This is a genomic window from Komagataeibacter saccharivorans (assembly GCF_004348195.1).
Lineage (GTDB): Bacteria > Pseudomonadota > Alphaproteobacteria > Acetobacterales > Acetobacteraceae > Komagataeibacter > Komagataeibacter saccharivorans.
The window spans coordinates 2,832,455-2,889,736 of sequence record NZ_CP036404.1; the positions used below are offsets into that span (position 1 = coordinate 2,832,455).

51 protein-coding genes (2 of these 51 only partly in view) are annotated in these 57,282 nt (G+C 63.0%); 31 read left to right on the forward strand and 20 right to left on the reverse strand.

Annotated elements, in window-relative coordinates:
• Both KSAC_RS13025 and tsaD read right to left on the reverse strand, forming a co-directional pair.
• Positions 1-790 carry the 5' portion of an NAD(P)H-dependent glycerol-3-phosphate dehydrogenase gene (locus tag KSAC_RS13025; RefSeq protein WP_102324543.1) on the reverse strand. 182 nt of this gene lie to the left of the window's left edge, so the window shows 790 of its 972 coding nt (coding positions 1-790); its start codon is at positions 788-790; its stop codon lies off the left edge, out of view.
• A 145-nt stretch (positions 791-935) separates the two neighbouring features.
• Positions 936-2,060 carry a tRNA (adenosine(37)-N6)-threonylcarbamoyltransferase complex transferase subunit TsaD gene (gene tsaD / locus KSAC_RS13030; protein WP_132305752.1) on the reverse strand — a complete coding sequence of 375 codons (1,125 nt, stop codon included), beginning with the start codon at positions 2,058-2,060 and terminating at the stop codon, positions 936-938.
• A 71-nt stretch (positions 2,061-2,131) separates the two neighbouring features.
• Here tsaD and hemC point away from each other — a divergent pair, with 71 nt between their 5' ends.
• Positions 2,132-3,208: a hydroxymethylbilane synthase gene (gene hemC, locus KSAC_RS13035; RefSeq protein ID WP_102324541.1), complete on the forward strand. Its 1,077-nt coding sequence runs from the start codon at positions 2,132-2,134 to the stop codon at positions 3,206-3,208.
• Positions 3,198-3,938 carry a uroporphyrinogen-III synthase gene (locus KSAC_RS13040; RefSeq protein ID WP_243705222.1) on the forward strand — a complete coding sequence of 247 codons (741 nt, stop codon included), beginning with the start codon at positions 3,198-3,200 and terminating at the stop codon, positions 3,936-3,938. The genes hemC and KSAC_RS13040 overlap by 11 nt, the downstream gene beginning before the upstream one ends.
• A gap of 75 nt (positions 3,939-4,013) precedes the next feature.
• Here the strand turns inward: KSAC_RS13040 and secB are convergent, their stop codons facing one another.
• Entirely contained in the window at positions 4,014-4,535 is a 522-nt protein-coding gene (gene secB / locus KSAC_RS13045; RefSeq protein ID WP_110547113.1) for a protein-export chaperone SecB, read from the reverse strand.
• 204 nt (positions 4,536-4,739) lie between these two features.
• On the opposite strand from secB, the gene KSAC_RS13050 reads away from it, so the two are divergent.
• From KSAC_RS13050 to KSAC_RS13070, 5 genes are all read left to right on the forward strand, one after another.
• Positions 4,740-5,426 carry a Tim44/TimA family putative adaptor protein gene (locus tag KSAC_RS13050; protein WP_132306275.1) on the forward strand — a complete coding sequence of 229 codons (687 nt, stop codon included), beginning with the start codon at positions 4,740-4,742 and terminating at the stop codon, positions 5,424-5,426.
• Between the two features lie 42 nt (positions 5,427-5,468).
• Complete coding sequence (gene mltA / locus KSAC_RS13055) at positions 5,469-6,698, forward strand: murein transglycosylase A (protein ID WP_408884733.1); 1,230 nt, start codon at positions 5,469-5,471, stop codon at positions 6,696-6,698.
• Positions 6,699-6,711: 13 nt separating this feature from the next.
• Positions 6,712-7,602, forward strand: coding sequence for a DNA-methyltransferase (locus KSAC_RS13060; RefSeq protein ID WP_102324537.1), 891 nt, complete (start codon positions 6,712-6,714; stop codon positions 7,600-7,602).
• 83 nt (positions 7,603-7,685) lie between these two features.
• On the forward strand, positions 7,686-9,098 hold the full coding sequence (locus KSAC_RS13065) for a cytochrome-c peroxidase (protein ID WP_132305758.1): 1,413 nt from the start codon (positions 7,686-7,688) through the stop codon (positions 9,096-9,098).
• A 143-nt stretch (positions 9,099-9,241) separates the two neighbouring features.
• Entirely contained in the window at positions 9,242-9,853 is a 612-nt protein-coding gene (locus tag KSAC_RS13070; RefSeq protein WP_102324535.1) for a Smr/MutS family protein, read from the forward strand.
• Here the strand turns inward: KSAC_RS13070 and KSAC_RS13075 are convergent.
• Together KSAC_RS13075 and hemF are read right to left on the reverse strand one after the other, a co-directional pair.
• Positions 9,850-10,938, reverse strand: coding sequence for a hypothetical protein (locus KSAC_RS13075; RefSeq protein ID WP_132306277.1), 1,089 nt, complete (start codon positions 10,936-10,938; stop codon positions 9,850-9,852). The two genes, KSAC_RS13070 and KSAC_RS13075, sit on opposite strands and share 4 nt — an antisense overlap.
• Positions 10,939-11,057: 119 nt before the next feature.
• On the reverse strand, positions 11,058-11,966 hold the full coding sequence (hemF, locus tag KSAC_RS13080) for an oxygen-dependent coproporphyrinogen oxidase (protein WP_132305760.1): 909 nt from the start codon (positions 11,964-11,966) through the stop codon (positions 11,058-11,060).
• Positions 11,967-12,136: 170 nt separating this feature from the next.
• On the opposite strand from hemF, the gene KSAC_RS13085 reads away from it, so the two are divergent.
• Entirely contained in the window at positions 12,137-12,952 is an 816-nt protein-coding gene (locus KSAC_RS13085; RefSeq protein WP_132305762.1) for a cytochrome c1, read from the forward strand.
• Positions 12,942-13,847, forward strand: coding sequence for an S-methyl-5'-thioadenosine phosphorylase (locus KSAC_RS13090; RefSeq protein WP_102324532.1), 906 nt, complete (start codon positions 12,942-12,944; stop codon positions 13,845-13,847). The genes KSAC_RS13085 and KSAC_RS13090 overlap by 11 nt, the downstream gene beginning before the upstream one ends.
• A 253-nt stretch (positions 13,848-14,100) precedes the next feature.
• Here KSAC_RS13090 and KSAC_RS13095 read toward each other — a convergent pair whose 3' ends face one another.
• Complete coding sequence (locus KSAC_RS13095) at positions 14,101-14,763, reverse strand: dienelactone hydrolase family protein (RefSeq protein ID WP_102324531.1); 663 nt, start codon at positions 14,761-14,763, stop codon at positions 14,101-14,103.
• A gap of 438 nt (positions 14,764-15,201) precedes the next feature.
• Here KSAC_RS13095 and groES point away from each other — a divergent pair, with 438 nt between their 5' ends.
• The 3 genes from groES to KSAC_RS13110 all read left to right on the forward strand — a co-directional run bounded on the left by groES (position 15,202) and on the right by KSAC_RS13110 (position 17,702).
• A complete protein-coding gene (groES, locus tag KSAC_RS13100; protein ID WP_102324530.1) occupies positions 15,202-15,492 on the forward strand; it encodes a co-chaperone GroES in 291 nt (96 codons plus the stop codon).
• A 62-nt stretch (positions 15,493-15,554) separates the two neighbouring features.
• Entirely contained in the window at positions 15,555-17,204 is a 1,650-nt protein-coding gene (groL, locus tag KSAC_RS13105; RefSeq protein ID WP_102324529.1) for a chaperonin GroEL, read from the forward strand.
• 294 nt (positions 17,205-17,498) lie between these two features.
• On the forward strand, positions 17,499-17,702 hold the full coding sequence (locus KSAC_RS13110) for a cold-shock protein (RefSeq protein WP_010507660.1): 204 nt from the start codon (positions 17,499-17,501) through the stop codon (positions 17,700-17,702).
• A 40-nt stretch (positions 17,703-17,742) separates the two neighbouring features.
• On the opposite strand, the gene KSAC_RS13115 is transcribed toward KSAC_RS13110, so the two are convergent.
• Entirely contained in the window at positions 17,743-20,688 is a 2,946-nt protein-coding gene (locus KSAC_RS13115; protein WP_102324528.1) for an ATP-dependent DNA helicase, read from the reverse strand.
• Positions 20,689-20,820: 132 nt separating this feature from the next.
• On the opposite strand from KSAC_RS13115, the gene KSAC_RS13120 reads away from it, so the two are divergent.
• The 3 genes from KSAC_RS13120 to KSAC_RS13130 are packed head-to-tail and all read left to right on the forward strand — an operon-like array spanning position 20,821 to position 25,307.
• The gene (locus tag KSAC_RS13120; protein WP_132305764.1) at positions 20,821-22,428 is read left to right on the forward strand and encodes a lysine--tRNA ligase; all 1,608 of its coding nucleotides are present in this window, start codon (positions 20,821-20,823) and stop codon (positions 22,426-22,428) included.
• A 10-nt stretch (positions 22,429-22,438) separates the two neighbouring features.
• Positions 22,439-24,535, forward strand: coding sequence for a lysylphosphatidylglycerol synthase domain-containing protein (locus tag KSAC_RS13125; protein ID WP_408884734.1), 2,097 nt, complete (start codon positions 22,439-22,441; stop codon positions 24,533-24,535).
• A gap of 31 nt (positions 24,536-24,566) precedes the next feature.
• Positions 24,567-25,307: a MarC family protein gene (locus KSAC_RS13130; RefSeq protein ID WP_132305766.1), complete on the forward strand. Its 741-nt coding sequence runs from the start codon at positions 24,567-24,569 to the stop codon at positions 25,305-25,307.
• 25 nt (positions 25,308-25,332) lie between these two features.
• On the opposite strand, the gene KSAC_RS13135 is transcribed toward KSAC_RS13130, so the two are convergent.
• The 5 genes from KSAC_RS13135 to thpR form a co-directional block, all read right to left on the reverse strand.
• The gene (locus KSAC_RS13135) at positions 25,333-25,953 is read right to left on the reverse strand and encodes a uracil-DNA glycosylase family protein (protein ID WP_102324524.1); all 621 of its coding nucleotides are present in this window, start codon (positions 25,951-25,953) and stop codon (positions 25,333-25,335) included.
• A gap of 10 nt (positions 25,954-25,963) precedes the next feature.
• A complete protein-coding gene (locus tag KSAC_RS13140) occupies positions 25,964-26,668 on the reverse strand; it encodes an NAD-dependent deacylase (protein WP_132305768.1) in 705 nt (234 codons plus the stop codon).
• Positions 26,669-26,808: 140 nt separating this feature from the next.
• Positions 26,809-28,215 (reverse strand): c-type cytochrome, encoded by a 1,407-nt coding sequence (locus KSAC_RS13145; RefSeq protein WP_243705224.1) that lies wholly within the window; start codon positions 28,213-28,215, stop codon positions 26,809-26,811.
• Positions 28,216-28,266: 51 nt separating this feature from the next.
• The gene (locus tag KSAC_RS13150) at positions 28,267-30,486 is read right to left on the reverse strand and encodes a PQQ-dependent dehydrogenase, methanol/ethanol family (RefSeq protein ID WP_102324521.1); all 2,220 of its coding nucleotides are present in this window, start codon (positions 30,484-30,486) and stop codon (positions 28,267-28,269) included.
• 461 nt (positions 30,487-30,947) lie between these two features.
• Positions 30,948-31,526: an RNA 2',3'-cyclic phosphodiesterase gene (thpR, locus tag KSAC_RS13155; protein ID WP_132305770.1), complete on the reverse strand. Its 579-nt coding sequence runs from the start codon at positions 31,524-31,526 to the stop codon at positions 30,948-30,950.
• 195 nt (positions 31,527-31,721) lie between these two features.
• Between thpR and KSAC_RS13160 the strand changes: the two genes are divergently transcribed.
• The 5 genes from KSAC_RS13160 to cyoD all read left to right on the forward strand — a co-directional run bounded on the left by KSAC_RS13160 (position 31,722) and on the right by cyoD (position 37,009).
• Positions 31,722-32,498, forward strand: a complete 777-nt coding sequence (locus KSAC_RS13160; protein ID WP_162900386.1) for a Bax inhibitor-1/YccA family protein — start codon at positions 31,722-31,724, stop codon at positions 32,496-32,498.
• Positions 32,499-33,148: 650 nt separating this feature from the next.
• Positions 33,149-34,075, forward strand: a complete 927-nt coding sequence (gene cyoA / locus KSAC_RS13165) for a ubiquinol oxidase subunit II (protein ID WP_102324519.1) — start codon at positions 33,149-33,151, stop codon at positions 34,073-34,075.
• 5 nt (positions 34,076-34,080) lie between these two features.
• On the forward strand, positions 34,081-36,075 hold the full coding sequence (gene cyoB / locus KSAC_RS13170; protein WP_118962406.1) for a cytochrome o ubiquinol oxidase subunit I: 1,995 nt from the start codon (positions 34,081-34,083) through the stop codon (positions 36,073-36,075).
• A complete protein-coding gene (cyoC, locus tag KSAC_RS13175; RefSeq protein WP_102324517.1) occupies positions 36,075-36,680 on the forward strand; it encodes a cytochrome o ubiquinol oxidase subunit III in 606 nt (201 codons plus the stop codon). The genes cyoB and cyoC overlap by 1 nt, the downstream gene beginning before the upstream one ends.
• On the forward strand, positions 36,680-37,009 hold the full coding sequence (cyoD, locus tag KSAC_RS13180; RefSeq protein WP_102324516.1) for a cytochrome o ubiquinol oxidase subunit IV: 330 nt from the start codon (positions 36,680-36,682) through the stop codon (positions 37,007-37,009). The genes cyoC and cyoD overlap by 1 nt, the downstream gene beginning before the upstream one ends.
• Before the next feature lie 121 nt (positions 37,010-37,130).
• Here the strand turns inward: cyoD and fdxA are convergent, their stop codons facing one another.
• The 3 genes from fdxA to KSAC_RS13195 form a co-directional block, all read right to left on the reverse strand.
• The gene (gene fdxA, locus KSAC_RS13185; protein WP_102324515.1) at positions 37,131-37,463 is read right to left on the reverse strand and encodes a ferredoxin FdxA; all 333 of its coding nucleotides are present in this window, start codon (positions 37,461-37,463) and stop codon (positions 37,131-37,133) included.
• A gap of 189 nt (positions 37,464-37,652) precedes the next feature.
• Complete coding sequence (locus tag KSAC_RS13190; protein ID WP_118962405.1) at positions 37,653-37,955, reverse strand: RNA-binding S4 domain-containing protein; 303 nt, start codon at positions 37,953-37,955, stop codon at positions 37,653-37,655.
• 5 nt (positions 37,956-37,960) lie between these two features.
• Positions 37,961-40,585 (reverse strand): helicase-related protein, encoded by a 2,625-nt coding sequence (locus KSAC_RS13195; RefSeq protein ID WP_132305772.1) that lies wholly within the window; start codon positions 40,583-40,585, stop codon positions 37,961-37,963.
• 114 nt (positions 40,586-40,699) lie between these two features.
• Here KSAC_RS13195 and KSAC_RS13200 point away from each other — a divergent pair, with 114 nt between their 5' ends.
• The 3 genes from KSAC_RS13200 (at position 40,700) to KSAC_RS13210 (ending at position 43,230) form a co-directional block, all read left to right on the forward strand.
• Entirely contained in the window at positions 40,700-42,139 is a 1,440-nt protein-coding gene (locus KSAC_RS13200) for a leucyl aminopeptidase family protein (RefSeq protein WP_132305774.1), read from the forward strand.
• Positions 42,140-42,301: 162 nt separating this feature from the next.
• Positions 42,302-42,718, forward strand: coding sequence for a MarR family transcriptional regulator (locus KSAC_RS13205; RefSeq protein WP_110547100.1), 417 nt, complete (start codon positions 42,302-42,304; stop codon positions 42,716-42,718).
• Between the two features lie 56 nt (positions 42,719-42,774).
• Positions 42,775-43,230, forward strand: coding sequence for a hypothetical protein (locus KSAC_RS13210; protein WP_102324510.1), 456 nt, complete (start codon positions 42,775-42,777; stop codon positions 43,228-43,230).
• A gap of 67 nt (positions 43,231-43,297) precedes the next feature.
• Here the strand turns inward: KSAC_RS13210 and KSAC_RS13215 are convergent, their stop codons facing one another.
• Entirely contained in the window at positions 43,298-44,332 is a 1,035-nt protein-coding gene (locus tag KSAC_RS13215; protein ID WP_132305776.1) for a glycosyltransferase family 4 protein, read from the reverse strand.
• 67 nt (positions 44,333-44,399) lie between these two features.
• On the opposite strand from KSAC_RS13215, the gene KSAC_RS13220 reads away from it, so the two are divergent.
• The 4 genes from KSAC_RS13220 to KSAC_RS13235 are packed head-to-tail and all read left to right on the forward strand — an operon-like array spanning position 44,400 to position 48,591.
• On the forward strand, positions 44,400-46,358 hold the full coding sequence (locus KSAC_RS13220) for a polysaccharide biosynthesis protein (RefSeq protein ID WP_243705225.1): 1,959 nt from the start codon (positions 44,400-44,402) through the stop codon (positions 46,356-46,358).
• On the forward strand, positions 46,355-47,491 hold the full coding sequence (locus KSAC_RS13225) for a DegT/DnrJ/EryC1/StrS family aminotransferase (RefSeq protein WP_132305778.1): 1,137 nt from the start codon (positions 46,355-46,357) through the stop codon (positions 47,489-47,491). The genes KSAC_RS13220 and KSAC_RS13225 overlap by 4 nt, the downstream gene beginning before the upstream one ends.
• Before the next feature lie 15 nt (positions 47,492-47,506).
• The gene (locus tag KSAC_RS13230; RefSeq protein ID WP_102324507.1) at positions 47,507-48,010 is read left to right on the forward strand and encodes a hypothetical protein; all 504 of its coding nucleotides are present in this window, start codon (positions 47,507-47,509) and stop codon (positions 48,008-48,010) included.
• Positions 48,007-48,591, forward strand: a complete 585-nt coding sequence (locus KSAC_RS13235) for an HAD family hydrolase (protein WP_102324506.1) — start codon at positions 48,007-48,009, stop codon at positions 48,589-48,591. The genes KSAC_RS13230 and KSAC_RS13235 overlap by 4 nt, the downstream gene beginning before the upstream one ends.
• Positions 48,592-48,653: 62 nt before the next feature.
• Here the strand turns inward: KSAC_RS13235 and KSAC_RS13240 are convergent, their stop codons facing one another.
• Complete coding sequence (locus KSAC_RS13240; RefSeq protein ID WP_132305780.1) at positions 48,654-49,778, reverse strand: AI-2E family transporter; 1,125 nt, start codon at positions 49,776-49,778, stop codon at positions 48,654-48,656.
• Positions 49,779-49,993: 215 nt separating this feature from the next.
• Between KSAC_RS13240 and KSAC_RS13245 the strand changes: the two genes are divergently transcribed.
• The gene (locus tag KSAC_RS13245) at positions 49,994-51,193 is read left to right on the forward strand and encodes an MFS transporter (protein ID WP_408884761.1); all 1,200 of its coding nucleotides are present in this window, start codon (positions 49,994-49,996) and stop codon (positions 51,191-51,193) included.
• Positions 51,194-51,202: 9 nt separating this feature from the next.
• Here the strand turns inward: KSAC_RS13245 and KSAC_RS13250 are convergent, their stop codons facing one another.
• Complete coding sequence (locus KSAC_RS13250) at positions 51,203-53,092, reverse strand: ABC-F family ATP-binding cassette domain-containing protein (protein WP_102324504.1); 1,890 nt, start codon at positions 53,090-53,092, stop codon at positions 51,203-51,205.
• Positions 53,093-53,253: 161 nt separating this feature from the next.
• Between KSAC_RS13250 and ndk the strand changes: the two genes are divergently transcribed.
• Positions 53,254-53,676 carry a nucleoside-diphosphate kinase gene (ndk, locus tag KSAC_RS13255; protein WP_102324503.1) on the forward strand — a complete coding sequence of 141 codons (423 nt, stop codon included), beginning with the start codon at positions 53,254-53,256 and terminating at the stop codon, positions 53,674-53,676.
• A gap of 92 nt (positions 53,677-53,768) precedes the next feature.
• On the opposite strand, the gene purN is transcribed toward ndk, so the two are convergent.
• Positions 53,769-54,392, reverse strand: a complete 624-nt coding sequence (gene purN, locus KSAC_RS13260) for a phosphoribosylglycinamide formyltransferase (protein ID WP_132306285.1) — start codon at positions 54,390-54,392, stop codon at positions 53,769-53,771.
• 7 nt (positions 54,393-54,399) lie between these two features.
• Positions 54,400-55,428, reverse strand: a complete 1,029-nt coding sequence (gene purM / locus KSAC_RS13265) for a phosphoribosylformylglycinamidine cyclo-ligase (RefSeq protein ID WP_132305782.1) — start codon at positions 55,426-55,428, stop codon at positions 54,400-54,402.
• Between the two features lie 203 nt (positions 55,429-55,631).
• Here purM and KSAC_RS13270 point away from each other — a divergent pair, with 203 nt between their 5' ends.
• Positions 55,632-56,405, forward strand: coding sequence for a P-loop NTPase family protein (locus KSAC_RS13270; RefSeq protein ID WP_132305784.1), 774 nt, complete (start codon positions 55,632-55,634; stop codon positions 56,403-56,405).
• A 111-nt stretch (positions 56,406-56,516) separates the two neighbouring features.
• Positions 56,517-57,282, forward strand: the 5' end (the start) of a protein-coding gene (locus KSAC_RS13275; protein ID WP_110547094.1) for an RNA degradosome polyphosphate kinase. It continues 1,496 nt past the right edge of the window; the window shows 766 of its 2,262 coding nt (coding positions 1-766); the start codon lies at positions 56,517-56,519; its stop codon lies beyond the right edge, outside the window.

The window sequence follows — 57,282 nt, forward strand, 5'->3', positions numbered from 1 at the left end:
GTGCCGCCTGCGGTGCGGGCGTGCCCTGCCCGATCGCCAGTCCCAGCCGGTAATTGCGTGAAGCCTGACCCGTGCAGGTCAGCAGCAGGTCGCCCACCCCCGCCAGACCGGACAGCGTTTCGGGCCGCCCGCCAAGCGCGTGCGACAGGCGGGCCAGTTCGGCTATGCCGCGTGTCATTAATGCTGCGCGCGCGTTTTCGCCCAGTTTCGCGCCCATGGCGGCCCCGGCGGCGATGGCGACGACATTTTTGGCCGCCCCGCCCAGTTGCACGCCGGTCGGGTCATCGCTGGCATACAGGCGGAAGGCGGGCGTGGTCAGCAGGTCGGCCAGCCTGCGCGCCTGTGCGCGGTCGGGGCTGGCCAGTACGGCGGCGGCGGGCAGTCCGGCTGCGATTTCATGCGCGAAATTGGGACCGGACAGAACGCCCAGCACGCTGTGGGGAAACAGTCCTGTCAGCACCTGTAGCGGCATGAGGCCGGTTTCGCGTTCGATCCCCTTGCAGCACGCGATCAGCGGCGCGCAGGCCGGGACCATCGCCGCCGTGGCGCGCAGATGCTGCATGGGACAGGCCAGCAGGATCAGGTCCGCCTGACGGGGCAGCTCACTGGTGACGGTAATGGTCGGCGGCAGGGCAAAACCGGGCAGGCGGGGCATGACGCGGCCTGCGGACATGGTGGCGGGATTGCGTGCCCACAGGCTGACATCGGCACCGGCGCGCGCGGCCTGCATGGCCAGTGCCGTGCCCCATGCGCCTGCGCCGATAACGGCAATCCGTGCGGTGTGCGTCATCCGTTCATTCCCCGGAGGTGTGTGCCGTACCCGGCATTCTGTTTTTTCAGTTTAATCGCAATGCGCCAGTTGGGGTTGCCATGCAAGGGTCGGGGCGCGCGGCAGTGTGGGCATGTCGTGTAACGGAAGGTCAGCAACGGTAACGTCATGCTCCTGCAGGGATCCGGGCCGTATCGTCCACCGTCATGCGCGCAGCCATTTCCGATAGCGGCCAGCGGGGGCGGGGGCGCATGGCGATGTCATCAGGGATGGGCAGGCCGAGGTCGCGCCGCGCGTGCATGGTTTCGATCGCGGCCCATGCCACCATGACCGCATTGTCCGTGCACAGGCGCAGCGGTGGCGCGGCGAAGGGCAGGTCATGCGCGCTGGCGAATTCCCGCAGCCGGGCGCGCAGTACGCCATTGGCCGCAACCCCGCCCGCGACCACCAGCGTGGTCGGACGCTCCATCATTTCCAGCGCATGGCCAAGGCGGTCGATGACGATGTCACTCACCGCCTGCTGGAAACTGGCGGCAAGGTCCGCCGCCTGCTGGCGTGAAAGGGCCGTGCGCACCTCGGTCGGGAGTTTCTGCGCCACGGCGGTCTTGAGGCCCGAAAATGAAAAGTCGCATCCCGCCCGGCCCATGAGGGGACGGGGCAGGGCTACCGCATGCGGATCGCCTTCGCGCGCAAGCTGTTCCACCGCCGGGCCGCCGGGCCAGCCAAGCCCCAGCATCTTGGCGACCTTGTCGAACGCTTCCCCCGCGGCATCGTCGATCGTGCCACCCAGCCTGCGGTAATGGCCCACCCCTTCCACCGCGATGCACTGGCAGTGTCCGCCCGACACCAGCAGCAGCAGGTAGGGGAAGGGCGCGCCATTGGGGGCGATGCCGGGCAGGCGCGCGGTCAGGGCGTGGGCCTCGATATGGTTGACGGCAATGAAGGGGCGGTCCAGCGCGATGGCCATGCCCTTGCCCATATCGGCCCCCACGATCAGCCCACCGATCAGGCCCGGCCCGCAGCTTGCGGCAATCGCCCCCAGATCATGAGGCTGAAGGTTCGCGGCCGCCAGCGTGTCGCGCACCAGCGCGGGCAGCGCGGAAAGATGGGCGCGGGCCGCGATTTCGGGCACGACCCCGCCGAATGGCACATGGCCGGATTGCGATAATGTCGTTTCTGCCAGTATCCGACCGTCTGTCGTAACGATGGCGCAGGCCGTGTCATCGCACGAAGATTCAATGGCCATAACGGGAGTTGGCATTTCGGGGGGTGTCTGTGTGGCGTCGGGCATGGCGCAATTTACAATCCGGCGGTGCGGAATGTCATCTTTCCTTTATCGTTATGTGGTAATAGACACGCGAGATGGAGTCCGCAAAGCCATCAGCCCCGTTTCCGTCGTCCGCGCTACAGAAAGTCGCGGCCGAGGCCGCTGCCCGCCAGCGAAAGGAAACCACACGCGCCGAACCCCACCGGCGGCAGTTGCCGCTGAAGGTCGGGACGCGCGCCTCTCCGCTTGCGCTGGTGCAGACGCGGGCCTTCCTGACGGTGCTGACCCGGTTCTGTCCGGTGCTGCGCGACATGGGCGCGTTTCAGGAACACCAGATCAGCACGACCGGCGATCAGGTGCTCAACCGCAAGCTGGCGGAAATTGGCGGGAAGGGTCTTTTCGCCAAGGAAATCCATGAAGCCCTTGCCGATGGCCGGATTGATTTCGCCGTCCACAGCCTCAAGGATCTGGAAACCACGCTGCCGCCGGGGCTGGTGCTGGCCTGCACCCTCAAGCGCGAGGACGCGCGCGATGTGCTGATCCTTGGCCCCGACTGTGATGAACCGGACCCCGCCGACCCGTATGCCGCCCTTCCGCAGGGCGCGCTGGTGGGTTGTGCCTCCGTCCGCCGTCAGGCGCAGATGCTGCATGTCCGGCCCGACCTGCGCTTCGGGCTGCTGCGCGGCAATGTGCAGACCCGTCTGGACAAGCTGGCGGCGCGTCAGTGCGATGCGACGCTGCTGGCCTATGCCGGGCTGCGCCGCCTTGGCATGGAAGACCGTGCCGATGTCATCCTTGATCCCACCATCATGGTACCGGCGGCGGGGCAGGGCATTGTGGGCGTGACCGTGCGTGAAAGCGATGTGGAACTGCGCGAACTGCTTTCCGCAATCGAGGATTATGAGGCCCGTGCCGTCGCCACGGCGGAACGCGCGCTGCTGGCGGAACTGGATGGTTCGTGCCGTACCCCCATCGGCGGGTATGCACGGCTGATCCCGGTCGTGGCCGGGGGGGCGCCGGAACTGCACCTGACCGGCCTTGTCGCGCGCGAAGACGGGTCGTTCCTGCTCAAACGCTCCATCAGTGGCGCACCGGGGGATGCGGCGCGTCTGGGCCGGGATCTCGGTCGCAGCCTGCGCGCGGACAGCCCGGCTGACATCTTTGCCGAATAGGGGCGTCCCGCCTTTCCGTGCCGCGTCGCGTAACGGCGTCATCATTACCCGACCGCCGCCGGGCCTTGCGCCCACCATGGCGGCGGTGACACGGCTGGGTCTGCGCCCCGTTGCAGCCCCCATGCTGCGTATCGAACAGCATGCCCTGACAGCCGATGGCCCGCGTCCCGACGGGCTGGTGCTGACAAGCGGGCAGGCGATTGCAGCCGTCAATCACCCGCAATGGCACGATGTGCCATGCTATGTGGTGGGTCAGGCGACTGGTGCGCGTATGCGCAGCGCGGGTTTCAATCATGTCATGACGGCGGCGGGCACGGCGGATGCCCTGTCCAGCCTTATCCACACCGCTGCGCCGCAGGGCGCGCGGCTGCTGCTGGCCGTCGGGCGGGGTTACGGGCGTGAAATGGCCACTGATCTGCGTGGCGCGGGTTTCCGGGTGGTGCGGCGCTGCGTCTATGCGGTCCATCCCGAACGGCGGCTGCCTGCATCCGTGCGTGCCGCGCTGCTGGCGGGGCAGGTCAGGTCGGTCATGTTCTATTCCACCCGCACGGCGCAGGCTTTTGTCACCGCGCTTGATGCGGCGCTGCGCCCCATGCTGGCGGAGGTACAGGCCATCGCCATGTCCACCAACGTAGCTGCCGCCCTTGAAACCGGCCCGCGCTGGCGGGCGGTCATGGTCGCGGCACGCCCGGATCAGGACGCCATGCTGGTCGCCCTCGGCGCGGATTGAACCCGGTTTTATCCATTAAAAAAGGCCGGAAGCCTGCGCTCCCGGCCCGTCATGCAGCGTTACCGCCGCATGGGTTCAGGCGTGGCCCGGCGTCTGGTCGAAGGAGTTGCGCTTGGCCTGCCACAGCGCGACGAAGTCGATCGGCTGCAGCACCACCGGCGGGAAGCCGCCATCACGGGTGACTTCGCTCAGGATATTGCGCACGTAGGGGAAGATCAGGCGCGGTACTTCCACCAGCAGGATCGGTTCGATCAGTTCCGCGGGCGGGTTGTTCAGCGTCGCGATCGCGGCATAGGACAGTTCGGCGATGAACACCGGACGCCCGGCGGGGCCGCCTTCCTTCTGCGGGGGTTCGCTGGCTTCGGCCTTGACGGTCAGGATCACCTCGAACACCGGCTGTTCCTGTTCCAGGCGGTTGGCCTGAACGTCAATATTGACCGAAATCTGCGGGTTGGTGCGCAGGGTCGCGAAGATTTCCGCACCCGCGGGCACTTCGAACGAGAGGTCCTTGATATATTGAAGGTTGATCGCCAGCGGCAGGGCCGGGGGCGCGCTCTGGCCGTTTTCGGGGGTGGTCGGCTGAGTCGTGTCGGACATGCTTGTCTACATTCTCCAAGAGATACGCGGAAAACAGAAGTGAATCTCGTATCCTCTGGCCGTAGCATGCGCCAGCAGGCGATGCCATAGCAGCCGTGGGAATTTTAACGGCTCTTGCGCATTGTGCTGGCTCCGGGCGTTGCCTATGTTGTGGGCAGGCTTATTTCTGGCAGGCTTGCCCGCCTGCGGTTATGGACGCGCGGCATGAATTTCTCTTTTGGTCATTTTCCTCTGGATCTGGTTATTCTGGGGCTGGTGGCTGTTTTCCTTGTTCTTCGCCTGCGTGGTATCCTTGGGCGCCGGGTCGGGGCCGAACCGGCGATGCGTCCCGTCATGACGCCGCCCCCGGTCCAGCCCGTAGCTGAAAAAGCCGCCGAACCGCCGCCGCCTGCCGTAACCTATGACATTCCTTCACCCGATACCCGCGTGGGTGGCGTTCTGGCCCGCATCGGGGCGCTACAGCCAGGTTTCACGGCGGACGCCTTCGCCAAAGGGGTGGAACCCGCCTTCCGCCAGATCGTGGGGGCCTATGCCACCGGTGATCTTGCCGTGCTGCGCGAAAAGCTGACGGCCGCGACCTACGCCACTTTCGATGCCGCGATACAGGCCCGCAAGCAGGTTGGCGAGACCCTGCGCAGCGAGATCCGCGATATTACCGATATTGCCATCGTCGATGCGGAAGTGGATGAAACGGCCGCCCCGAATCCGGTCGCCCGGATCGAGGTCCGGATCGTGTCCGACCAGATCAGCCTGACGCTGGACAGCAATGGCCAGCCGGTGGCGGGTGTCGATGCCGTGACCGAATTCTCGGACCTGTGGACATTCGAGCGCATTCTGGGCGTAAGCAGCAATGGCGCGGACTGGCGGCTGGGTGCAAGCCGCAGCGCGTAAGGTCATCCTGCCATAATTTACCGATAAGTCCGTGATTCATTCATGTCCATGAAAGCATTCAGACATATTGCGCCGCTATGCGCTGTCATTGCGCTGTGCGGCTGCCAGATCATCAATCCGGATATGGGCGGCAGGAAGAGCCGGTCCGGCCCCACCACCTTCGCGGCACTGGCGGGCTGGCAGGATGATGCGCTTGAACAGGCCCTGCCGGTTTTCCTTCAGGACTGTCACAAGGTCCAGAGCCTGCCCCCCGACAGCACACTTGGCGGAGATGACACTGCCAGGCGTCCCGGCCGGCGGGTAGGGGACTGGCAGGCAGCGTGTGAAGCCGCGCGCACTGTTCCCGCAGGTGATCGCGTGGCGGCCCGCACGTTTTTCGAGACATGGTTCGTCCCCTACCGCCTTGCTGCGGGCACAAGGGCCGATGGCATGCTGTTCACCGGCTATTATGAACCCGAAATCCGGGGTTCGCTCCGGCGTGGCGGCATTTACCAGACTCCTGTCTACCGTCGTCCCCCCGATCTGGTGCGCGAGCATGACAGTCAGGGCCATGTCGTGACCGGACGCCGGCAGGGTAGGCAGATCGTGCCGTACTGGACCCGTGCGCAGATCGATCAGGGCGCGCTGGCGCATAAAAAGCTTGAAATGCTGTGGCTGGCCGATCCGGTTGACCTGTTCTTCCTGCAGATACAGGGGGCGGGACGTGTGCGCCTGCCTGATGACAGGGTGGTCCGGCTGGGTTTCGATGGCCTGAATGGCCAGCCCTATGTGCCGCTGGGTCGCGTCATGGTCGCACAGGGACTGCTGAAGGCCGAGGATGTGAACATGGCATCCATCCGTGGCTGGCTGGAAGCGAATCCGGCCCAGGCGACGCAGATGATGGAACAGAACCCGAATTACGTCTTTTTCCGGCAACTGGATCAGGGCAATGCGCTGGCCGGTGCGCCGGGCGCGCTGGGTGTGGACCTGACGCCGGGCCGTTCCATGGCGATTGACCGGGATTTCATTCCGCTTGGAAGCCCGGTATGGGTGCAGGCGCAGATTCCGGTTGACGGGCATGAGACGCAGTGGAACCGGCTTGATTTCGCACAGGATCTGGGCACCGACATCAAGGGTCCCGACCGGGCCGACCTGTATATGGGTTGGGGACCCGAAGCGGCCCAGACGGCAGGAAACCTGCGTTCAGGCGGGCAGATGATCGTGCTGGTCCCCCGTGGCAGCCCGAACAGGCGGAAAGATAAACACCACAGATCCGCCCGTCCCGCGGAGTGAAGAGCGTACCACCATGACAGGGCGACCCCGCGCGGGGCAGGCTTGCGCATCTCCTCCGCGCATGCCGCGGACCACCCGCTATACCGAAGGGCCGCACCTGCTGGTGCGTGGCGACTGCGTACGTGCCCTGCGCCGGATGGAGGCCGACAGCGTGGACGTTGTCGTGACCTCGCCGCCCTATAATATCGGACTGAAATACCGTACCTACCGCGACCGGCTGGCGGAAGAAGGTTATCTGGACTGGATGGTCGAGGTGGCGCGGGAAGTCCGCCGGGTCATGCGGCCCGACGGGTCGTTCTTTCTTAACGTGGCCGGTTCATCCGCGCAGCCGTGGCTGCCGTTCGAGCTTATGGTCCGGCTGCGTGAACTGTTCGTGCTGCAGAACCATATCTCATGGGTCAAATCCATTTCGGTGGGGACGGATACCCACGGGCATTTCAAGCCGGTAAACAGCCCCCGCTACCTGAACCGCAACCATGAACATCTTTTCCACCTGACCCGTACGGGAAATGTGGGGCTCAGCCGACTGGATATTGGCGTGCCCTACATGGACAAATCCAATATCGCGCGGCGCGGCCACCGGCAGGACCGGCGCTGCCGGGGCGATACGTGGTTCATCCCGTATGAAACGGTGCAGGGCAAGGCACAGAAATTCCACCATCCCGGCACGTTTCCGGTGCTGCTGCCGCAGATGTGCATCCGCCTGCATGGCAAGAGCGCGCCAGTGGTGCTGGACCCGTTCATGGGCACGGGCACGACGCTGGTTGCCGCCGTGCGCGAAGGGGGGCAGGGCATCGGAATCGATCTGGATACCATTTATGTCAATGTCGCCCGCCAGCGGGTACGGCAGGCTATGCAGGTGGAGGCGGAAGGCACGACCGCAGCGTCTGATCGAAATATTTGATGGTTTCTATTGAAACGATTATTTTGACAAATAATCCCTGAATCGGCCAGAACGCCCCACAGATAACGAATGAAGGGGTTGGCATGTCGGTAAGGAAGGCAGTGCTGGGGGCGATCGCCGCCGGCGGCGTGGTTTATGGCGCAACGGTCGCCTATCTTGACCATTTCGATCATGCGACGGCGCCCGCACCGGGGGGGGCCGGGGTGGATGCGGCATCCACGGCGGCGCTGAACGTCATCCGCGAGGCACGGTGCGACTACTGCCACGCGGCGAAGGTTGATCTGCCGTTCTATTTCAGCCTGCCGGTGGCCAATACCCTCATGAGCCGCGACCGCGATCAGGGCCTGCGCCATTTCCGCGTTGAACCGGTGATCGAGGCCCTGCAGAACGGTGGCGTTCCCGATGAGGAACCTCTGGCCCGCATCGAGGAAGTCATCCACCAGAACCGCATGCCGCCCACGCTGTACCTGCTCATGCACTGGCATGCCCATCTGTCGGCGGCGCAGCGTGACAGCATGCTGTCGTGGATCGCGCAGGAACGGCGCCAGCATTACGCCACACAGGGCGTTGCCGACCGGTTTGCAGGCGAACCCGTGCAGCCGGTGCCCGAATCCATTCCGGTGGACAGCCACAAGGTCGCGCTGGGCCAGCGCCTGTTCTTTGACCGGCAGCTTTCGGGCAATGGCGGGTTAAGCTGCGCAAGCTGCCACAGCCTGCAGCATGGCGGGGTTGACGGTCTGGTGACCGCGACGGGCATCAACGGGCAGAAAGGCCCGATTAATGTCCCCACCGTGTTTGACGCCGCCTTCAACAAAAGCCAGTTCTGGAATGGTCGTGCCCGCACGCTGGCCGAACAGGCGGCCGGTCCGGTCATGAACCCGGTCGAGATGGGATCGCATGACTGGTCGGTTGTCGCGGCCCATCTGGCGGCTGATCCGTCCTATGTTGCGGATTTCCAGGCAGCCTTCGGGTCCGATGCGATCAATCAGGCCACGATCACGGACGCGATCGCCGAATATGAAAAGACGCTGATCACGCCGGACAGCCGCTTCGACCAGTACCTGAAGGGCGATGACGCCGCCCTGAACACGCAGGAAAAACATGGTTACGCGCTGTTCAAGGATGTTGGCTGCTCTGGCTGCCATACCGGTCCGTCCATGGGTGGGCAGGCGTTCGAGCCGATGGGGCTGGAAGGCAATTACTTCGCGGCCCGTGGCGGTCCGCTGACCGATGCGGACAAGGGACGTATCGAAGTCACCCACAACCCGGCGGACATGGAACGCTTCAAGGTGCCCAACCTGCGCAATATCGCGCTGACCGGCCCCTATTTCCACGATGGCAGCGTCAAGACGCTGGATCAGGCCGTGCGGGACATGGCGCGTTATCAGACGCCCGATCACGATATTTCGGATCAGGACGTGGCGGATATCGTGGCCTTCCTCAATACGCTGACCGGGCGTTATCAGGGCGAGACCCTGCGTAACTCGGTCCCGTAATCCTTTTCCCCTATGGGAAATGCAGGCCCTGCCGTTCATGCGGCAGGGTTTTTGCATTGTGGCCCATGGCTGAAAACATGGACCCGACCGGCGGGGTGTGATTCTATGTGCACGGGCCGCTGGCCAGGGAAAGGAATCAGACGGTGAGGCAGCGCAGACTGAATGAGGAGGAGGCGGCCCTGTGGACGGCCTTCGCGCAGGGTATCGCCCCCCTGCGCGCGGCCCGGCAGGCGACGCCCGACATTTCTCCCACTGTTGCGGCCACTCCGGCGGCGGGAACGGATAAACACGCGCCCCTTACCACCCCGGAACAGTTGCAGCGTCTTGCGGCGGGAAACATGCACGGCGTGCACGGAACCCCCGGCCATAGCGTGACCGTGCAGAAGGGCAGGGGCGGCCCGTTTGAAATCGGCGTGCGCAGGCCGGGAATGGACGATACAAGCTGGCGTGGCCTCGTCAGCGGCAAGCTACGGCCCGCGCGCAGGCTCGACCTGCATGGACAGGTGGCGCAGACGGCCTTCCATCGCCTGCATACCTTCCTGATACAGGCACACGCCGACAACGTACGCTGTGTCGAAATCATTACGGGGCTGGGCAGCGGCCTTAATGGCGGCATTCTGCGGCGCGAGCTGCCGTTCTGGCTGGGGCGCGGTGATCTGGGGCGGCTTATTCTGGCGGTTGTCCATCCACATGCCGCCAATCAGGGGGCGGTGCGGGTGCTGCTGCGCCGTGCCGGACGCGGCACGGGGCGTTAGCCCAGCCGCCAGGTCGGCAGCTTTGCCGCCAGCCAGCGGCGCAGGGTCATGATGGTGGACGTATCGCCTGAAATCTGTTGCAGGGCGGCGGTAGCGTCCGTACCGGTCAGGAGCGTGCGACCCGCGTCGCGCGTAAGGGAGAGCACCGCGCTGTCCCGTATGGCCAGCGCCGTCGCGGCCCGCCAGCGGGCCAGTGTCGTGGGCTGGGTCAGCATGGGCAGCACCAGCGCCAGATCCACCGCGGCCGCCCCCGCCAGCGGTTTCCATGCCGCATAAAGCAGCGAGCCGAGTGCGGAATGGGCATCCTGACCCAGCCGTGTCTCCATGCTCATGATCGTCTGGTCCTGCACCGTGAAGGGCTGGGCCTGTGTGCTCAGGGTAAACAGGGCGGGAAAATCCGCCTGTGCCAGCCCGTCGATCAGGGCGGTGGTGTCGGGCGTGCCCAGCGGGTCTGTTATCTGGATCACGTCCACCTGATTGTCGCGCAGGGCCGCGGCGGCGGCCTCAGGTGTTGCAAGACCCGTGACCGGGATGGGGCGCAGGCCGAACAGGGTCATGGCCAGCACGGTTGGCAGTTCAATGCCGGTCAGGGTGGACACCGCAATGCGCACGGGTCGGTCGCGCATGAAATTGCCAAGGCTGCGATGCAGTTGCGCCCGCCCGATCACCACCGGCACGGTCATGCACAGCAGCAGTGGCAGCCAGCGGCTGTAATCGAAATGGATGCGCGTATCCCCGCATAGTGAGGAGACAAGGGCCGATCCCGGTGCGGCCAGCGCCATCATGCCATCGGATGCGAACTGGGAATCAAACAGGTTGGCCCCTGTCACGCCATCCTGTCCCACCGTGTCGCGCACGGGCAGCGGGCTGGACAGGCCAAAACCCTGCGCCAGCGTGCGGGGCAGGACCGGCTTCCAGCGATCGGCCATGGCGCTCTGGTTGCCTGCAACCAGCAGGCCGGGCGTGCCGGACGCGCCAGCGGGCACGGGCAGGCGTTCGGGCGGCAGTTCCGATGCCATCGCCCTGCGCATGCCCGCGGCCGAACTGGCCAGAAGCATGGCCAGAAGGTTGCGCCGCCCGATCATGGCTGTGCCCGCCTGTTCATGGTCCCGTGCGCCCGCATGCCGCAGCCCCATGGCGCGGGCGGCATGGCGGTGGTCGGGGCGGATCGGAGCCAGGTGTGTCGGGCGGGCATGGGCTATTCTTATGGCCAGTGGACCTCGGGGGGAAGGCTCATGAGGATGGCTTCGGTGTTTCCGCCCGTTTTCAGGCCGAAAATCGTGCCCCGGTCATGCAGGAGATTGAACTCCACATACCGTCCGCGCCGGACAAGCTGCGCCTTGCGCTGTTCTTCCGTCCACGGTTCCATCATCCGGCTCCGCACGATATCGGGGTAGGTTTCCAGAAAGCCCAGCCCCACATCGCGCGTAAAGGCGAAATCCGCGTCGAGGTCGCCGGTATTGAGCCGGTCATAGAAAATGCCGCCCAGCCCGCGCGGTTCATTACGGTGGGGCAGGTAAAAATACCTGTCACACCAGTCGCGGAAGCGGGGATAATATTCGGGGTCATGCTTTTCGCATGCCTGTCTGAACCCGTCATGGAACCGTTCGCCGTCGCTGATGGCTTCGGCGCTTTCGGGAAACATCGGCGTAATGTCGCCGCCGCCGCCAAACCAGCCCTGTGTGGTGACGATCATGCGGGTGTTGAAATGGGCCGCGGGCACCAGCGGGCTGCACATATGGGCAACAAGGCTTATGCCTGTTGCGAAAAAGCGCGGATCTTCCGATGCGCCGGGGATCGAATCGCGAAAGCCGGGGCTGAATTCGCCACTTACCGTCGAGACATTGACCCCGACCTTTTCAAATACACGCCCGCGCATGAGGCTTATGACACCGCCGCCGCCGGGCGTGCCGTCCTCATTGGTGCGGTTCCAGGGCGTGCGCTCGAAACGGCCCGGTGTTTCCTTGCCCGGCAGGGTGGGGGTGCCGGCGGCAGCGGCTTCGGTCTCGATCTGTTCGAAGGCTGCGCATATGCGGTCGCGCAGGGTTTCAAACCACGTCCGGGCCGTGTCCTTCAGCGCGTCATGGGCGACTGGTGTGCGGGAAATTGTCATGGTCGTATCGTTCTGCCCGTTCAGGTCATTCGCAAAGGATATTACGGGTGCCCGTTTGTCCCGCCTATTGCAAGACGGGCAATTGCAAGACCCGTCATCCTGCCGCTAGGAAGGTTGCCAGCGTGGGATACTGGCGCGAAAAGGGGTACGGAATTGTGGCGGGAGCGGACATGGATGAGCAGGGCCAACAGCGGTGCGATACGCCCGGCAGGCACGCCGCACGGCGCCATGGCGCGCTGCTGTCGGGTCTTGTAGCCCTTGGCCTTGTGTCAGGTGGTTCCGCCATGGCGCGCGATTACCGTGAACCGCCCCGCCAGACATGGAGTTTTCAGGGGCCGCTTGGGCATTTCGACATGGGCGCGGTCCAGCGCGGCTATACCGTTTACGCGCAGGTCTGCTCCGCCTGCCATGGCATGAAATCGGTTACCTATGGCGACCTTGCGGGCCTTGGCCTGAAGGAAAGCGATGTCGACGCCATAGCCCATGCCCATCATGTGCCAGCGGGCGTGGATGCCGGGGGGCACGCGCTTTCGCGCCCGGCCAGCGCGGATGACCACCTGCTTTCCCCCTATCCCGATGCCCGAACGGCGGCTGCGGCCAATCATGGCGTGATGCCGCCGGACCAGTCCCGGCTGGCGGTGGTCCATCCCGGTGGGGTGGACCGGATCTATGCGTTCCTGACCGGTTACGGCCAGCCTGCGCCCCCCGGCATGGTCGTGCCGCAGGGCATGTTCCACAATCCCTATGCCGCGCAGGGACTGACCGCCATGCCGCCGCCGCTGCATGAAGGCGGCGTGACCTACCCCGATGGCACACCGGCCACGGTTGCGCAGCAGGCGCGCGATGTCACCACTTTCCTTGCATGGGTGGCGACGCCGCACCTGACCGAACGCCACCGGCTGGGGGTGGGCGCGGTCGTGTTCCTTGTGTTCGTGCTTATTCTTTCCATCTGTCTGAAACGGAGAACATGGTCCAATGTCCCCTAATCCTGCCACTGACGAGCAGATCGAGCCGGTTATCGGCCTGATCGGCGGTTCCGGCCTGTATGATATCGAAGGTCTTGAGGACAAGGAGTGGCGCACGGTCGAAACCCCATGGGGCAAGCCGTCCGACCAGCTGCTGTTCGGTCGTCTGGACGGTGTGCGCTGCGTGTTCCTGCCCCGGCACGGGCGCGGGCATCCGCTGCCGCCGTCACGGCTGAATTACCGCGCCAATATCGATGCGCTGAAGCGTTCGGGCGTGACCGACATCGTGTCGCTTTCGGCTGTAGGCTCGCTTAAGGAAGAACTGCCGCCGGGCCATTTCGTGGTGATCGACCAGTTCATCGACCGTTCCTTCGCGCGCGAAAAGAGCTTTTTCGATACCGGATGCGTGGCCCATGTCGGCATGGCCGATCCGCTATGTCCGCGTATTGGCGACGTGCTGGAAGGCCAGTGTCGGGAACTGGGGCTGGATGTGACCCGTGGCGGTACCTATCTGGTCATGGAAGGACCGCAGTTCTCCACCCGTGCCGAAAGCAACCTCTACCGCTCATGGGGCTGTTCGGTTGTGGGCATGACCAACATGCCGGAAGCCAAGCTCGCCCGTGAGGCGGAGATCTGCTACGCGACCGTCGCCATGGTCACCGATTATGATTGCTGGCACGACGATCACGATAGCGTGACAGTGGATGCCGTGGTCAAGGTGATGCAGGAAAACGCAAGCCGCGCGCGGGCGCTGGTCCGTTCGGTCATCCCCCGGCTGGGGGCGAAGCGTGGGCCGTGTTACGCCGGTTGTGACCGTGCGCTGGAACACGCGCTGATTACCGCACCCGAAAAGCGTGATCCCGCCCTGCTGGCCAAGCTGGATGCGGTTGCGGGCCGTGTGCTGAACCGCGCTTGACTGGTGTGACTTTCCCGCTGCCGCAAGACAGGCAGCGGGATAAAGGGCCGGAAACAGCGTGTATCCGGCCCGTCGCCTTACCGGGGCGCCCCTTGAGGCCGTTTGCAAAGCCTGTCGGGAAATATCCAGAAATCATACGGACATTCCTGGTGAGGCTTTTTTCAAAAAGCCTTCGGAAGACGCCGCCTTTTTGAAAAAAGCGGCACCCAGAAACCTTCCTGTTTTTATTAAAGATTTCTTTTCAAACACTCGCTTACAGCCAGTGTTCAAAAAAGCTCAGGCTGCGCTGCATGGCCAGCGTGGCCGCCGCTTCGTCATATGACGGGCGATCCGTGCAGCCAAAGCCGTGATCGGCCCCTTCATAGGTGAAGATTTCAATATCCTCATGCGCGGCGCGGATGGCGTCCACATCGTTTGCGGGGATATGGGCATCTTCCGCCCCGAAATGGAGCTGCACGGGGCAGTTGGGCGTCTGGTTGCGGGTCGCGGCAATGCCGCCGCCGTACCAGGCGACCGCAGCGGAAAAGGTGGTTGTATGACATGCCGCTTCCCATGCCAGCTTGCCGCCCCAGCAGAAACCGATGATGCCCTTCTTTTCCGTGGTCAGGCACCCGGCGGCGGCGGTGAGGTCCCTCAGCGCGTTTTCCTCGCCCACCTCGGCACGCAGTTTCAGTCCTTCCTGCACGCCATTGCTGTCATAGGGCAGGATGGTATCGCGGCGGACACGGTCGAACAGCGCGGGTGCGATGGCCTGATAGCCCGCCTCTGCCAGGGAATCGCATACGGCGCGGATATAGGGCGTGATTCCGAAAATTTCCTGTACGACCACCACGCTGCGCGCGGCGTATGGGCGGCCTGCCCGGTAAGCGGAAAACGTATGCCCGTCTGCCGCGGTAACGGTTACGACTGCGCCCATGGTGGTCCCTCATTTCTTATCTGCATTGCGGGAAAAGAATGATGCCCGTTCCCGCCGCGTCAATATGAAACAGCGTGAAGGCGGGTTTTTCAAGGACTCCGACCCTGCAATGCGGGGAACCGGAATCGGGGGAGGGGCCGTGCCATGCGGTTGTATGGCAGCAGCCCACAGCTTTCGGTCATGAAAGCTTAATATGCGATAATATATTGATAATTAACGGTTAAATTGGTGGCTGTCCTGTCTGCTGCCGGGATTGTGCGATTTAGGCCTGTTCCAGCCATGCGGTGTTCTTGACACCCGTCGGGGTGCTTCCTATCTGGGTATTAGCACTCTCACGAGGGGAGTGCTAACGCGATGCGGCCTGGCGCGCGCGCCAAACCGGTGGCGTTGCTTAATTCAAGGGCGTTACCTTTTTTATAGATGTGGAGCGATCCATCCATGACGAAATTTCGTCCCCTGCATGACCGTGTGGTCGTCCGTCGCCTCAAGAGCGAGGAAAAAACAGCAGGTGGTATCATCATCCCTGAGACCGCCAAGGAAAAGCCGATGGAAGGCGAGGTGATCTCGGTGGGCGCAGGTGCCCGTAACGAACAGGGCCAGATCGTGGCGCTGGACGTGAAGGCGGGTGACCGCGTCCTGTTCGGCAAGTGGTCGGGCACGGAAGTGACGATCGACGGTGAAGAACTGCTGATCATGAAGGAAAGCGACATCATGGGCGTGGTCGGCTGACCACCCCGCGCTTTTCGCACCGAGTAACCTTTTAAAAAACCTTCCATACCGGAGAAAAGAAAATGGCAGCCAAGGACGTAAAGTTCGGCGGTGAAGCCCGCCAGCGCATGCTGCGCGGCGTTGATATCCTTGCGGATGCGGTAAAAGTGACGCTTGGCCCGAAGGGTCGTAACGTCGTTCTGGACAAGAGCTTCGGCGCGCCGCGCATCACGAAGGACGGTGTCTCCGTCGCCAAGGAAATCGAACTGGCCGACAAGTTCGAGAACATGGGCGCGCAGATGGTCCGTGAGGTCGCATCCAAGACCAACGACATCGCGGGCGACGGCACCACCACGGCAACCGTTCTGGCGCAGGCCATCGTGCGTGAAGGTGCCAAGGCTGTTGCCGCCGGCATGAACCCGATGGACCTCAAGCGCGGCATCGACAAGGCTGTCGGTGTTGTCGTTGAAGAGCTGAAGAAGAACGCGAAGAAGATCACGACCCCGGCTGAAACGGCACAGGTTGGCACGATTTCCGCCAATGGCGAGCATGAAATCGGCGAGATGATCTCCAAGGCCATGCAGAAGGTCGGCTCCGAAGGCGTCATCACGGTGGAAGAGGCCAAGGGCCTGCACACCGAGCTGGACGTGGTCGAGGGCATGCAGTTCGATCGTGGCTACATCTCCCCGTATTTCGTGACGAATGCGGAAAAGATGACCGTCGATCTGGACAGCCCCTACATCCTGATCCACGAAAAGAAGCTGTCCTCGCTGCAGCCGATCCTGCCGCTGCTCGAAGCGGTTGTGCAGTCCGGCCGTCCGCTGCTGATCATTGCGGAAGACGTTGATGGCGAAGCGCTGGCGACCCTGGTGGTCAACAAGCTGCGTGGTGGGCTGAAGATCGCCGCCGTCAAGGCGCCGGGCTTCGGTGACCGTCGCAAGGCCATGCTGGAAGACATCGCGATCCTGACCGGTGGCCAGGTCATCAGCGAAGACCTCGGCATCAAGCTGGAAAGCGTCACGCTGGACATGCTGGGCACCGCGAAGAAGGTGCACATCGACAAGGAAAACACCACCATTGTCGAAGGCGCTGGCAACAGCGAGGGCATCAAGGGCCGTTGCAGCCAGATCCGTGCGCAGATCGAGGAAACCACCTCCGACTACGACCGTGAAAAGCTGCAGGAACGCCTTGCGAAGCTGGCAGGCGGCGTTGCCGTGATCCGCGTCGGTGGTTCCACCGAGATCGAGGTGAAGGAACGCAAGGACCGCGTTGACGATGCCCTGCACGCGACCCGTGCGGCGGTTGAGGAAGGCATTGTCCCCGGCGGCGGCACCGCACTTGCCCGCGCATCCACCAAGCTGGGTGGCCTGCACTTCCATAACGACGACCAGCGCGTCGGTGCGGACATCATCCGCAAGGCCCTGCAGGCTCCGCTGCGCCAGATCGCCCACAACGCGGGTGAAGACGGTGCGGTCATCGCCGGCAAGGTTCTGGAAAACGACACCTACACCTTCGGTTTCGATGCCCAGATCGGCGATTATAAGGATCTGGTGGAAGCCGGTATCATCGACCCGATGAAGGTTGTCCGCACGGCGCTGCAGGATGCGGCTTCGGTTGCCGGCCTGCTCATCACCACCGAAGCGATGGTGGCCGAGCGCCCGGAAAAGAAGGCCCCTGCGATGCCGGAAGGTGGCATGGGCGGAATGGGTGGCATGGGCGGCATGGATTTCTGATCCACGCTGTTCCTGCGTGGCTCCCGCTGGGGGCCACCCGGACCGACGAAAAAAAGGGGGAAGGGCCAGTGGCCTTTCCCCCTTTTTTTATGCCCCGTGCATGGGGCATCGGCGTATGTGATGTCAGGAGTATTTGACATGGACGCCCATTTCATGCTGCCCCTATGGAGCACGAACGACGTGAAAGTGGCTGGGTGTTTTCCGGATGCCCCGTTTTTTTCATGGCCGTAAAGGCACGCGCCCGGATTCCCGGTATTAGGACCGGCAAGGATGGCGCTGGAGAAGAGACTGGCTATGGCTACCGGAAAAGTAAAATGGTTCAACGCGACCAAGGGTTTTGGCTTCATCATGCCTGATGATGGCGGCAAGGACGTGTTCGTCCACATCACCGCCGTTCAGGCCGCTGGCCTGCGTGGTCTGAACGAAGATCAGGCCGTCAGCTATGACATCGCCATGGAGCGCGGCAAGGCTGCTGCGACCAACCTCAAGGCGCTCTGACGTCTCTCCCGGTCAGGGGGGAAGGTCTGCGGGAACCAGATCAGGAAAGCTGGTCTGCGGAGGTATCGTGCGCCTGCAGGAACTCCGTAATTTCCCGTGCCGCGGCGCTCAGGCCAAGGCGGCGGACCATTACCCCCTCGGGAAAAGCCGACAGCAGGCGTGACGGGGTGCGCCTGTCCAGAAGGACGAATACGCCCCTGTCCTGCCGACTGCGGATCAGGCGACCAAACGCCTGACGCAGGCGCAGGCGGGCGATCATGTCGTCATAACGCCCCGGCGCCCCACCGGACAGGTGGATGCGGCGCTCCCGGTGCAGGATATCCGGGCGTGGCCACGGCACGCGCTCGAAGGCGACCAGCCGCAGCGCATCGCCCGGCACATCCACTCCATCCCGCATCGCATCGGTTCCCAGCAGGCAGGCATTGCGTTCACTGCGCAGGATGTCCACCAGTGTCGCGTTGTCCATCGGGTCCACATGCTGGGCAAACAGGGGTAGTCCCGCTGCTTCCAGCGGGGTGATGATGCGCCTGTAGACCTCGCGCAGCCGCGATATGGCGGTAAACAGCCCCAGCGCCCCGCCACCGGACGCCATGAACAGGGTGCGGTAGGCCCCGGCCAGCGCCGCCGGATCGTCATGGGCGACATCGGTGATGATGTAGGCACGGCTCTGCTGCGCATAATCGAACGGACTGGCAAAGGACGCCCTTATGGCGGGCGATGGCAGGTGGACCGCGCCTGATCGGGCTTCCGCCGCATCCCATGCGCGTTCGCTTTCTTCTTCCGTTCTGTTCCCGCCCGTTTCGTCGCGCAGGGTGGCGGATGTAATCAGCACCCCGTGGGCGGGGGCGGCCAGGACACTGGCAAACGGTATGGTCGGGTCCAGCCAGTGGCGATACAGCCCCACATCGCGCTCGCCGGGGTTCTGCCCGTCGCGCCTGTCCATGCGGATATAGTCGATATAATGCGGGGTCTCGCCTTCGGGCGGGCGTTCTCCGGCCTGCAGGGTGCCCAGCATGGCGCACCAGCCATCGACGCGGGACAGGGCACGGCGGCGGATGGAGCGGATCGCCGCCGCAATCCGTTCGCGCATGGGGGTGTCCAGCCAGTCCGCTTCGGTATCCAGCACTTCCTCCAGCCGCGCGACGAGCGTGCGCAGCGGCTCGGCCAGTCGTCGCAGGGCGCGTTCCAGTCCCTGTGCCGCCATGCGCAGGGAATCGGGCATCGGGTGCAGGTCGCATTCACTGTCGCTGCGACGCTGTCCGCCTTCGGGACTGCCCTGCGTGCGGGCGAGAACCTGCTGGCGCAGTTCATGCAGCAGCATTTCCGATGGATTGGACAGCACGGGTTCACCCGTACCGTCGGGCAGGTCGGTTGTGGGGACGGTGGCGGTCTTGCTTGCCGGGTCCTGCGCGGCAAGGCGTGCCGACCAGCCGGGGGCGGGCAGGGCGCGTGCCGCCATCAGGGCCGTATCAAGCGGGGTTTCGATGCGCGGGATGTGAACCAGCAGGTCTTCCAGCCGCCGCCGCAGGCCCCGCGCGCGTGACCGTGCCCCTTCGGCCCCCAGCAGCCAGCGCCGCAGTTCAGCCGCCTCCAGCCCGGACAGTTCAAGGGCGAAGGCGCTGTCGGCCGCATCAGCGATGTGATGCCCTTCGTCCATGATGTAGCGGGTAGGGGTATTGTCCTCGTTATTGGTGTCCGACCCGTCCAGCGCGTGCCATGCCGCCTGTGACATCACCAGCGCATGGTTGGCGATGACCAGATCGGCCGTGCGGGCACGGCGGATGGAATGTTCCACCATGCATTGCTGGTAATGCGGGCAGGCACCGTGAATGCATTCGCCACGCCTGTCGGCAATGCCGGTCAGCAGCCCGCGACCGAACAGGTCGGCAAACCAGCCCGGCAGATCGCCGCCAAACAGGTCGCCATCATCGGTATGGGCGACCCACAGGGCAACCAGCGCCAGCCCGATAATGGTGGCATTCGCCGCCTGCCCGCGGGAGAGGGCGATGTTCACGCTCTCCTCCATATTCAGCAGGCATAGATAGTTTTCGCGCCCCTTGCGTACGACCACATGGCTGCGGCGGATGGCGGGATCGGGGAACAGGCGGGCCAGTTCCGTCTCGATCTGGCGTTGCAGGTGCCGGGTATAGGTGCTGATCCACACAGCGCCCCCGTTGCGGCGCGACCAGATGCTGGCCGGTGCGACATAGCCAAGGGTCTTGCCCGTGCCGGTTCCCGCTTCCGCCAGTACCATGTGCGGATCGCCCTGCGTGGTGCGCGGGGCAAAGGCCCGGGCGGCAAGGTGGCTGAACGCTTCCTGCGCGGGGCGGTGTTCGGCCCCTTCGCCCAGAATGGCGCGCAGGTGGTCGCGGGCTTCATCCCCCGTTACCGGCTGGGCGGCTGGTGGTGGGCGGGGGGCAGTGTCCTCCCATTTGGGCAGGCGCGTCCAGACCTTCAGGGCTTCGGCGGGCTGGATCACGCCTGCGGGCAACGGCCCGGTCGCATCCAGTCCCAGCGCGGCACAGACGGATGGCCCCCATGCCCATCCCGCCTGCCGCATGCGCCATGCCAGCGCGGTCATGATACCGCCCTGTGGCGTGTTGCGGCTGCGGGCGATGTGACGCAGCAGTGCAAATGCCAGATCAGGCAGCAGGTCGGCCTCTGGCGCATCCAGCCGGTGTGCTGCAATACCCAGCGCCCCCCCAAGTCCACGCGCCGTGGGGGGCACGCCATGCGCGGGCATGGCGAAGGCGAACAGTTCCAGCAGGTCCAGCCATGGACAGGGGCGCGGCGGGGGCGGCAGGTCCAGCCTGCGCGCCGTGGCCGGGGCGTGAATGACCAGAATGGCCGGCCAGTGCGGCAGGTCACGCCGGATTTCGGCCGCCGTCATGGACAGGATTTCCCCATCCGGGGTCAGGACCGACCATGCGCCGTGCCGGGGAAGGATCGCCGGTGCGCTGTCCGGCAGGGGCGGGGTGTCTGGCATCTCGGTCAATGATATAGGGTACCTGTGGGCGTCTGTCGCCCGCCGCGTGTCAGATCATTATCATTGCTGCGTCCTGCGGTGTTGAATAGGATGGATTGACCCGCGTCATTCCTGCCCATAGCTTGCCGGTCCATGTCAGAACAGCATCGTCCCCTTATCTCGCCCCTCCCCAAGTCCTGGCCGTTTGAGGAGGCCGCCAAACTGTCCGCGCATGTTGGCGCGCGCGCTGTCACGGCGGATCGGCCCGTGCTGCTGGAAACGGGTTATGGTCCCTCCGGCCTGCCGCATATCGGCACGTTTGGCGAGGTCGCGCGCACATCATGGGTGCGTCAGGCCTTCACGAAGCTGACCGGCCTGCCCACGCGGCTGCTTGCGTTTTCCGATGATATGGACGCCCTGCGCAAGGTGCCAGAAAACGTGCCGAATCAGGAGATGCTGCACCAGTTCATCGGCAAGCCGCTTTCACGCGTGCCCGATCCGTTCGGCACGCACGAATCCTTCGCCGCGCATAACAACGCCCGTCTGCGCGCCTTCCTTGACGGGTTCGGATTCGAATATGAATTCGCGTCCTCCACCCTGTATTATGAAGGGGGGCGTTTCGACGCCGCCCTGAAGCGCGTGCTGGAAGTACACGACCAGATCGTGGCCGTGATCGCGCCGACACTGGGCGAGGAACGGCGTGCCACCTACTCCCCCGTCCTGCCCATCCATCCCCGTACCGGCCAGGTCATGCAGGTGAAGATGGATGCGATCGACCCGGTGGCGGGTACCGTGCGCTGGACGGATGAGGAAGGCGAGACCTTCGAGACCCCCGTAACGGGCGGCCATGCCAAGATGCAGTGGAAGGCCGACTGGGCCATGCGCTGGTATGCGCTGGGCGTTGACTATGAAATGTCGGGCAAGGATCTGATCGACAGCGTGCGCCTGTCAGGGAAGATCTGCCGCATCCTTGGCGGCCAGCCGCCTGCGGGCCTGACTTACGAGCTGTTTCTGGACCAGAACGGGCAGAAGATATCGAAGTCCAGGGGCAACGGGATTTCGGTTGAGGAATGGCTGCGTTACGCGCCCGCGGAAAGTCTCGGGCAGTATATGTTCAATGCCCCGCAGCGCGCCAAGCGCCTGTTCTTCGATGTCATTCCCAAGGCGACGGATGAATATCTGGCCCATGTCGGCAAGGCGAAGACGCTGCCTGCCGATGATGCGGCCCTCATGACCAACCCGGCGTGGTTCATCCATGCGGGCAATATTCCCGCGGATGCGGGCAGCCCGGTCACATTTGGCATGCTGCTCAACCTCGCATCCGTCGCGAATGCCGAGACGCCGGATGTGCTGTGGAAGTTCATCCAGCGTTACGATGCCGCCGCCACGCCGCAGAGCTGCCCCATGCTGGCGCGTCTGGTGGACCATGCCATCGTCTACTACGCCGATTTCGTGCGCCCGACGAAGCACTACCGCGCGCCCGAACCGCATGAGCGCAAGGCGCTGTCCGATCTGGCCGAAGCCCTGCGCGGGCTGGAGGGGGAGGAGGTTTCCCCCGATACCTGCCAGAACCTTGTGTTCGAGATTGGCAAGACCCATGGCTTCGAGCCGCTGCGTGCGTGGTTCGGCTGTCTGTATGAAGTGCTGCTTGGGCAGAAGGAGGGGCCGCGTTTCGGGATTTTTGTCGCGCTGTACGGGATTGCGGAAACCGTCGCCCTGATTGAGGCAGCCCTCCTCCGTGACGAGAGGGCCGCGGGCTAGGAGCCTGCCCATGGCCGAACGTCCTGAACATGACGCCATGGCCCATCCCGATGTGGATGATGGGGGAAAGGGCGTAATCCCCGCGCCCGCCAGGCGGGGACTGATACGGCATCTGCCGCACGTGCTGGGCCTGCTGCTGCTGGTTGCCGCCATTGTCGTGGTCCAGCGCGAGGTCCGCCACCTGCACTGGCACGACATAAGTCAGGCGCTTGCGGCCATTCCCGTCGGGACATTATGGGCCGGGGCGGGCTTTACGCTGCTGTCCTACCTTATCCTGTCGTTTTATGACTGGCTGGCCGTAAGGCAGGTGGGTTGCCCGCTGTCGTTCCGGCGCACGGCGTTTGCGGCTTTCTGTTCCTACGTCCTGTCGCATAATCTTGGTTTTTCGGCCATTTCGGGCGCGGCGGTGCGGTTCAGGCTGTATGGTAACTGGGGACTGAGACCATTTCAGGTTGCCCAGATCATTGCCTTCTGTTCCGCGACCTACCTGCTGGGGGCCGCCGTGCTGATCGGCAGCGTATTGCTGCTGGAGCCGGGGACGGTGCCCTTCATCGGCCAGACCCTGCCTTCCATCCTCATGCGTCTTGTGGGGGGTGCTATGTGGGGTGGCGTGATCGCTTATGTCATCATGGGCCGCTACGTGGACGAAATTCGGGTCTGGCGGTGGCAGATCACCTTCCCGTCCTCCGCCATGGCGGTGATGCAGACGGTGGTGGCGGCGCTGGAAGTCGCGGCGACGGCGGCCATCGCCTACACCTTTCTGCCATCCGCGCCGGGACTGGATTACGGGACGTTCCTGGCCATCTACATCGCATCCTATACGGCGGGTCTGGTGGCCAGCGTGCCGGGTGGGCTTGGCGTCTTTGACGGGACAATGATGCTGGCGCTGGGGGCTTACCTGCCCGCCACGCGCATCGTGACCGCCATCCTGATCTTCCGCCTGTTCTATTATATCGTCCCCCTGTTCGTGGCGGGCATCATGTTCGCCGCGCATGAAATATTCCTGCGCGGGGATGCAGCCCTGTCGCGCAAGGTCGGTGCGCGCAGGCCGCTGCGGGGGCCGCGCACGGACCGCCCCAGTCAGGTCATACGCGAAAGCGAGGCGGATTTTTCCGTGGCGGTTGCGACGGGGGCCGTCTCGCTCTGTGGCGGGATGCTGCTGGCCCTGACGCTGCTTGATCCTGAAGGCTGGATGAACGCAGGCCGCATGCAGCCTGCCTTTGTCCTGATGGGGGACTATCTGCTTTCCCTCATCGGGGTTGCGCTGATCGGTCTTGGCATCGGCCTGTCACAGCGTGTGACGCTGGCATGGAAGGCGACGATGGTGCTGCTGTCCATCGCCTGTGGCCTGACCCTGCTGCGGGGGTCGCCCATGGCGGTGCCGGGACTGCTTATGCTGGTCTGTATCCTGATCGCGCCATTCCGCGGGTCCTATTACCGGCATGCCCGGATCATGAGCGAGCCGCTGTCGTTCCAGACCATCCTGTCGCTTGTGCTGCTGATCGGCTCGATCCTGATCCTCGTGCTGGCGGGGCCGCATGATTCCGTTGGCGGTAGCTGGTGGGAAATCATGCTGTTCGCATCGCGTCCCGGCATTGCCCAGTGGACGCTGGGGCTGGCGGTCATGCTCGGGCTGGTCATGATTGTGCGGCTGGTGCGGCCCGGCGGCATCCATGTGCTGCCATGGGATGCCGAAACGCAGGCGCAGTATGGTGGCCTTGACCATGCCCTTGACGTGTTGGGGGAGGTTACGCCTGTCCCATCGGGGGCGATACCGGGCGCACGGCGGGAGGCGCTGCTGCCTTTCGTGCGCGTGGGTGTCTATCTGATCGGACTGGGGGACCCGGCGGGGGATGCGGATGACTGCACATCCGCCATATGGTGGCTGCGTGACCTTGCGGTGCAGGAAGGGCGCAGACCGGTCTTCTGGCGTGTAGGCATGACATTGCTGCCTGTCTATAATGAGCTGGGGCTGACATCATGGCCGCTGGTGACTGAGGGGGAGGACGCTTCCCCTTCGTTCCTGTGTGCGGCCGCCCGGGACCTGCCTGCGATACGCCCCCTTCTGGCACGGACCTTCGCGCCATCGGGACAGGTGGAAGACTGATGGACGTTTCACCCGGCTGAAGGATACGCTCATGACGGCGCATGACGGGCTGCTTACCCATTTTTCCACAGTTGTCGGGTTGCCCAGCCTGTCGGGCGCGTTCCTTATGGCGTTTCCCGCGCTGTTTTCCATTGTCAATCCGTTGGGGGCCGCACTTATCTTCGCGCAGGTCACCAGCGGGCATGACCGGCACCTGTGCATTGCCCTTGCGCGTCAGGTCGCATTCTATTCCGCCATGCTGATGCTGGCCTCGATCTGGATCGGCGGGTCCGTTCTGTCCTTTTTCGGTATCAGCATCAATGCGTTGCGCATCGCCGGGGGACTGGTGGTGGCCGTGCGGGCCTGGTCCCTGCTTCAGGCCCCGGAAACCGAGGAAGCCCGAAAACAGGCCCAGGCGACACAGAACAATCACGCCCAGATCAGCAGCAACATGATGGGGCAGGCATTTTTCCCGCTGACCATGCCCTTTACCGTAGGGCCAGGAACCATTGCCGTTGCCATCGCGCTGGGATCGGAAGGGCCAACCGGGGGCAGCCACATCGTCTTTTATGGCGTGCTGTCAATCGCAGCCCTTCTGGTGGCAGCCATCGTGTGGGCGGCTTACGCCTATGCCGAACAACTGCTCTGCCTGCTGGGCAAGACCGGCACCCGTATTGTCTCACGCCTCGCGGCGCTGATCCTGCTGTCCATTGGCGTGCAGATCCTGATTACGGGCGTGCAGGGCGTGGCGCTGTCCACCGCCCACGCCATTCTGGCGGCAGCAGGGGAATAGAGCCGCGCAAAACGGATCAGACTGACTACACCGGCACGACTGGCGGAATGGCGGGCACGGGGCGCCCCGCCAGAACAGCCTGCACACACGCACGCAGGGCGGGCAACACATCATGTCCGAATTGCGGGGTGCGGCGTTCCCACGCCCCCGTGCGCCATGAGGGATGTGGCAGCGGGAAATAACGGGGCAGGTAGCGCCGGAAATCCAGAGAGCGATCACTGACCCGGCCCGGTCCGAGAATGTGGTTCTGCGCATAACTGCCCACTACGAGCGTCAGTTCAAGGCCTGGCATCTGCGCCATGATGCGCGCACGCCATTGGGGTGCACATTCCGGCCGCGGCGGGCAATCGCCCCCCTTGGGCAGCCGACCGGGATAACACAGGCCCATGGGCACGATCGCAATGCGGCTGACGTCATAAAACGTGGCGCGATCTATGCCCATCCATGCACGCAGCCTGTCGCCGGAGGCATCATTGAAGGACTGGCCGGTTTCATGCACGCGTGTTCCGGGGGCCTGACTGGCAATCAGCAATCGCGCCGTGCGGGAAATATGGAGCACCGGCCGTGGTCCCAGCGGCAGATCCGCGCGGCAGAGCTGACAGGCGCGGATGGATTCCAGCAGCGTTTCCAGTGTCTCGTCGGCCATATCCTGAGCCCTATTTTTCCAGCAGTTCGCGCACCCATGCGCTTACGGTGCGGGTCGCGGGACCGGGCACGACCTGATCGAAAGGGGAAGGCCCGTGTGGGATATCAAGATTGAACAGCATCGTATCCGCATGCCCCGCGACACTGTCCACAAAGCCTGCGGCCGGATAAACGGTGCCGGAGGTGCCGATGGCGACGAACAGGTCACATTCCGCCAGGCGGGTGCTGATGGCTTCCATATGATAGGGCATTTCCCCAAACCAGACGATGTCGGGCCGCAGTGATGGCGTATGGCACACAGGGCAGGGTGTCTGGGGATAACAGTCTTCCCGCCATACAGGTTTCGCGTGGCAATGGGTGCAGCGCAGGCGCAGCAGTTCGCCATGCATATGGATCACATTATGACTGCCTGCGCGTTCATGCAGGTCGTCTATGTTCTGCGTCACGATCGTAATCTGACCCGCCCAGCGTCCTTCCCGTCCGGCACGTTCCAGATCGGCCAGCGCGTAATGGGCAGCGTTGGGCTGCACGGTGGAGAGCTTGCTGCGCAGGCCGTTATAGAAACGGTCCACGCGCAGGGGATCGCGCTGGAAGCCCTGAGGGGTGCAGATATCCTCGATCCGTTCGTTGTTCCACAACCCGTCCGGGCCACGGAAAGTCTGCAAGCCGGATTCCTGGCTGATGCCTGCCCCGGTCAGGACCACAATGCGCTGCATGCCGGTATCTTCCCTTATGGTTGCGAAAGGGGGAGTGTGCGGGATCGGCAGACATAAGAAAACCGCCATGGACAGGGTCCATGGCGGTTTTCCGTAACGTATCAGGAGTGGGCGACCCCGTTGGGGCCACCCGACCGGCATTACTGCGCGGCGTCCTGACCGGTATGCGTCTGCGGTGCGAAGGTCCAGCCTGCGCCATAAGGCTGCGGCAGGAAGACCGACCAGCCACTGCTCATGCTGTTCCAGCCCGAGCTGGAAACCGGCGCACCCGTGTCACGCAGCTTGGTCACGTCGGCGGCGGTAACGGTGCCCGGCGCCTTGTTGCCCCAGCTTGTGCGGATGAAGTTGACCACGTCAGCAATCTGCTGTGCGGACAGCGACTTGCTGTAACCCGGCATGGCCACCGCGGACGGCGCCCAGTTGCTCGGCGGCAGCACGCCACCATGTGCGATCACGTTCACCAGCGAGGTCGGGTTCTCGGTCACGACGACCGGGTTGCCAGCCAGCGGCGGGAACATGCGGGCTACACCACCACCGTCGTTACGGTGACAGATGGCGCATTCCTTCACATACGTATCGGCACCCGGAACGCTGGCGGTGTTACCCGAAGCCAGCATGTTCGCGGTGGACGGGTCGTATGTGTAGTTGCCCTGCGACGGCGGAACCGGCGGCAGGCTCTTCAGGTACTTCGCGATGGCGTGCAGATCGTCATCGGTGAAGTACTGGGTGCTCCATGCCACCACATCGCCCATGCCACCGAACACGGCGGAGTGGTCGATACGGCCGGACTTGAGGAAGGTGTAGATATCATCCTCGGACCAGCGGCCCAGACCCACGACCGGGTCGTTACGCAGGCTGGGTGCGACCCAGTTGTCGATCGGTGCGCCACCGGCCAAGAAGTCAGGCCCACCGGACGCATCCAGAGCCTTTTCCTGCATGGCGAAGCCGCGCGGTGTATGGCACGCGCCGCAATGTCCCGGACCCGTCACAAGGTAATCACCACGGGCAATATCGGCATCCGTGCCGGGTGCAGGGGTGTAGTCCTTGGGCGAGGGCGAGAACATCATGCGCCAGATGCCCAGCGGCCAGCGCATCGACATCGGCCAGGAAATGTCCGGCTGCTTGTTAGGCTGCGCCGCCGGCTTCACCCCGTGCATGAAGTACGCATACAGCGCCTGCATGTCTTCCTTCGTCATACGCGAGAAGGCGGGATACGGCATGGCCGGATACAGGGTGGAGCCGTCCTTGCGGATACCGTGGCGCACAGCTTCGTCGAATTCTTCGAAGGTGTAGCGGCCGATACCGTAGGTCGGGTCCGGGGTAATGTTTGTGGAGTAAATCGTGCCGATCGGGCTCTTGATTTCAAGCCCACCTGCATAGGCCTGACCGTGGAGAGCGGTATGACATGCTACGCAGTCACCCAGTCGCGCGACATACGCCCCTTTCTCGACTAGCGCGGAGTCGGCATTGGGCGTCTGAGCCAATGCCGTCCCTGCCAGCAGACTAAACGCTGCCGCGCTGAATGTCACCTTAAGCCTGTTGATCATTATGTTCACCATCATGCGTCGCGTTGATGCGAAAAATTGTCAAAACCGGGATTATGGCAGCTGCTCGGGAATACCGGCAGCATTCTTCCGGGCATCAACTTCCCTCTGATAGGTCTCGTTCGCACGCTTGATCAGGAACTGACGGATATCTTCAATCTCGTTCGGATTCATGCTGCTGTCGAAGCGATCCATGCCATAGGCGGTAAGCGCGCCACGACCGACAACATTGTAGAACGCATCTTGGTGGCGGATGGAGCCGGACCAGCGCAGGTCAGGCAGCACGCCAGCACCTTCCGCATTGTCGCCATGGCAGGCGGCGCAATAGGTCTGGAACTGGAAGTAGCCGTTATCCGTGCGGGCCGCATCAAACTGTGCCGGCGGCTTGACGGGCAGGAAGCCTTCGTCGTTCTGCTTGGGCAGAGGACCGGACTTGCCGTCGAGCGAGAAGGCAATGATGCGCGAGTGGTTGACGGTCCAGCCACTGGTACGGGCCAGGCCACCAAGGAAGAACGGATAGATGCCGCCCCAGCCCACTTCAACCGCAACATACTGCTTGCCCTTGGCAAGGTAGGTCACGGGCGGTGCGATGATGCCGCTGTCAGCCGCGAAGTGGAACAGGTCGGAACCGTTCGTCGCGTCATAGGCGTGGAATTCACCGTTCGCCAGGCCCTGGAACAGCAGGTCGCCGCCAGTCGCCAGGATACCGCCGTTCCACGGACCCTTGTGGTCCACGCGCCAGGCTTCCTGCTGCTTCTGCGGATCCCATGCCAGAATGTAACCCTTCAGGTCCTTAACAAAGGCCTGCTTGGCTTCCGGGGAGTCGGGGATACCGACCTTGTTCATGTCCAGACCAAGGTTCCAGCTATCCGGATGCGGGGTGAACCCGCCGACCTGGTTGGTGTACAGGAACGGAACCTGCTGCGCGGGGATGTAGACCAGCCCGGTCTTGGGGCTGAACGCCATGGCCGCGAAGTTATGGCCGCCAAGGTCACCCGGAATGCCGTACCAGTCCTTGCCCGTAAGCGTGTAGAGCGCGTCGGGGTTGTAGATCGGACGACCCGTCTTCGGATCGAGGCCGCTGGCCCAGTTCACGTAAACATAGTTCTTGCCCGAGATGAACTCGCCGGTCTTCGCATCGATGATGTAGAAGAAGCCGTTCTTCGGCGCATGAACGATGACGTGGCGGGTCTCACCGTTGATCGGCAGATCAAGCGTCATGATCTGCTGGACCGAGGTGAAGTCCCACTGATCCATCGGCGTTTCCTGGAAATGCCAGACGTATTCGCCGGTTTCCGGCTTCAGTGCGACGATGCTGCCCAGGAACAGGTTGTCGCCCTTACCTTCGGAACGGTACTTGTAGTTCCACGGCGAACCGTTGCCGACACCCAGATAGACCAGGTCGGTCACGGGGTCATACACGATGGAATCCCACACCGTGCCGCCGCCGCCCTGACGGGTCCAAGCGCCGGTCGGGCTCCAGGTCTGGTAGGCCTTGTTCATCAGCACGCTGTCGGATGCAGCATGGTCCGGTTCGTTCTTGGGGTTTGGAACCGTGAAGAAGCGCCAGTCAACCTTGCCTGTTTCCGCGTCGAACGCGGTGACAAAGCCACGGGCACCAAATTCGGAACCACCGTTACCGATGATCACGCGGCCCTTGGCGACGCGCGGCGCGCCGTCAACGGTGTAGGAACGCTGCTTGCCCAGTTCGGCTTCGGGCGGAATGGTGTTGACGCTCCAGACCAGCTTGCCGGTCTTGGCATCAAGGGCGATCAGACGGCCGTCGAACGTGCCGAAATAGACCTTGCCATTCCAGTAGGCCGCGCCACGGTTGACCGTGTCACAGCAGCCCTTGTCAGCGATGTTGCCGGGCACGCGCGGGTCATAGGACCACAGCAGCTTGCCGGTTGCGGCGTCGACGGCTTTCATCATGCTCCAGTTGGTGGTGGCATACATGACGCCATCAACAACCAGGGGCGTGCCTTCCTGGCCACGGTTGGTATCGAGATCCAGATACCAAGCCAGCTTCAGGTTACCGACATTGGAACGGTTGATCTGATCCAGCGGGCTGTAACGCTGTTCAGAATAGGTGCGGCCATAGGTCATCCAGTTGCCGGGGTGATCATCAGCATGGATGATCGCTTCCCCTGTGGCGCCCTGTCCCTCATCCGCCGATGCCATGGTGGCATAGCCGGAGATGAGAGCCGCACATATCGTTCCGGCTGTAAGCGTTCTGCTCAGAGAACGTCTTTTTCCGAAAACGGCAGAAATCATATGTGATGTCCTCAGAAAAACTAACGGTTTCGAATTCAGGACGCCGCCGCTGCAACTTTCTGCCGGGGCAGGTTTTCTGACTGTATCGGTCTGGAAAGCAGGCAGAACAGGCTTCCTTGACCGACAGACAGGAACCGGCTTCGGGCAGGAGAAAAGCAGGTAGTCCGTTTCACCCGAACATACTGAGGCTGTGCCGCCCGTCTCCTGACATTTTAGTGTTCGAGATCACTAAAACGTGAATATGCTGTCAGATAAGCAATGAAACAGATAACTGGATTTTTCAGGGATATTCGTAAACTTTCTTGATATTCCGGGGAAAAATGAAAAACGGGTTGTTCTCGTTTCGATAGGGCGTCCACAAAGAATGGTACGGAATATATTTTTATTATCCACAATACGAATAACTGGATAGTTCCCGAGACTCCTGATTTTTCCCGCTGCGTGACGTTCCCGTGCAAGAATCAGGGATGCAGGGGATAATGCTCCAGCGGCTCGTAGAAGGGCATGTCTCCATGCCTCAGGGAGCGAAACAGCGTGAAATGACCGATGCTCTGTGCATCGCAGGCGGGCGGGGGTGTAACGAGCCATCGTTGCCGACGTACCGGGTCTGGATGGCGCATCTGTCCCAGCGAGATATGGGGAACAAAGCGCCGGATGGGCCTTGCCGCCCCTGACTGCTCCGAACCTGCCTTGCCGAAAGGGGAGGGGAGGCGCGTCATCGTTGCGCGTATCCTGTTTTGCAGGTGGACAAGGGCGGAGTCAGGCGCGCAGCCCATCCACAGGGTATCCGGCCCCTGTCGTGTTGCTGGTTCGAACAGACCGGGCACTGTCAGGATCAAGGAAGGTGGGGCAGCACGGATGGCGGAAAGGGCATGATGCATTTCCTCCAGAAAGTGCCCGTGCGTAACCTCGCCTACGAAATGCAGTGTCAGGTGATAGGATTCCGGCGGGTACCACGCCACATCCGGCAGGCTGCCCCGCAATTCGCCAAGGGTGTGCGCCAGGGCAGAGGGAAGTTCCAGACCAATGAAAAGACGCATGAAGAACCTGTTGGGCAGAATGAAAACGGCATATGCCGCATTTTGACATGTACAGTATATATAGGCCCGGAGCGGCGGCGTATGTGTTGCCGTATTGTAATGTATTGGACACGCCCAGGTTCTTGAACGTGTTCTACCATGTTCCCACATTGGGGTAGAGGCACGTCGGTCAACGACGTGGAGGAAGGAAACACAATGGCTTTTGGCCCTGATTCGCGGAGTTTCATCCGCCCCGCCGCTGATAGCGCCGCAGGTTCCGTGGATATGGGCCTTCGGGCCTATATGCTGCGAGTCTATAACTGGATGGCATCAGGTCTGGTCCTGACGGGACTGGTTGCGTACCTGATCGCCAATACCAGCCTGCAGGCCCTGTTCTTCCAGCATGTGCCAACCCCGATGGGTATGGCGATCAAGCCGACCGGTCTGGCCATGCTGGCCATGATTGCGCCGCTTGGTTTCGTCATGGTTATGTCGTTCGGCGTGAACCGGCTGTCCACTCAGGCCGTGCAGACGCTGTTCTGGCTGTTCTGCGGGGTGATGGGGGCAAGCCTGTCCAACATCTTCCTGGTTTTCACCGGCGTTTCGGTCACGCGGGTTTTCTTCATCACCGCAGCGACATTCTGCACCATGTCGATCTGGGGCTACACGACTCGTACTGACCTGAGCCGGTTCGGTTCGTTCTTTATGATGGGTCTGTTCGGCCTCATCATCGCGGGGGTGGTGAACATGTTCCTTCACAGCCCTGGCCTGTATTTCGTCTATAGCGCCGTTGGTGTGCTGCTGTTTGTCGGCCTGACCATGTTCGATACCCAGCGGATCAAGGCGACTTACCAGCAGCTTGCCTATTATGAAGGTGCGGATCAGGCTGCGAAGCGGTCGGTATATGATGCGCTGAACCTGTATCTGAACTTCATCAACCTGTTCCAGTTCCTGCTTCAGTTCATGGGTGTGCGCAACAGCAGCAACGACTGATGGCAGGAGTCCTGCCTTTTCAGACCGATAAGGTGCGGTTTATGAAATGGAAAGGGTCGTCGCGAAAGCGGCGGCCCTTTTTGCATGGAAAGAGGGTCCGGGTATCGGTTTGGGTAAAAAAGATAAGACTTATTCAGATATGGAAATTATAAGATGACGAGAGTGTGAGGTTAATGACACGCCCGTAATTACCTGTAAAACAATGTTTTTTTTAGATAAATTCTTCCTTCTGTAATTTTCTGAAATATTATGTGAAGGCTTGCCTCTAAGGGCATTCCGGTCGGATAACCCTTGAATAGAAAAACTATATGAAAGGGTGAGCGGCACAGGACATGCGCTTCAGCACACAGGACGGCATCGCGATTTATGGTCCGATCTGCCCTGACAGTAATAATTACGTAAGGTCTGGCGGGCCGTATTGATCAAGATCATGGTCAGCCGGTCGGCAACTAACTCATGACGGATGCAAACCGGAAAAGGGTCGATTGTCCCCTTTCGGAAGTCGACGTGGGCGCGATGTCGCTGGGTGCCGGGGGAAAGGCGATGCATTTTCCCTGCCGAGCGTATAACGTGACCGTTGTTGTCTAAGCCCGTGGATGAAGCGAGGATGTGAGCAAAACAGGGTGATGTCGAAACCAACGAGGCGTGAGATGAAGAAAAAAATCTTGCCAAGATTAACTAAGCTAGTGAGTTTATCTTCGGCAGTGCTGTTAGCAGGCTGCACGTGGGATACACTTGACCCCAAGGGCGTGATCGGTCTTCAGGAAAAAAGCCTGATCCTGACTTCGGTGTTCGCGATGCTGCTGGTCGTTGTGCCGGTCTGTATCCTGACACTGGTGTTCGCCTGGCACTACCGTCAGTCCAATACGGCTGCGGAATATCTGCCGAAATGGTCGCATTCCAACAAGATCGAGGTGATCATCTGGGCCGTTCCCAGCCTGATCATCCTGTTCTTGGCGGTACTGACCTATCAGACCTGTCATTCGCTTGACCCGTACAAGCCCCTTGAAGCAGAGGCTAACGTCAAGCCAATTCATGTCGATGTTGTGGCACTGGACTGGAAATGGCTCTTTATCTATCCGGATGAAGGGATCGCGACCGTAAACCAGATGGCCATGCCGGTGAATACGCCGGTTGACTTCCGGATCACCTCTGATTCCGTGATGAATTCTTTCTTCATCCCGCGTCTCGGTACGATGATCTACGCCATGGCCGGCATGCAGACACAACTGCACCTGATTGCCAACGAAGCGGGTGACTTCCTGGGTGAGTCCTCCAACTTCAGCGGTCGTGGCTTCTCCGACATGCGCTTCCGTGCGCTGGCAATGCCGGCGGACCAGTACAGCGCGTGGGTCGAGAAGGTGAAGGCTTCTTCCGAGCAGCTGGACAGCGCAAGCTATCCCAAGCTGGCCGCGCCGAGCGAGGCCAACCCGGTTGAATACTTCTCGCATGTCGACACAGGTCTCTTCGATGACATCGTTGCCAAGTACAACAACGGCATGGTCATGGATAAGAGCACCGGCAAGATGCTGCACGTGCAGCAGTCCGCGATGTCCGACATGAACATGAAGGAATAGGACAGATGTTTGGCAAATTAACATTGTCGGCCATCCCGTATGATGTGCCGATTCTTGTTGGGACGTTCATCGGTGCTGCCATTGCTGGCCTCGCCGTTGTCGGTCTCATCACCTATTACGGTAAATGGGGCTACCTGTGGCGTGAATGGCTGACCTCGGTCGACCACAAGCGCATTGGTGTCATGTATATCGTTGTAGCCCTCGTGGCGCTGTTCCGTGGTTTCGCGGACGCGATCATGATGCGCTCCCAGCTTGCGCTGGCCTATGCCGGCAACCCCGGCTACCTGCCGCCGCACCACTATGACCAGATATTCTCCGCACACGGCACGATCATGATCTTCTTCATGGCCATGGCGTTCATGCAGGGTCTGATGAACATCGTGGTGCCGCTGCAGATCGGTGCGCGTGACGTGGCCTTTCCGTTCGTGAACACGCTGAGCTTCTGGATGACGACCATCAGCTTCCTGCTGGTTAACGTCTCCCTGTTCATCGGTGAGTTCTCGCAGTGCGGCTGGCTTGCATATCCGCCCCTGTCCGAACAGCAGTTCAGCCCCGGTGTCGGTGTTGACTACTACATCTGGGCGGTGCAGCTGTCCGGTGTCGGCACGCTGCTGACGGGTGTGAACTTCTTCGCGACCATCGTGAAGATGCGTGCGCCTGGCATGACCTACATGCGTATGCCGGTGTTCACCTGGACCATCTTCTGCACGACCGTGCTGATCATGGTTGCCTTCCCGATCCTGACCGTGGCCATGGGCCTGCTTGGTCTGGACCGTTACCTGGGCATGCACTTCTTCACCAATGACGGCGGCGGCAACCAGATGCTCTATCTGAGCGTGATCTGGGGCTGGGGCCATCCGGAAGTGTACATCCTGGTTCTGCCTGCCTTCGGCGCCTTTTCCGAAATCACGCAGACCTTCTCCCGCAAGCCGCTGTTTGGCTACAAGACCATGGTCTACGCGACCGCTTCCATCATGGTTCTGTCGCTGGTTGTGTGGGTTCACCACTTCTTCACCATGGGTGCCGGCCCGAACGTGAATGCGTTCTTCGGTATCATGACGATGATCATCGCGGTTCCGACCGGGGTGAAAATCTTCAACTGGCTGTTCACGATGTACAAGGGTCGCGTCGAATTCCACGCAACCATGTACTGGGTGATCGGCTTCATGATCACCTTCTCCATCGGTGGTATGACCGGCGTCATGCTGGCTATCCCGGCTTCCGATTTCGTGCTGCATAACTCGCTGTTCGTTATCGCCCACTTCCATAACGTGATCATCGGTGGCGTGTATTTCGGTTACGTTGCCGCCATGAACTTCTGGTTCCCGAAGGCTTTCGGCTTCAAGCTGAACGAAGCCTGGGGCAAGCGCGCGTTCTGGCTGTGGTTCGTTGGCTTCTACTTCGCCTTCATGCCGCTGTATGTCCTTGGTTTCGAGGGCATGACCCGTCGTATGAACCACTACGACAACCCCGAATGGCACATGTGGCTGCTGATCGCTGAAGTTGGCGCAGTTCTGATCGCAGGCGGTATCGTCTGCCAGCTGACCCAGCTTTATGTTTCGATCCGCGACCGCAACCTGGCCGAAAACCGCGACCTGACGGGCGATCCCTGGAACGCACGTACGCTGGAATGGTCCACGTCTTCGCCCCCGCCGTTCTACAACTTCGCCATCCTGCCGGAAGTGCATGAACTGGACGCCTTTGCCCATGACAAGGAAGCCGGTATCGACACGCGTCAGGCCGGTGGCAACTATCAGCCGATCCACATGCCCAAGAACACGGCATGCGGTTTCCTGATCGGTGCCTTCAGCTTCGTGCTTGGCTTCGGTGCGATCTGGTACATCTGGTGGCTGGCGGCTGTTGGTCTGATTGGCGTCATCGCTACGGTGATCGCACGTTCGGCTAACAATGACGTCGACTATTATGTGCCGGTGTCCGAAGTGGTCCGTATCGAGCAGGAGCACTCCCATAACCTTATGGCAGCACAGGCAGCGGAATAATGGCGCAAAATATGACTGCTGATGCAGCCCATGCCCATGATGAACACCACGAATCTCCCGTGGTGTTCGGGTTCTGGCTGTATCTGATGACGGACTGCATCATCTTCGGTACGCTGTTCGCAGTGTTCGCGGTGTTGCGTGACCAGTTTGCCGGCGGTCCGACCGGCCACGAAGTGTTCGAACTTTCGGGTGTTGGCATTGAAACGGCAATCCTGCTGTTCAGCTCCATCACCTACGGTTTCGGCATGATTGCCGCCCACGAGAACAAGGTCAGCACCATGCGGACCTGGCTCGGGGTGACCTTCCTGCTGGGGCTGGGCTTCCTGTTCATGGAAATCCGTGAGTTCTCCCACATGGTTGCTGAAGGCAACGGCCCGGATCGCAGTGCGTTCCTGTCCGCGTTCTTCACGCTTGTGGGTACGCACGGTCTGCACGTTACCTGCGGCCTGCTGTGGATGGCTGTCCTGCTGTTCCAGACGGCTGGCAAGACCGAGCTGAACGAGCGCATGATCGGCAAGCTGACCTGCCTCAGCCTGTTCTGGCACTTCCTGGACATTGTCTGGATCTGTGTCTTCACCTTTGTCTATCTGATGGGTGTGCTCTGATGGCTGAACATATTTCATCCTCGGGAGAGGGCCACGGTAGCGTAGGATCTTACCTTACCGGGTTCGTACTTGCCGTCATCCTGACGGTGGCCGCCTTCGGTCTGGTGATGTCGCATGCGATGTCACCCTCCGCCACCGGTGGGGCGATTGCCCTGCTGGCGGTGGTCCAGATCGTGGTTCACCTGATCTACTTCCTGCACATGAACGGTTCGTCCGAGCAGCGCTGGAACGTCATGGCGTTTACATTCACGGTGCTGTCGGTTCTGGTCCTTGTGGCCGGCACGATGTTCATCATGCATGACACGTCCATCAACATGATGTCGCGCTAAGCGATGTCATGCGGGCTTCGGGGGCAGGCAACTGCCTCCGGGGCAGACGGCATAAAAAAAGACCGGCACGAGAAATCGTGCCGGTCTTTTTTTATGAACAACCCTACGGGAAAGGCGGGGATCAGCCTTTGTGGGGTTCGGGGGAAAGAAGGTCCTTCTTGTTGGGCTTGTCTTTCCATTCCTCGGCATCGGCCGGGGCGTCGAGCTTGCGTGTGATGTTCGGCCATACGGCTGCGTATTTGGCGTTCAGTTCCGCCCACGGGGTCGCACGGTCGTCACTATCGGGGAAGATGGCCTCAGCGGGGCATTCCGGTTCGCACACGCCGCAATCGATGCATTCGTCCGGATTGATTACGAGAAAGTTCTCGCCCGCGTAGAAGCAGTCAACCGGACAGACTTCGACACAATCTGTGAATTTGCAGCGAATGCAGTTTTCGGTGACCACATAGGTCATCGCCTATCTCCGATCATTATTTGTTCGGCCTGCGGCAATAGGCCCGGCCATTGAAAGGGATGAGGTGCCACACCGGGCCTGATCTCATCGGGAATGGCGGAAGATATGAGAGCGTTTTCCTGCCGTGGCAAGCCCAAGACAGCGGGTAATGCATAATCACGCGCAGCATTGGCGTTGCGGACACAATATTCAGATGGATTCGGGAAGAATTTCATACAGAAGTTGTGCAAGTGAGGCGCATTGTCGTCTGGCCGCGAAGCCTGTAACGCGAATGACAATCACGCTTTTCCTGTCGGGGGCGGGCAGTGTCAGGATGTCCCCTGTATGAACCTGTGCGTGGGCCTTGGTTACGCGCTGCCGGTTGATGCGGACCTGACCGCCGGCCGCGATCTGGGCGCATGCGCTGCGACTGCGCCCGAAACGGGCATGCAGCAGCCACAGGTCCAGACGCTGGGCCGTGGGGGAAGTTTCGGGGGTAGCAGTCTGGTTCATGGGCGTTACGGTCGGTCAAACAGTGTGGCAAGCGCCGCGAAGGGACTGTCGGGGCGAATGGCGCGGCGACGGGAACCTGGGGCGGCATTACGTTTCTTCGCCCGGTCTTTCTCAGCGGACGGGACGCGATCCCTTTTGTTTCCGGTTGTATCGGACAGGAAACGGATCATGACGGGTGCGGGCGGCCCATAATGATCGGCGGCCATGGGTCGCGGATGATACACCCGCATGTTCATTCCCTTCATGACCGCTGGCAGCATTTCGCGGCGTATGCCCAGACGCGATGCCAGCAGGGGCGGCAGTGGCACGGGCGCGCGCCGGGTCATGCGGGCCAGTTCCAGAATGATCTTTTCCGCAATGTCCAGCCTGATCCTTACTGGGCCGGTTTCCAGCCAGCCCATGCGATCCATGAACGCTGCGGGCAGGGGGGCATCGGGTGCAAGGGAAATGCGGCTCATGGCGGGCAGGGGCGGGCAGGGCATGTTCAGGCTGATGGCGATCAGCCAGCCGCGCAGCCGCATGGGCTGCTCCTTCAGGATTGCGGGCATGAACAGACTATAATGCCCCACCTTTATGCCCAGTCGCCGTAGCCGACGGATCGTGTCCTGATCGTAGCGTTCGCCGCGATGAAGCGGGGCGATCCCGGCCCCTTCACATAGGCGATGGACAGGCCCGCGTAGGTCCGGCGTGCTGGCCACTGCGGCCTGCACGGCAAAAAGGGGCGCCAGATGTTCGCGTACCACCTGTCCCAGCCATGTCTGGAGCCGGTTGCGGATGCGTTCGCGCTGGGCATTGTCCAGTAGCGGGTTATCAAGCACCTGCGGGCGGGGCGAAAGCACGTGGGGGCCGGGTTGCAGGCGCGCGATAGGCATATCCTGCCACATGACGTGCAGCCCGTCGGGGGAAAAGGCGAACTGCGCGTCATCATCCTGCACCAGCAGGGCGACACGGCGCGGGATCTCGCTCCGCACGGCGCGACGGGCCGCGCGCATCAGCAGCCGCCCGTCCTCCGCATCGTCATGTTCACCGGCGATCAGGTCCAGCCCCGCGATGCGCCCGACCTCGTGGCCTTCCACCACCACATTGCCCTGTGCCGTTACGGCAGAAAGCAGGCTGTCATGCACGCCTTCATCCAGCCGCCGGATCAGGGTTGTGGCGCGGCGATCGACGAAGCGGGCGGTCAGTTGTTCATGCAGGATGTCGGACAGGCGGTCTTCCACTTCACGGGTGCGGGCCTGCCAGTGTTCCGCATTGGCGATCCAGCCCGTGCGGGATGCGATGTAGCTGCATACGCGGATGCCCGCCAGCCGCTGCATAAGCGAATCAATGGTGCCTTCCGTCTGGAAGAAATGGGTGATCTGTCTGTCCAGCCAGTCAGCGGGAATGCGCCCGTCCTGAATGATATGGGTGAAAATACGCCCGCACAGCCGAATATGGCTGTCATCGCCCAGTTTGCGGAAATCGGGGATCTGGCAGCTTTCCCATAATAGCCGGGTTGCTGCGCGGGAGCGGACCAGTGGGCGGATTTCGGTATTGGCGCTCAGTGCTGCAAGGGCCAGCATGTCGCTGGCTTCGTGGCCCGCGACCAGTTCCCCACGGGGGGACGGGCGGTTGAGACTGGCCAGCAGGGTATCGGGGGATGAGAAATCGAGGTCGCTGTTACGCCATGACAGGCGGGTAAGCGGATCGAAACGATGCTGTTCCACCGCTTCGGCCAGTTCTTCATGCAGCGGCGGGCAGGTGCCTGTCGTGCCGAAGGTGCCATCACGAAGCCCGCGCCCGGCGCGTCCGGCCACCTGCGCGATTTCGCCTGCGGCCAGGGGGCGGATGCGCGTGCCATCGAATTTGGACAGGCTGGCAAAGGCTACATGGTTGACATCCATGTTCAGCCCCATCCCGATCGCGTCGGTCGCGACCAGATAATCCACTTCCTTTTCCTGATACAGCGCCACCTGCGCGTTACGCGTCCGGGGGGAAAGCTGGCCCATGACAATGGCGCAGCCGCCACGCCTGCGACGCAGCAGTTCGGCAATGGCGTACACCTCACCCGCGGAAAAGGCGACAATGGCCGAACGCGGCGGCAGGCGGGTCAGCTTGCACGCCCCGGCATGGGTAAGCTGTGACAGGCGGGGCCGATGTTCGATTTCTATGCCCGGCACAAGGCGGCGGATCAGGTTGCGGATGGTATCGGCGCCCAGAAACATGGTCTCCGCCGTGCCGCGTGCATGCAGCAGGCGGTCGGTAAAGATATGTCCGCGATCCGGGTCCGCGCAGAGCTGGATTTCGTCCACCGCAACGAATTCCACCCGTCGGTCCAGCGGCATGGCCTCGACCGTACACGAAAACCAGCGGGCCTTCGGGGGCACGATCTTTTCTTCGCCGGTTATCAGGGCGACGGCATGCGCGCCCTTGCGCGCGACCATACGGTCATAATTCTCCCGTGCAAGCAGGCGGAGCGGGAAGCCGATGATGCCACTGGAATGGGAAAGCAGCCGTTCTATGGCCAGATGGGTCTTTCCGGTATTGGTCGGGCCGAGCACTGCCCGGACCCGCATGTCGGAATGGGGACCGGAACCCTGTCCGGCCGCAGTGCGATAGGGGCCGCCAGGACCCGTGGGTACACCCGTCATGGGGATATGCTCCGGCCAAGTGGCGGCAAATGCAAGCAAAACCACATGCGGCTTGCGTTGCATGGTAGCCGGACGCACCCTGCCAACAGGAAAATGCGGTACGGAGGATGTGCAGTGAACGTGGTGGAAACTCAGGACTGTCTGGTCATGGCGCAGGACGTGGCCGGACAGGATGTGGGCGTGGTGCATGCCATCCGCCCTGACGGCTGTGCAGGGCTGGCCGCCCTTGTGGGCGAAACGGCTGCCCGCTTTGCCACCCGGTCCGGCTTTGTCGCCCGTTACGGGCAGGTGCAGCTTCTGCCCGACGCCGGGGGGGGCATCACCACGGCCCTGCTTGGGCTGGGCGAGGAAGGGGAAGGAGCCGATCCGTTCGTCTTCGGTGCGCTGCCCGATTCGCTGCCTGCGGGGTTGTGGCGGGTCAGTACGCCTGCGGACATCGACGGGGCGGATGTTGCCCTTGGTTTCTGTCTGGGCGCGTACCGTATGCCCGGTTTCGGGCGCGATACGCCGCCCGCTCCGGCCCGGAGCCGACTGGTGGTGGACGCGACGGAACACGATGCGGCCCAGATGGCCCAGTGCGTTAACCTTGCGCGTTCTCTTATCAATACGCCGCCCAACCTCATGGGGCCTGACGATCTGGCTGCCGCCGCAACGCAGGCGCTCGAACCGCTGGGCGTGCAGGTTTCGGTCATTCGCGCAGAGTGGCTGGAACGGGATTTTCCCACCATCTTTCACGTTGGCGCGGGCTCCGACCGTGCGCCCTGCGTGGTGGAAGCCCGCTGGCAGGGCAGCACGGCGACGGAGGACGCGCCGTTGGTCTCGCTGGCGGGTAAGGGTGTGTGTTTCGATACCGGCGGGTACGACATCAAGCCCGCATCCTCCATGCTGCGGATGAAAAAGGATATGGGCGGGGCCGCCATCATGCTGGCTCTGGCCCGTCTGATCGTGTTGCGCGATCTGCCGGTGCGGCTGGAACTGCGGCTTGGCTGCGTGGAAAACAGTGTGTCGGGCCATGCGATGCGCCCGTCCGATGTGGTGCGGACCCGTGCGGGGCTGACGGTCGAAATCGGCAATACCGATGCCGAGGGACGACTGGTGCTGTGTGACCTGCTGCATGCCGCCTGCGAACACCAGCCCGACCTGCTGGTGGATGCCGCGACCCTGACGGGGGCTGCCCGCGTGGCGCTGGGACCGGACGTACCCGCCCTGTTCACCAATAGCGACGAAGCAGGCACCGCTTTTGTCACGGCGGGCCATGCCTGTGGCGACCCGCTATGGCGGCTGCCGTTATGGCCGGGTTACCGCAAATGGTTGAACAGTCCGGTGGCAGACCTGAACAATATTTCATCCAAACCTATGGCCGGGGCCATTACGGCGGCGCTTTTTCTAGAGAATTTTGTCAGCGCAGATGTGCGTTGGGTTCATATCGATACGTATGGATGGAATGATTCGTCACGACCCGGCCGCCCGGAAGGTGGGGAAAGCCTAGGGTTAAGAGCAACTTATGCCGCTATATTAACTATTTTTAATATCGAGGACAGAATGCATCGATAAAGAAACAATCCCACAAGCGAACTAAATCCCTTTGTGCGACTTATATATGCCGTAAATGCTAATTATATAGGCAGAACGATAAGACATCATTCCAGCCCCGGTCCGATTCCGCCACATGTGTGCCGATCGGCGGGGCTGATATTCGACAAAGGATTCCAATCGATGGCCAAGACATCCCAGGCTCAGACGGATCAGATGATCAACTCCCTGCGTGAAACCATTGTCGCAATGGTTCGCCGCGACGGTCCCGACCTGTCTGCCCGCCAGCTGGCCGTATTCCTGACCTGCTATCTCAGCGAAGATGCGCATACCGTGCGTGGCCTTGCAGCCGAACTGAACGTGTCCAAGCCCGCGATCACCCGCGCGCTGGACCGGCTGAAGGATCTGGACCTTGCCCGCCGCACGCCCGATCCGATGGATCGTCGTTCCGTGCTGATCAAGCGCACGCTCAAGGGCAACGCCTATCTGCGTGACCTGTGCACGATCGTGACCGAAACGACGCAGGAAAAGGCGGCAACCCCCGTCCGCAAGGCCCCCCGTGCGCGTCGCGCCGCCGAGACCCTGCGCCGCGTGGGCTAAAGGTGCAGGCCGTAGTTCTCTTCATGCATTACTGATGGACTGAAGGGGTCGATCCCATGCGTATATCACGACGTCTGGCTGTCATTGCCATAGCAATGGCGCCGTTTGCTGGCCTGTCCACCATGGCGATGGCGGCGGATTCCTCGCTTGGCACGCCGTCAGGTCAGGTCACGATGAAGTTCAAGTCACTGGATATCGGGGTGGGCCACACCTGGGGCACGGGGCGGCTGACGTATCAGCACCATACCTACCGCTTCAAGATCGAAGGCGGGTCGCTGGCGGCTGTGGGCTACTCCACGATAGAAGGTCGGGGCACGGTCTATAACCTCCACCGCCTGCAGGATTTTGAAGGCAGTTACGCCGCCGTCAATGGTGAGGTCACCGCAGGCACCGGCGTCGGCGGCATGGTACTAAACAACCCCGCGGGCGTACGCATCCAGATCGACACCACCAGTTCCGGTGGCCGTCTGGCGGCAGCCCTTCAGGGTATGAAAATTACGCTGCATAAATAAGTCAGGGTTTCAGCCTTGATATCTTCTGACAGGGGGGATGGCCGGAAGGCTGTTCCCCCTGTTTTCGTTACCATGTCAGCCCCGGCCTGTGGCGCACCCGTCGCATGACCACAGCAGCCCATAGCAGTTGCGCAATGCCAGCCAGAGTGGCCCCTGCAAACGGCGTGGCTGTCCCCCCGGCCACGGCACTCGCAATGATGCCCCCATACAGCGTTCCGCCCCATGCCAGCAGGGTAAGCCGGGTGGCGTTCATGCCGCTGCGATGGGCCATCTGGTAGAAATGTTCCCGGTGGGCCTGCATAAGCGGTCGACGGCGCCATGCACGACGCAGCAGGGTTGCGAATACATCCGCCAGCACCCCCGACACGATAAGTGGCATGAGCATTTCCGCATGGGGCAGGTGCGCGCCCCCCATGCGTAGTCCCAGCGCGCCCAGCACAAGCCCGCAGCACTGGCTGCCTACATCCCCCATGAACAGCCGCGCATGGGGGAAGTTGAAGGGCAGGAAACCGGCAATGGCAGCAGCCAGCACCAGCGCGGTGCCCCATATTTCCACCCCGGCCTGTGCCATAAGACACAACCCCGCCGTGACAAGGCACGCCAGCAGGGTGCAGCCACTGGCCAGCCCGTTCAGCCCATCAACAAAGTTCATGGCGTTACACAGGCAGACCAGCCACAGCACCGCCACGACAAAGGGCATCCATGCAGCGGCGTTGGACGGGGAGGCGTTGCATCCCCACGCCACCAGTACGGCGGCGGCCAGTTGCGCCAGCAGTTTCCATGCGGCGGGCATGGGATGAATGTCATCGCGCCATGAAAAAAGTCCCAGCCCTGCCGTGGCGAACAGCAGCGTCATATCCGCGCGGTCAGGCATATGGTGGAAAAGCAGCTCCGCCAGTGGCACGCCGGGCAGGAATACGGCCAGAATGGCCAGTCCGCCGCCCTTCGGCACCGGTTGGGCGTGCGCGCTGCGGCTGGTGGGGCAGTCCATGACACGCAGGCTGATGACGCGGTGCGACACGATGGCCGCCAACAGGGCGCATGCCACCAGCAGAAGGCCAAAAACGGCTGCTGTGGCATAAGCGGAATGCGTAATGGTCATGAAAGCGGGGATCGGGGCATGATCTCTCCTTCTTGCCCTCCGTCCCCTCGGCTATAGGAGGGGGATAATGGTTACGCAATCCTCCAGCAATCCCGCCCTGACCGAGCGGCTGCGCATGACACGGACCATAGCGCTGAACTTTACCCTTGATATCATCATGGGGAGGGCTGCGTCCATGGCGGGGCATTGTGCGGGGGGCATGTCGGGGGCACGACCGGTATGGGGGCCGGCCGTCGCCGGTATGGGGTGGATTGCCGTCGCGGGCTGGCCGTTCCGTATTTTCCAGCAGCACTGGCGTTTTGCCGGGCGATCCGACTTCTGGCGGCTTGGCTGCGCCTGCGTGCTTGCGGGCATGCTTTCCATGGGCACGCTGGCGCTGGACGGCGCGCGCGATCTGTCCTTCAGCGTGGTTTATGCCCTGACGGTTTTCGTGTTCATGGCGGGCGCGCGGGCTGGATACCAGCACTGGCGGGAGTGTCGGCGCGGTCGGGGCAGGCTGTCGGACGGGCGCATCATCCTGCTGGGGGGCGGGGAAATGGCCAGCCGCTTTCTCCGGCTCATGCCCGACAGGGGGCGTCAGGTCGTGGGCATGGTGGTGGAAGGCCCCCAGCGCCGACCGGGACGACGGCTGCGTGGCGTGCCGGTGCTGGGACAGGTGGCTGATCTGGCCCGTATCCTTTCGGACATGGATGGGGGGGGCGATCTGCTGCTGGTCGTAACCGATCCCCGCTTCCGGGGGGAGCGCCTGTCCGCCGTGCTGCATGTGGCGCAGGAAACCGGCACACAGGTGCGGTGCATGCCCGACCTGTCGGGTATTGCCGGGGGGCAATCCGCGCCGCTGCACCCTGTCCGGCTGGTGGATCTGCTCAACCGTCCCCCCCTGCCGCAGGATGGGGGTGGTATTGCGGACATGCTGCGCGGCAGGCGGGTCATGATTACCGGGGCGGGGGGATCGATCGGCAGCGAACTGGCCCGGCAGATCGCCCGTCATGGCCCCGCCGAACTGGTTTTGCTGGATATCGGGGAATATCCGTTATGGCAGGTGGATGTCGACCTGACGGAAAAGGCGGCGGAGGTTCCCCGGCATCTCGTACTGGCGGACATACGTGACGCTGCGCGCATGGATGCGGTTTTTGCCCGCTTCCGTCCCGAACTGGTCTTTCATGCAGCCGCGCTGAAGCATGTGCCCATGGTGGAGGAAAACCCGTGCGAGGGACTGCTGACCAACGTCACCGGCACCCGCATCGTGGCGGATACCGCGCGCCGCCATGGCGTAAAGGCGATGGTGCTGGTCTCGACCGACAAGGCGGTCAATCCCGCCAGTGTCATGGGGGCGTCCAAGCGGGTGGCGGAAATGTACTGTCAGGCTCTGGACGCGCAGGCCCGCAGGGGTGGGGAAGACCGGGCCATGCGCTGTGTGACCGTAAGGTTCGGCAATGTCATGGGATCAACCGGATCGGTCATTCCGCTGTTCCAGCGCCAGCTTGAGCGCGGGGGACCGCTGACCGTGACCGATTCGCGCATGCAGCGCTATTTCATGACCGTATCCGAAGCGGTGGGGCTGGTATTGCAGGCCAGCGCCTGTGGCACGGGCGCGCAGGCGGGACGGCTTGCGCCGCTATTATGCCGGGGTGGCGTATTCGTGCTGGATATGGGGACACCTGTACGTATTGTCGATCTGGCGCGGCAGATGATCGTGCTGGCGGGCCTGCGGCCCGACCGGGACGTGCAGATCCGCTTTACCGGACTGAGACCGGGGGAAAAGCTGGCGGAAGACCTGTTTTACCAGCAGGAAACCCTGCAGCCCACCGGCTGTCCCGGCCTGCGGATGGCAATACCGCGTACGGTGGACCTTGCGCAGGCTGCCAATATCATGGATGCACTTACTGCGGCATGCCGGAATGGTGATAGCGTGCAGGCGCTCGATCTGGTCCGCAGGCTGGTACCCGAGTTCGTACATAACCCGCATGGCGTGGTCGCGCCGGTCCCGGCGGGGCGGGTTGATGTGGAAAGGAATGCATCATGAATGCTCCGGTGGAAACGCCCATAGGTTTCCTGAACCTGCCCAAGCAGCAGAGCCTGATCGCCGAAGAGATCAAGCAGCGCGTGGACGCGGTCATGCGGCACTGCCGCTTCGTCATGGGGCCGGAGGTGATGGAACTCGAATCCCGTCTGGCCAGCTATGCGGGTGCGGCGGAATGCGTGGGCGTCTCCTCGGGGACGGATGCGATCCAGATCGTGCTGATGGCCGAAGGGATCGGCGCGGGCGATGCGGTATTTCTGCCCGCCTTCACCTATACCGCCACGGCGGAGGTGCCGCTGGTGCTGGGGGCGACGCCGGTTTTTGTCGATGTGGACCCCGCAACCTTCCAGATCGATCCCGCCAGCCTGCGCCGCCGCATTGCGGATGTGCGCAAGGCAGGCCGCCTGCGCCCGCGTGCGGTGATCGGGGTCGATCTGTTCGGCCAGCCCGCGCCATGGCCCGAACTGCGTGCCATCGCGGACGAAGAAGACCTGTTCCTCATGGCCGACTGCGCGCAGGCTTTCGGGGCCACGCTGTCCGGGCGCAGGCTGGGGCGCGAAGCCGTGGCTACTACGCTGTCCTTCTTCCCGTCCAAGCCGCTGGGGGCCTACGGCGATGCGGGCGGTATCCTGACCGATGACCCGGCGCGCGCCGAACTCTACCGTTCGCTGCGCACGCATGGGGAAGGCAAGACCCGTTACGAGGTGCTGCGTACCGGCATGAATGCCCGGCTGGACACGATTCAGGCGGCGATCCTGCTGGCCAAGCTGGACGTATTCGACATGGAACTGGGCCGCAGGCGCGTAATCGCTGACTGTTATGACGCGGGCCTGGCCGGGTGTGTCATTCCGCCCGCCCGCGTGGCGGACAGTGAATCGTCATGGGCGATCTATTCGGTCCTGACCGGTGGGGCGGAAGACCGCGCCACCATCCAGGACAGGCTGAAGGCGCGCGGAATCGCATCGGCCATCTATTATCCCCGCCCGCTGCACCTGCAGCCAGCCTACAGGGCCAGCCATGATGGCAGCCCCCTGCCGGTGGCGGAAGATCTGTCACAGCGCATCCTTGCATTGCCGATGCACCCCGAACTGACGGATCATGACGTGGGCCGGGTTGTCGCGGCCGTGTGCGCTTAAGGAGAACATACGCAAATGAAACGCGAGACAGTCCTGCTGATCGGGTTCCTGTTTATCACGATCGGTACGTCAGCAGGGTTGTGGTACATGGCCATGCCCAATTTCCGGCCACTGAGCTTCCCCACCATGGAATCGGGCACCATTGCCGTCGGTCCCATGCGCGCGGAACGCACGCTGACGGCAGCCCAGGTCCACACGTTCAATGACTGGTTGCAGGGTCATACCGCAGGCTGGGGGCCGCTGGGCCAGACCCCGCCTTCAACGGGGGATGCCGTGCTGATGATGCAGGTGGCGCCCGACGCGCACGACCAGCAGGCCGGGGCAGGCGCCCACCAGCCGGCGGAGCCATACCGTATCACGCTGTGGACCGGTATCAGCGCGGCTGACTGGAACAACACCGTATTCGTGGAGTCACGGCCCGGTGCGGTCATCCGTGTCCATCATTTCAGTGACAGGGATTTCGGGGTGCTGCGTGACCTTGTGAACCAGTACGACTATCCCCGGTCCGCTTTTCCATGAGACTGGTGCGCGAGGGTACGGCGGGGCTGATCTTCGACTGTGACGGTACCCTCGTCGACAGCCTGCCCCTGTATCGTGAAGGGTGGATTGCGGCGCTGGAGGACGAAATCCGCCAGAGCGTGCCCTTGGAATGGTTCCACGGCCACGGCGGCATATCGGAACAGATGGTGCTCGATATTGTCGAACATCGTCTGGGCCGCAGCGTGAACCGTGACACCATCATCACCCGCGCGCGGGAAGGCATGCTGAAAAAGCTGCATGTATTACGTGAAATCACGGTCGTGACGGATATTGCGCGGCAGTATCATGGCCGCCTGCCCATGGCGGTGGCGTCGAACGGGTCACGGCAGATGGTGTCGGCCTGCCTGCGCCATCTGGGGCTTGAGCGACTGTTTGACGTCATCGTCACCATTGACGATGTGGCGAACCCCAAACCCGCACCGGACATGTTCCTTCTGGCCGCGGGCAGGCTGGAAGTTGATCCGGCCGCCTGTCTTGTGTTCGAGGACAGTCGCGAAGGCATGCAGGCGGCAGGCCGGGCCGGCATGCCCCATGTCGATGTAAATACGCTCCTGCCCTGAGCAGGAGATGATCCATTCAGGCCGGACGGGGGCGGGAGGATATTCTCCCGCCCCTTTTGCGTTCAGACGCGTTCGTCATCTTCAAGCCTGGGCGTGGCGCGGTCCGCCGTGGCCAGAAGGGCGGCAGTCAGCGGAGACGCCAGGATAAGGCCCGGCACGCCCAGAATGGTGCCGAAGATCGTCTGGGACAGGATGGTCAGCCCCGGTGGCATCTGCACCGCGTGGCGCTGGATCAGGGGGGCCATCACGTTGCCTTCGAAAAACTGGATCGCGGCATACAGGCCCATGACCATGAACCCTTCGCGCGTGCCCTGCGACAGGGCGATCAGCACGGCAGGCACGGCGCCTACGAACGCGCCGATATAGGGGATGAAGTTGGCCAGCCCCGCCACCACCCCCAGCGCAAGGGCCAGTGGCACGCCGATGCACCACAGCCCGATAAAGGACAGCAGCCCCACCACCGTCATGTCCAGCGCCTGTCCCGCCGTCCATGCCCACAGGGTGCGCCCCGCCGTCAGCAGCAGGTCGCGTGATGTCTTGCGGTATTCATGCGGGACCAGCCGCAGCATGCCGTTGACATAGAGTTCGGGCGATATGGCGAAATACAGCCCCGCGATCAGGATGACCGCCAGCGTGCCCGCCGCACCGAAGGCGGAGGACACGAATCCCGTCATGGATCCCGCCAGCGAACCGAAGCCGCTGCCGCCCGAGGACGGTTCGTTCCCGCCAAGGGAGGAGGGCAGGTTATCAAGGATCATCCGCCCGATGGAGGAATTGCCCATCCGGTCGCGCAGGCTGTGGGCCTGTTCACTCAGGGCGGTGCGCAGCTTGACCGCCTGTTCCGATATTTCGGGGCCACTGCTCCATATCAGTGCGGTCAGGGCAGCGATCAGCACGACCACCACCGCTGTCAGCGCCAGCCAGTAGGGCAGGCGCGTATGCCGTTCCACGATACCGGCAAGGTTATGCAGGATGACGGCCACCAGCGTGGCGGCGAAGATGACCATCAGCACGTCGCCCACCAGCCAGATCAGCACGACCACGACGGTAACGACGATGGCCAGACGTAGCAGGCTGAAAATGCGGGCAAGCTGGACGGCGCGGGGATCGGTCACGCTGTCTTTCGCCTGTTCGTGTTCATGATGTGTGGTGTGCTGGGAAGAAGCCGGTGGGGGAGAGGCTGTCATCAATATGTCCGTAGGGTGGGCGGCACAGGTCCCGCAGGATGTAAAATCCGGCGGGGTCTGACCGGCATAACGTATTGGAAGGCAGGAAGGTCGAACCGGATTTCCATAAGGTGATGCCGGATTTGCGGCATTGTGTGTACAGGACCGCTGCGGCACTGATACGCTTAGCCGTAAGCCATTCCATCCCGCCGGGAAAGGGTCGAGATGTGCGTAGCCTGAACATTCTTCCCTCCCTCCCGGCCGGTCGCGGGCGCGAGGGGGCGGCCGAACTTGCGCTGGCGGTGGCGACGTTCACCATTGGCACGGGGGAATTCGCGCTTATGGCCGTCCTGCCCGGCGTTGCGCGTTCGCTTGGCGTATCGGTGCCGGTGGCCGGGCACGTCATCAGCGCCTATGCGCTGGGCGTGGTGGTGGGGGCGCCCCTTATCACCATTATCGGCGCGGGCCTGTCGCGGCGCAGGCTGCTGCTGGTGCTGCAGGCCCTGTTCGTGGTGGGCAATGCCGCGTCGGTCCTGTCGCCGGGATACCGGTCGCTGTTCTATGCGCGGTTCCTGACGGGCCTGCCGCACGGGGCCTTCTATGGTGTGGCCGCACTGGTCATGGCCGCCATGGTGGAACCGGGCCGCCGCGGGCGGGCGGTGGCGGGCGTGTTTGTCGGCCTGACCGTGGCGCATGTCGTGGGCGTACCGCTGACCACATGGGGCGGGCAGTTGCTGGGCTGGCGCATGATGTACGGGGTCATCACGATTATGAGTGTGCTGGCCCTTGGCCTGATCGCGCGCAATGTGCCCGAAGTGGCGGCGGAACCGTCCAGCGCGCCCCTGCGGGAACTGGGCGCACTGGGTCGCCGGCAGGTGTGGTTTACGCTGGCGACCGGCGCGATCGGGTTCGGGGGAATGTTCTGCGTGGGCACCTACATGTCCGAAGTGCTGCTGACGGTCACGCACGCCCCTGTCTGGGTCGTGCCGCTGGCGCAGTCGCTATGGGGCGTGGGTATGGTGGCGGGCAACATGGCGGGCGCGCGGCTGGTGGATGTCAGTCCCGCGCGCGCGGTTGTCGTGACGCTGGCGGGCAGCACGCTCATGTCGTGCCTGTTTCCCATCTGCGCGGGCAATCCTGGGCTGATCCTGCTGGTCATCAGCCTCATGGGCGGCATCATCGCGCTGCTGCCCGCGCTTCAGACGCGCCTTATGGATGTGACGGGCAATGCACAGGTTCTGGCCGCGGCCCTTAACCATTCCGCGGTCAATATCGCCAATGCGTTTGGCGCGTGGCTGGGCGGGGCGGTGATCGCCGCCGGTTACGGCGCGCAGTCGGTGGGCTGGGCCGGGGCGTGTCTTTCGGCAGCCGGTCTGGCCGTCTTTACGCTGGCGCTGGTGGCGCAGCGGCTGGAACGCCGCCACATGCCCGCCTGACGTCCGCGCTCAGTCCGCGCTTGCGGCTTCTTCCATCTCGGTTTCGGCTTCCAGCCAGTCTTCTTCCGCCTTGTCGTGTTCGCGTGCGATGGCGGCAAGGCGGGTGTTCAGGGCCGTGACCTCATCGGCCTTGCCGCCTTCATACAGGGCCGGGTCCGCCAGACGGGTTTCCAGCTTGGTACGCTCGGCCACCAGTCGGGCCATAAGCTGTTCCGCATCGCGGATTCGCTTGCGTAGCGGGGCCAGCGCCTTGCGGGCTTCGGCACGCTCACGGCGGTCATCGCGTTTGGGGGCCGCCGCCGGGCGTGACGGATCGCTCTGGGAGGCGGCGCGCGCGCGTTCCGTAAGCCATGTGCGGTATTCCGCCATGTCGCCATCAAATGGGCGCACCGTGCCATCTCCCACCAGCCACAGCCGGTCGGCCACCAGTTCCACCAGATGCGGATCATGGCTGATCAGCAGGACGGCGCCTTCGAATTCCGCCAGAGCGCGGATCAGCGCATCGCGTGCGTCAAGATCCAGATGGTTGGTCGGTTCATCCAGTATGAGCAGATGCGGCGCGTCGCGTGTCGCCAGCGCCAGCAGCAGGCGCGCCTTTTCGCCGCCCGACAGGTCGCGCGTTACGGTATCGGCCCGTTCCGCATCCAGCCCGAAGCGGGCAAGCTGCGCACGCACGGCGGAAGGGGCTGCGCCGGGCAGGGCGCGGGCCATGTGGTCCACCGGGGTTTCGTCGGGGCGCAGTTCCTCGGCCTGGTGCTGGGCGAAATAGCCGACTTTCAGCTTCGGGCTGTGCTGGATCGTGCCCGATTGCGGCTCCAGCCGCCCCGCCACCAGCTTGGCGAAGGTGGATTTGCCGTTGCCGTTCGCGCCCAGCAGGGCGATCCGGTCTTCCATGTCGATGCGCAGGGACAGGTGCGACAGGATGGTATGGTCCCCATACCCGGCGGAAACCCGGTCCATGGTCAGCATGGGCGGCGGCAGGGCGGAGGGTTCGGGAAAGGAAAACTGGCTGGGCGCGTCCTCGATCACGCTGTCGATCTGCGGCAGCTTCTGCAACGCCTTCAGCCGTGCCTGTGCCTGACGGGCCTTGGTGGCCTTGGCGCGGAAACGGTCCACAAAGGACTGCATATGCGCCCGTTTTGCATTGATGCGTTCAGCCATGCGGGCCTGCTGCAGGGCCTGTTCGGTGCGGATGCGCACGAATTCCTCATACCCGCCGGGTGTCAGCGTCAGCTTGCCGTGATCCAGATGGGCGATGGCGTCCACCGCGCGGTCCAGCAGCCCCCGGTCATGACTGACAATCAGCGCTGCCCCCGAAAACCGCGCCAGCCAGTTTTCCAGCCAGATCGTGGCTTCAAGGTCGAGGTGGTTGGTCGGCTCATCCAGCAAAAGCAGGTCGGGATTGAGGAACAGCGCGGTTGCCAGCGCCACGCGCATGCGCCACCCGCCCGAAAAATCCGATACGGGCCGCGCCTGTGCCGCCGCGTCAAATCCCAGACCCGACAGGATGGCCGCCGCCCGTGCGGGTGCGCTGTGCGCGTCGATCGCCAGCAGGCGTTCATGAATATCGGCCACGCGGGCAGGATCGGCGCAGGTTTCGGATTCGGCCAGCAGTTCCGTGCGTTCGGTATCGCCCGCCAGCACGGTTTCCAGCAGGGAGCCGTAGCCCGTGGGCGCTTCCTGCCGGATGCGCGCCATGCGTGCGCGCGCCGACATGTGGATGCTGCCCCCATCGGGCGCAATGTCGCCCGCGATCGCGGCCAGCAATGTTGATTTGCCCGCCCCGTTACGGCCCACAAGGCCGATCTTGCGCCCCGGATCGATGCTCAGGCTTGCGCCATCAAGCAGGGTGCGCCCTGCAATGCGCAGGGTCAGGTCGGATATGACGAGCAGGCTCACGGGCGGAAAACTCCGGCAATATGGGGGACATGGCTGGTTTCGTGCGGGTTGTACCTACCAGTCCGCGGCGATATGCTCTAGATGGCGCTTGTAAGGCGATGGCGGTTTATGACCGATGCCGTCTCGTTATATTCCATCACCTGTTTGAAAGGAGCTGTCCCATGGCAGTTGAACGTACCCTCTCCATCATCAAGCCCGATGCGACCCGTCGCAATCTGACCGGCAAGATCAATGCCGTGTTTGAAGACAACGGCCTGCGCATCGTCGCCCAGAAGCGCATCCAGCTCACGCCCGCAACCGCTGGCGCGTTCTATGAAGTGCACAAGGAACGCCCGTTCTACAACGACCTGGTGTCCTTCATGGTATCCGGCCCGGTCGTGGTGCAGGTTCTCGAAGGTGAGAACGCTGTCCTGAAGAACCGCGAAGTGATGGGTGCGACCGACCCCAAGAAGGCCGAAGCCAACACCATCCGCGCGCAGTTCGCCGAAAGCATCGAAGCGAACTCCGTCCATGGTTCGGACAGCCTTGAAAACGCGAAGAACGAAATCGCGTTCTTCTTCGCCGGCACCGAAATCCTGCCCTGATCCTTACGGACCGGAAGGATGCGGGGTTCTGCCCCGCCCATGTAAAAGCCGGCCTATGGGCCGGCTTTTTTCATGCCCGGATGGTTCCGGCCTTATACGGACAGCAGGCTGGCCGCCGCATCCGGCACGGGCGCGCCCGCGGGGTCCAGCACGCGCAGCAGGGCGGCCGGATACAGCCTGTGTTCCTGCCGTAATACGCGCGCGGCCAGCGTGTCGGGCGTATCATCGTCCAGAACGGGCACGGCTGCCTGCCCGATGACGGGGCCTTCATCCATGCCCTGCGTTACCCAGTGGACCGTGCAGCCATGAATGCGCGTGCCGTTTTCCAGCGCGCGTTCATGCGTATGCAGGCCGGGGAAGGCTGGCAGCAGGCTGGGATGGATGTTGAGCATCCGGTCCGCCCATGCACTGGTCAGGAACGGGGTAAGCAGCCGCATGTAGCCCGCAAGGCAGATATATTCCACGCCTGCCGCGCGCAGCGCCGCGTCCAGCGCGCGCTCATGCGCCTCCCGGTCCCGGCCATAGGGGCGGTGGTCGATGGCGTGGGCTGCAAGTCCGGCTTCGCGCGCCACGTCCAGTCCCGGCGCGTCGGGATTGTTGGACAGGACAAGGGCGATCCGGGCGGGATAGTCCGGTTGCGCGCACGATTCGATCAGCGCGCGCATATTGCTGCCGCGTCCGCTGATCAGGATCGCGATCGGTTTCTTGTGCGTCACCACGGGTTCAGTCACGCAGTCCGGGCAGGCTGTCGAAGGCCAGCGTGGCCGGGGCGTCCGGGGTTTCGCCCTGCGCGATGGACCCGATGACGAAGGCCTGCTGCCCGCGTTCGGCCAGACGGGCAAGGGCCGCCGCGCTGTCGCGCACGACCAGCACCATGCCGATGCCGCAGTTGAATACGCGCAGCATTTCCTCGGTCGTGACATTGCCGGTGCTGGCCAGCCACTGGAACACGGGCGGGATCGGCCATGCGGACCCATCAATGACGGCGCGCATGCCCTTGGGCAGCACGCGGGGCAGGTTGCCCGGCAGACCACCGCCGGTGATGTGCGCCGCCCCCACCAGCAGCCCGGCATGGTGCAGGTCCAGAACCTGATGCACATACAGGGTCGTGGGCGTCATCAGGGCCTCGCCCAGTGTCTGGCCATCGGCGAAGGGGCAGGGCGCATCCCATGCCAGCCCGCTGCGGGTGACAATGTTGCGCACCAGCGAGAAGCCGTTGGAATGCACGCCAGCCGAGGGCAGGCCGATCAGCGTGTCACCGGGCTGGATGCTGCCCGGCAGAAGCGCCGTGCGCTCCGCCGCGCCAACTGAAAAACCGGCCAGGTCATAGTGGCCGGGGGCGTACATGCCCGGCATTTCCGCCGTTTCGCCACCGACCAGCGCGCAGCCGGAATCGGCGCAGCCCTTTGCGATGCCACGCACCACCTTCGCCGCATCGTCAATCGACAGCCTGCCCGTTGCGAAATAGTCCAGAAAGAACAGGGGGGTCGCGCCCTGCACCACCAGATCGTTCACGCACATGGCGACCAGATCGATACCCACCGTTTCATGCAGTCCGCTTTCGATGGCGATCATGAGCTTGGTGCCCACGCCATCGGTGCATGACACAAGGATGGGATCGGAAAAACCGGCGGCCTTCAGGTCAAACAGCGCGCCGAACCCGCCAAGGCCACCCATCGTGCCGGGGCGGTCCGTCGCGCGGGCGGCAGGCTTGATGACTTCGACAAGCGCGTCACCCGCGGCAATGTCCACACCGGCATCGCGGTAGGTGGCGCCTGGTGCTGTATCGGCGGGGGAGGCAGGCGGGCGGGGCGGACGTCATGCGGCGGGCCTTTTCGTAATCAAACTATCACTTCCGGACTCCCGCAGGCAGGCTATGGAAACCGCAGCACGGAACCGGGGATCGAACGGACTTCCGGCTTTCTTTACGTCAAGGCGGGGCAACGCACAAAGCGGTGGTTGAGCGCACGAAGCTGAAAACGGATGAAAACGCGCTTGGCGGCGCGATCGGGCAACTGGTGTTGCCGTTTGCCCACACGCCCCGATTCGCTGCGGATGATTTCGTCTTTTCCGCCTCCAACGCCGCTGCGCGAAGCTGGCTGCTTGGTCCCACCCCGTGGCCGGACCGCAGGCTGGCCCTGTGGGGGGCGGCAGGCACGGGCAAGACCCACATGCTGGAAATATGGGCGCAGATGCACGATGCGCTGCTGTTGCAGGGGCCCAGCCTGTCTCACGGGCATGTCGCCGCGCTGTTTGGCGCGGGCGGCCACGCGCCGGTTATGGCCATCGTGCTGGACGAGGCCGACTGCTGCACGGATGAACGGGCGCTGCTGCACCTGCTCAATACCGCCCGTGAACACGGTATCGCCCTGTTGATGGGCGGGCGTGAACCGCCTGCGCGCTGGCCGGTCGTGCTGCCGGATCTTGCCAGCCGCCTGCGCGCGACCATGGCCGTGGCCATACGCCAGCCCGGTGACGGGCTGCTGCGGGTGCTGCTGCTGCGGCTGCTGGCGGAACGCCAGATTGTCGTATCGCAGCCGGTGGTCGAATGGCTTCTGCGCCGCCTGCCGCGTACCGCCCTTGCCATGCAGGAAGCCGTGCGCAGGCTGGATCATGCCGCCCTTGCCGATGGGGGGCGGGTCACGCGCGCCCTTGCCACCCGCGCGCTGGCGGACATGCTGGTGGGGACAATGATGGCGGAGGGGAAGGAATCCGAACCCGAAGCCTGAATGGTCCCTGATCCGGACGGCCTGCCGCACTGGCTCTGGTCAAGGCGTGTGCTGCTGGCCTAGAGTCGGACATAATCATAAGAGTGCCACCCAAGCGGGAGAGCGAGACAATTGGCCAGATCGCCACGTAACCCTTCCACCCCCGCAGCAAAGGCGCCGCGTGTCCGGCGGCGTGTCGCAACAGGGCGACAGGTCGCGTTGCGCGAACCGGCGGAACCCCTGCCGGACGCCACGTCGCCCGCGCGGTTCATAAACCGCGAACTGTCTTGGCTGGATTTCAACCAGCGCGTGGTGGACGAGGCCGACAACCCCCGCAACCCGCTGCTGGAACGGGTGCGCTTCCTGTCGATCAGCGCCAGCAATCTGGATGAATTCTATTCCGTGCGCGTGGCCGGTCTGGTGGGACAGGTGCGCGAAGGACTGCTCAAGACCTCGCCCGACGGGATGACGCCCCAGCAGCAGCTTTCCGCCGTGCGGGAGCGCACTGGGCGGCTGTTGCAGGAACAGCAGCGTATCTGGCGCGACCTCCAGCGTGAACTGGAAGCGGCGGGTATTGTCCTGTGTGATGAGGTCTCGTTCACGGCGGAAGAACAGGCGTGGCTGGAAAACTGCTTCATGGAGCGTGTTTTCCCAGTCATCACGCCCCTTGCGATAGATCCCGCCCATCCGCTGCCCTTCCTGCCGAATATGGGCATCGCGCAGGCCCTGCGGCTCATGAACGCCGAGACCGGCCAGTTCGTGATGGAGGCGCTGATCCTGCTGCCCGCGCGGATCGAGCGTTTCATCCGTCTGCCCGCAGGTCTGTCCCCGCCGGGCAAGACGCGCTTCATCCTGCTTGAACGCCTGATCGTCATGTGCATCGGCCATCTGTTCCCCG

Excerpts from the sequence above, each read along its gene's own strand:
- groL (WP_102324529.1), top strand. The coding sequence starts at position 15,555 with ATGGCAGCCAAGGACGTAAAGTTCGGCGGTGAAGCCCGCCAGCGCATG.
- KSAC_RS13115 (WP_102324528.1), bottom strand. The coding sequence starts at position 20,688 with ATGCCAGACACCCCGCCCCTGCCGGACAGCGCACCGGCGATCCTTCCC.
- KSAC_RS13220 (WP_243705225.1), top strand. The coding sequence starts at position 44,400 with ATGGTTACGCAATCCTCCAGCAATCCCGCCCTGACCGAGCGGCTGCGC.
- KSAC_RS13190 (WP_118962405.1), bottom strand. The coding sequence starts at position 37,955 with ATGAACCAGACTGCTACCCCCGAAACTTCCCCCACGGCCCAGCGTCTG.
- mltA (WP_408884733.1), top strand. The coding sequence starts at position 5,469 with ATGTCCATGAAAGCATTCAGACATATTGCGCCGCTATGCGCTGTCATT.
- KSAC_RS13195 (WP_132305772.1), bottom strand. The coding sequence starts at position 40,585 with ATGACGGGTGTACCCACGGGTCCTGGCGGCCCCTATCGCACTGCGGCC.
- tsaD (WP_132305752.1), bottom strand. The coding sequence starts at position 2,060 with ATGCCCGACGCCACACAGACACCCCCCGAAATGCCAACTCCCGTTATG.
- KSAC_RS13125 (WP_408884734.1), top strand. The coding sequence starts at position 22,439 with ATGGCCGAACGTCCTGAACATGACGCCATGGCCCATCCCGATGTGGAT.
- ndk (WP_102324503.1), top strand. The coding sequence starts at position 53,254 with ATGGCAGTTGAACGTACCCTCTCCATCATCAAGCCCGATGCGACCCGT.
- KSAC_RS13225 (WP_132305778.1), top strand. The coding sequence starts at position 46,355 with ATGAATGCTCCGGTGGAAACGCCCATAGGTTTCCTGAACCTGCCCAAG.
- KSAC_RS13135 (WP_102324524.1), bottom strand. The coding sequence starts at position 25,953 with ATGGCCGACGAGACACTGGAAACGCTGCTGGAATCCATCCGCGCCTGT.
- KSAC_RS13210 (WP_102324510.1), top strand. The coding sequence starts at position 42,775 with ATGCGTATATCACGACGTCTGGCTGTCATTGCCATAGCAATGGCGCCG.
- KSAC_RS13240 (WP_132305780.1), bottom strand. The coding sequence starts at position 49,778 with ATGACAGCCTCTCCCCCACCGGCTTCTTCCCAGCACACCACACATCAT.
- cyoD (WP_102324516.1), top strand. The coding sequence starts at position 36,680 with ATGGCTGAACATATTTCATCCTCGGGAGAGGGCCACGGTAGCGTAGGA.
- KSAC_RS13090 (WP_102324532.1), top strand. The coding sequence starts at position 12,942 with ATGTCCCCTAATCCTGCCACTGACGAGCAGATCGAGCCGGTTATCGGC.
- secB (WP_110547113.1), bottom strand. The coding sequence starts at position 4,535 with ATGTCCGACACGACTCAGCCGACCACCCCCGAAAACGGCCAGAGCGCG.
- KSAC_RS13215 (WP_132305776.1), bottom strand. The coding sequence starts at position 44,332 with ATGACCATTACGCATTCCGCTTATGCCACAGCAGCCGTTTTTGGCCTT.
- KSAC_RS13230 (WP_102324507.1), top strand. The coding sequence starts at position 47,507 with ATGAAACGCGAGACAGTCCTGCTGATCGGGTTCCTGTTTATCACGATC.
- groES (WP_102324530.1), top strand. The coding sequence starts at position 15,202 with ATGACGAAATTTCGTCCCCTGCATGACCGTGTGGTCGTCCGTCGCCTC.
- KSAC_RS13050 (WP_132306275.1), top strand. The coding sequence starts at position 4,740 with ATGAATTTCTCTTTTGGTCATTTTCCTCTGGATCTGGTTATTCTGGGG.
- hemF (WP_132305760.1), bottom strand. The coding sequence starts at position 11,966 with ATGACAATTTCCCGCACACCAGTCGCCCATGACGCGCTGAAGGACACG.
- KSAC_RS13120 (WP_132305764.1), top strand. The coding sequence starts at position 20,821 with ATGTCAGAACAGCATCGTCCCCTTATCTCGCCCCTCCCCAAGTCCTGG.
- hemC (WP_102324541.1), top strand. The coding sequence starts at position 2,132 with ATGGAGTCCGCAAAGCCATCAGCCCCGTTTCCGTCGTCCGCGCTACAG.
- KSAC_RS13160 (WP_162900386.1), top strand. The coding sequence starts at position 31,722 with ATGGCTTTTGGCCCTGATTCGCGGAGTTTCATCCGCCCCGCCGCTGAT.
- KSAC_RS13085 (WP_132305762.1), top strand. The coding sequence starts at position 12,137 with ATGGATGAGCAGGGCCAACAGCGGTGCGATACGCCCGGCAGGCACGCC.
- KSAC_RS13065 (WP_132305758.1), top strand. The coding sequence starts at position 7,686 with ATGTCGGTAAGGAAGGCAGTGCTGGGGGCGATCGCCGCCGGCGGCGTG.
- KSAC_RS13095 (WP_102324531.1), bottom strand. The coding sequence starts at position 14,763 with ATGGGCGCAGTCGTAACCGTTACCGCGGCAGACGGGCATACGTTTTCC.
- thpR (WP_132305770.1), bottom strand. The coding sequence starts at position 31,526 with ATGCGTCTTTTCATTGGTCTGGAACTTCCCTCTGCCCTGGCGCACACC.
- cyoB (WP_118962406.1), top strand. The coding sequence starts at position 34,081 with ATGTTTGGCAAATTAACATTGTCGGCCATCCCGTATGATGTGCCGATT.
- KSAC_RS13110 (WP_010507660.1), top strand. The coding sequence starts at position 17,499 with ATGGCTACCGGAAAAGTAAAATGGTTCAACGCGACCAAGGGTTTTGGC.
- fdxA (WP_102324515.1), bottom strand. The coding sequence starts at position 37,463 with ATGACCTATGTGGTCACCGAAAACTGCATTCGCTGCAAATTCACAGAT.
- KSAC_RS13060 (WP_102324537.1), top strand. The coding sequence starts at position 6,712 with ATGACAGGGCGACCCCGCGCGGGGCAGGCTTGCGCATCTCCTCCGCGC.
- KSAC_RS13145 (WP_243705224.1), bottom strand. The coding sequence starts at position 28,215 with ATGATCAACAGGCTTAAGGTGACATTCAGCGCGGCAGCGTTTAGTCTG.
- KSAC_RS13130 (WP_132305766.1), top strand. The coding sequence starts at position 24,567 with ATGACGGCGCATGACGGGCTGCTTACCCATTTTTCCACAGTTGTCGGG.
- KSAC_RS13075 (WP_132306277.1), bottom strand. The coding sequence starts at position 10,938 with ATGATCGGGCGGCGCAACCTTCTGGCCATGCTTCTGGCCAGTTCGGCC.
- KSAC_RS13205 (WP_110547100.1), top strand. The coding sequence starts at position 42,302 with ATGGCCAAGACATCCCAGGCTCAGACGGATCAGATGATCAACTCCCTG.
- KSAC_RS13140 (WP_132305768.1), bottom strand. The coding sequence starts at position 26,668 with ATGCAGCGCATTGTGGTCCTGACCGGGGCAGGCATCAGCCAGGAATCC.
- KSAC_RS13150 (WP_102324521.1), bottom strand. The coding sequence starts at position 30,486 with ATGATTTCTGCCGTTTTCGGAAAAAGACGTTCTCTGAGCAGAACGCTT.
- cyoA (WP_102324519.1), top strand. The coding sequence starts at position 33,149 with ATGAAGAAAAAAATCTTGCCAAGATTAACTAAGCTAGTGAGTTTATCT.
- cyoC (WP_102324517.1), top strand. The coding sequence starts at position 36,075 with ATGGCGCAAAATATGACTGCTGATGCAGCCCATGCCCATGATGAACAC.
- KSAC_RS13235 (WP_102324506.1), top strand. The coding sequence starts at position 48,007 with ATGAGACTGGTGCGCGAGGGTACGGCGGGGCTGATCTTCGACTGTGAC.